This is a genomic window from Streptomyces sp. NPDC005303 (assembly GCF_040607335.1).
In the GTDB taxonomy this organism is placed as follows: Bacteria; Actinomycetota; Actinomycetes; order Streptomycetales; family Streptomycetaceae; genus Streptomyces.
In genome coordinates, this window is the sequence record NZ_JBEXGM010000042.1 from 1 (window position 1) to 55,422 (window position 55,422).

Here is a 55,422-nt window from a genome sequence, read left to right on the forward strand (position 1 = left end):
AGTGTCGGTGTCGGTGTCGGTGTCGGTGTCGGTGTCGGTGGAGAGCTTCCACGTGCCGTCAGGCCACGATCAGATAGATCCCGTACGCCACCGCCGCCGCGCACGCCGCGAAGCAGGCGTAGGCGCCGGTGACCGCGAGGCCGGCCGAGTCGCCCTGGGCCGTGGCCCGTTCCTGGCGGGACAGGCCCATGATGCCGAGGGTGAACAGGGCCACAAGGCCCACGGTGACGACGAGGCTGACGCCGAACACGGAGCCGAGTGCTTCCCAGTCGATCTTCATGGTGAGGCTTCCTTAGTGCTGCGGGCTCAGACGGCGGCCGGCGGGGAGGCCGGTTCCGCCGTGACGGGCGGGGCCGGGATCGTGGCGGTGAGGTCCTCGGCCACGGGGCCCGCGGGCGGCGGGATCACGGCGGCGATCGCCGTGGTCACCACGCCGGCCGGCTCGTCGGTGTGGTTGACGTTCGACGCGTCCACGACCTCGCGCCGCGAGAGCTTCCAGATCGCCGCGCTGGAGGCGACGAGGAAGACCGCCACGACCGCCGTACCCCAGTCGCCGAGGTCCGTGACCGACTCGGCCAGGGCGCCCACCAGGGCCGCCGCCGGGAGCGTCAGGCCCCAGGCGACGAGCATGCGGGTGGCCGTCGACCAGCGGACGACCCCGCCCTTGCGGCCGAGGCCCGCGCCCATCACCGAACCGGAGACGGCGTGCGTGGTGGAGAGGGAGAAGCCGAGGTGGGAGGAGGCCAGGATGACCGTGGCCGCGCTGGTCTGGGCGGCGAAGCCCTGCTGCGGCTGGAGGTCGGTCAGGCCCTTGCCCATGGTGCGGATGATGCGCCAGCCGCCCAGGTAGGTGCCGAGCGCGATGGCGAGACCCGCGGAGAGGATGACCCAGGTGGGCGGGTCGGAGTCGGGGGCGACGGCGCCGCCGGCGACCAGGGCGAGGGTGATGATGCCCATCGTCTTCTGCGCGTCGTTGGTGCCGTGGGCCAGCGAGACCAGACCTGCCGAGGCGATCTGGCCGGTGCGGTAGCCCTTCGCGGCGGCCTTGCCGTCGGCCTTCTTGCCCAGTGTGTAGGAGAGCCGGGTGGCCAGCATGGCGGCGACGCCCGCGACGATCGGCGCGGCGACCGCGGGGATCAGGACCTTGGTGACGAGCGCGTCGCCGTGGACCGCGCCTGTGCCCGCCGAGGCGATGGTGGCGCCGATCAGACCGCCCATGAGGGCGTGCGAGGAACTGGAGGGCAGACCCACCAGCCAGGTCAGCAGGTTCCAGAGGATCGCGCCGACCAGGGCGGCGAAGATGACCTCGGGACGGATGCCGGTCTCGTCGACGAGACCCTTGGAGATCGTGTTGGCGACCTCCACCGAGAGAAAGGCGCCCACAAGGTTCAGCACGGCGGACATGGCCACCGCGACCTTGGGCTTGAGTGCACCGGTCGAGATGGTGGTGGCCATCGCGTTGGCGGTGTCGTGGAAACCGTTCGTGAAATCGAACGCGAGTGCGGTTACGACCACAATCGCGAGGATCAGCGAGAAGTTTTCCATTTACCCAGGCAATCGTTCGAGGTCATTGGCTTGTTGAACGTAAGTAACCTGGATGAACGGAAGATGAACTGAGGCGGGCCGCACGGTGACCGTAATCTTCCGCAATTGCTTCGCCGGACCCCGTCACCCCCGTGCACCCCATGCGCCCCACGGCCATGACCGCCGACGGCGGCCCTCTTCGGCCGACGCCCCGACCCGTCGAAGAGATTCTTGTCACCTCCCCCGTGTCCGCCCGGTCGTATCGGGCCACTCACAGCGCGTGGTCGGAGGTGTTTTCTCGGCCCGCCGCCGAGGCGGGCGCCCCGACTGGCAGGATCGCGGCATGGCTGAGCAGCGGCAGGATCCACGAGACGTACGGGGTGCCGGGGGCGGCACGAGAGGTGTGCGGGCCGAGGAGTCGGACGCCTGGGGCGCTTTGGTCGGCACGGCCCGCCGGACGGTCACCGACGGGCTCGTCGTCGGCACCTCCGGCAACGTCTCGGTGCGCGTCGGGGACACGGTCCTGGTCACCCCGTCGGGGGTGCCCTACGACCGCCTCACCCCGGACGACGTGACAGGCGTCGACCTGGAGGGCCGTCAGGTCCTGGGCACCCTGGTGCCGACGAGCGAACTCCCCATGCATCTGGCGGTCTACCGCAGCACCGACGCCCGCGCGGTCGTCCACACCCACGCGGTGCACGCCACGGCCGTCTCCACGCTCGTGCCCGAACTTCCCATGATCCACTACATGGCCGCCGCGCTCGGCGGCCCCGTCCGGGTCGCCCCCTATGCCACCTACGGCACCGCCGAACTGGCCGAGAACATGCTCGACGCCCTCGCCGACCGCACCGCCTGCCTCCTCCAGAACCACGGCACGGTCGCCTACGGCGGGACTCTCTCCCAGGCCTTCGACCGCACGGCCCAACTGGAGTGGATGTGCCACCTGTGGCTGACGGCCCGAGCGGTGCCGGGCCTGACCCCACATCTCCTGACGGAGGAACAGGTGGCGGAGGCGGGGGAGCGGTTGCGGGGGTACGGGCAGCGCGCCTGAGAGGGGTGCCGGGCTCTGACGTAGGGCGGGTCCGTCGCGGCTGCTCCCCGCGCCCCTGGGGAGCTGCCGTCACCTGTGCGACACCAGCCCTGACCGAACCCGCACGGGCCGCCGCAGGCACGAGGGGCGCGGGGAACTGCGCGACCAGCCCATACCGGCCCGCAGACACCCGACGACCTCAGACACCCGACCACCTCACCCCGCACCCCGACCTGCGGCGGCCCGCGCCCACTGGCCTGAGAGCGCGTCCGACGGGAAACTGAAAGACGTGCGCAATGTCAAAGCGACGGCCGCTGCCGTCACCGCAGCCCTGGCGGCCGGCGCAGCCGGAATCGTCGCAGGGAGGATCGCCAGCGACGCCGGACTGAAGGCGCCGCCGGGCCGCCCGCTGCCCGGCGAACCCCGGCTCACCGTCCACTCCACCGCCGCCGGCCGCATCGCCCTCACCCGCGATCTCGCCGCCCTGCGCCCCGGCACCTACGGCCTCGCCGGTGACGCCTCCCACGCCGTCGTCGGCGACGTCCTCACCGCGGAACGGCACTCCGCCGACACCGTCGTCCGCCGCCTGGAACGCGTCACCCACGGCACCCTCGCATCCGGCGACAAGGTCTGGCTCACCCCGAACGTGTACGTCGGCGACCCGAAGTCGGCCCTCGACCTCGACCACACCGACGTCGACGTCCCGGGCGAACTCGGTGCCCTGCCCGCGTGGTTCGTCCCCGGCGTACGGGACACCTGGGTCATCGCGGTCCACGGTCTCGGCACGACCCGTGAACACGCCCTGAACATCACGGAGTTCCTGCACCGCCACCGCTTCCCCGTCCTCACGCCCGCCTACCGCGGCGACATCGGCGCCCCCCGCCCGCCGGACGGCCTGAACCACTTCGGCGAGACCGAGTGGCGCGACCTGGACGCGGCGATGCGCTACGCCGTCAGCAACGGCGCCCGCCAACTCGTGCTGCACGGCTGGTCCACCGGCGCCACCATGGCCCTGCGCGCCGCCGCCCGCTCGGGCGTGCGCGACCGGGTGAAGGGGCTCGTCCTGGACTCCCCGGTCCTCAGCTGGGAGCTGACCCTGCGCGCCCTCGCCGCGGGCCGCCACACCCCCGGCGTCCTGCTCCCGCTCGCGGTGCGCGCAGCCCAGGGACGCACCGGTCTGCCCAGCGACCACTCCGGCCTGTACGCCGACCGCACCGTCCCCTACGTCGACCACGAGGAGCGGACCGACGACATGGGCCCCGACCGGCCCCCGCCGCCGACCCTGATCCTGCACGGGCCGGACGACACGATCGCCCCCTGGCGCCTCTCCCGCCGTCTCGCCGACGCCCACCCGGACCGGATCGCCCTCCACACGGTCCGCCAGGCCCCCCACGCGGCGATGTGGAACCCCGACCCGAACGGCTACGAGGAGGCACTGCGCCGTTTCCTCACTCCCCTGATGTGACCTCCGGGCGCCCCGGTCCCACAGGTTCCGTTTAAGCCCGTACTACTGGCCTGATCTCGGTGTATGCCCCTCCGCCTGGTCCCGCAGCCGGCCCTGCCCGACGCCCCCGGTGACATTCCGTTTGGGTTTTCGGACCGTCAACCGGAAGACTGCACCCGTGACGTCCCGTATCCCGCGCGACTCCAGGCTCCGACTCGTCCGCCCGCGACCCCTGGCCGCCGCCCCCTCAGCCGTCAACCAACGGCGCCCGCGCCGCCCCGCGCCCCGCCCCCCGGAGGGCACACCGGCCCCCGCGGAACTGGCCAGAATGGCGCGCAGGGGTCTTGCCGACGCGGCCCGTGTCGCGCACTGGGCCGACCGCGCCCTGGGCCCCGGCAGGGACGGCGCCGGCTCCGACGGCAACGGCACCCTCTCCGACGAGACAGCAGCCCGCGCCGCCGAGGACCTCGGCCTGACCGCGGCTCAGGTCCGCGCCGACTGGGACACCGCCCGCCTCGCCGGCCTTGTCGAGGTGCACGGCGGCAACGCCCGCCCCGGCTGGCGGCTGCGCGCCTGGGACCGCGACGACAGTGCCGTACTGCGCGGCTGGGTCGCCCTCTTCGACGCCTGGTCGCTCGCCTTCCCGGAACCCACCGACCGCGAGCCCGCCGCCGTCGCCGAGGTCGTCTCGGCCATGCCCCAGGTGCTCTCCTTCCTTCAGCTGTCGGCCGGCCCCGTCCCCGTCGAGCAGCTCCTGGACCTCCTGGAGCAGCGCGTCACCGAACTGCGCACCGAGCGCTGCGAGATCCCCTACGGCCCCCAGCCGGAGCCCCTGGCGGAGCCGGAGACGGCCGACGCCCCCCTCGCCCCCCTCCTCGACTGGGCCCTGCGCGCCCTCGCCTCCGTCGGCGCCCTGACCTACGGCGACGGCCAGGCCACCCTCACCCCGCTCGGCAACTGGGCGGTGTGGGTCAAGCTGGAGCAGATCTGCGTCGCCGCGCAGAGCCCCGCAGGCAACATCGAGGTCGCCGCCGAGGAGATGCTGCGCGGCTGCGCCCAGCTGCGCCCCAACGCGGCCCGCGCCGAGTACCGCGCCTGGCTCGCCGCCCGCCCCGTCGGCAGCGCCGTCACCGAACTGCTCGGCGCCGCCCGCGGCGACGACGCCCTGCTGCGCGGTCTCGCCTTCGAGGCCCTGCGCGTCGTCGGCGCCCCCGCCGAGCCCGACGTCCGCTCCGTGGCCGACGAGCCCACGCTGCGGCCGTACGCCCTGCTGTGGCTGGCCGAGCACGACGGGATCGACCCGGAGGACGCCCACGAGGTCCTCACCCGGCAGGAGGCCACCTGGCTGTGGGTCGACACCGCGGCCGCCGTCGCCGACCACGGTGAGGCCCCGATGCTGGTGCGGCACCTGGAGTCCGCCGTGCAGCCGACCGTCCCCCAACTGCTCGACGAGGTACGGGCCGTCGGCCACCCGCGCACCGTGCAGGTCCTGGTCGCCCTCGCCGCCGCCCACCCCGACCCGGCCCTCGCCAAGGCCGTCCGCCGCGCCGCCTTCCAGGTGCACACCGGCGGGTGAGTCAGCGGCGTATCTCCGGCGCGTACGTCCCGAAGCTCCAGATGTTGCCCTCGGCGTCCCGGGCCATGTAGTCCCGGGAGCCGTAGTCCTGGTCCGTAGGAGGCATCAGGATCTCCGCGCCGTGCTCCGCGGCGTGCCGGTGATGTGCGTCGACGTCGTCCACGACCACGTACATCCCGGCCGGGCCCGCGTCCTTCATCAGCTTGTCGTAGGCGCTGCCGGTGCCCTTCGATCCGAGCATCACCGCGCCGTTGCCCTGCGCCAGCTCGGCGTGGGCCACCAGGCCGTCCTCGCTCTCGTACACGGAGAGCTCCGTGAACCCGAAGACCTCGGTCAGCTGCTTGATCGCCGCTTTCGCGTCCGCGTACAGCAGCGCCGGGTAGATGCTCGGACGTCCACCGCCGGTCCCCATGCCGATCACTCCCTTGTGACCAAAAAGCCGGACATCGATGCTTGGACCAGTCTCGCAGCGACCACTGACAACGGCCCGCGCACCAGGTCCGGCCCTCACCGGAACGTGTCGCACCGCTCCATCTCGCCGCTCCGGTATCCCTCGCGGAACCACTGCTGCCGCTGCCGGGCCGACCCGTGCGTCCACGACTCCGGTGTCACCCGCCCCTGGAACCGCTCCTGGATCCGGTCGTCGCCCACCGCCGCCGCCGCGTCCAGACCGTCGGCGATGTCCACGTCCGTGAGACTCGTGATGAGCGGGCGCCCCGTCGACTCGTCCTTCGTCGTGGTCGCGTGGCGTGCCCACACCCCGGCGTAACAGTCCGCCTGGAGCTCCACCTTCACCGCGTTGCTGTCCGCGCCCGTGCTCCCGTCCTGCGACCGGCTCAGCGTGCCCATCAGGTCCTGCACGTGATGCCCGTACTCGTGCGCCACCACGTACGCCTGCGCGAACGGCCCGCCGCGCGCCCCGAACTTCGTCCGCAGCTCGTCGAAGAACCCGAGGTCGAGGTAGACCTTCCGGTCGCCGGGGCAGTAGAACGGCCCGACCGCCGAGGTCGCCGACCCGCACGCCGTGCCGACCCGCTCGCCGAACAGGACCGTGGAGGAGCGGGTGTACGTGCCGCCGCGCCGCTCGAACTCCTGGTCCCAGTAGTCCTGCACGCTGTTGACCACCGCCACCGTCCGGCAGTCGTCGCGCGTGTTCGCGTCCTGCCCGGTCCGGCAGCTCCGCTCGACCTCGGCGAGGCCGGAGGCCGTGGCCCCGGGCTGTCCGCCGCCGTCGGTGAGCCCGAGCTGGTCGGGGCCGACGCCGAGGAAGAGACCGAGGAGCAGGACGATCAGCCCGCCGATGCCACCGCCGACGGTCGCCTTCCCGCCCGGGATGCGGCTGCCGCGCACATCCTGCACCTCGGAGGTGTCCAGCCTGGCGTCGTCGTCGAACTGCATGGACCCCGCCCCCTCCGCGCTCACCGGTCCCGCAGGGCAACCTCGCCCGGCGGCCCCTCCCCGGCCTCGGACACCCACCCGAACGAGGGACGGCGACGGGACCGACCGGATACCCGGAGCGAGACCAACCGAACACCCGAACCCAGAAAAAGTGCTTGCACGCCCCCGTTAGACTTGGCCCATGGCCATTCTCCTCGCGCATTAGACGGCGGGAACGCCTCAGCCGCCCACCCGTCAATCCCGAATCCGCCCTGGAGTCTGTCCGTGATCTCCGCCTCCGGTATCGAGCTGCGCGCCGGCGCCCGAGTCCTCATCGAGTCCGCCACCTTCCGAGTCGCCAAGGGCGACCGCATCGGCCTGGTCGGCCGCAACGGCGCGGGGAAGACCACCCTCACCAAGTGCCTGGCCGGCGAGGGCATCCCCGCCGCCGGCCAGATCACCCGCTCCGGCGAGGTCGGCTACCTCCCCCAGGACCCGCGCACCGGCGACCTCGACGTGCTCGCCCGCGACCGCATCCTCTCCGCGCGCGGCCTCGACGTCCTGCTGAAGAAGATGCGCGACAACGAACAGCGCATCGCCAACGGCAGCGGCGCCACCCGCGAGAAGGCGCTGCGGCAGTACGAGCGCCAGGAGACGGAGTTCCTCACCAAGGGCGGGTACTCCGCCGAGGCCGAGGCCGCCACCATCGCCGCCGCGCTGAACCTCCCGGACCGGGTACTGGGCCAGCCCCTGCACACCCTCTCCGGTGGTCAGCGCCGCCGTATCGAACTGGCCCGGATCCTCTTCTCCGACGCCGACACCCTGCTCCTCGACGAGCCCACCAACCACCTCGACGCCGACTCGATCATCTGGCTGCGGGACTACCTCAAGACCTACCGCGGCGGCTTCATCGTGATCTCCCACGACGTCGACCTGGTCGAGACGGTCGTCAACAAGGTGTTCTATCTGGACGCCAACCGTGCCCAGATCGACGTCTACAACATGGGCTGGAAGCTCTACCAGCAGCAGCGCGAGGCCGACGAGAAGCGCAGGAAGCGCGAGCGGCAGAACGCCGAGAAGAAGGCCGCCGCCCTGCACTCGCAGGCCGACAAGATGCGCGCCAAGGCCACCAAGACGGTCGCCGCGCAGAACATGGCCAAGCGTGCCGACCGGCTGCTCGCCGGCCTCGACGCCGTGCGCCAGCAGGACAAGGTCGCCAAGCTGCGCTTCCCCGAGCCCGCGCCCTGCGGCAAGACCCCGCTGATGGCGGAGGGACTGTCCAAGTCCTACGGCTCGCTGGAGATCTTCACCGACGTCGACCTGGCCATCGACAAGGGCTCCCGGGTGGTCATCCTGGGCCTCAACGGCGCGGGCAAGACCACCCTGCTGCGCCTGCTCGCCGGGACCGAGCAGCCGGACACCGGCGCGGTCGTGCCCGGCCACGGCCTCAAGCTCGGCTACTACGCGCAGGAGCACGAGACGCTCGACCCGGAGCGCACGGTCCTGGAGAACATGCGCTCGGCGGCCCCCGACCTCGACCTCGTCGAGGTGCGCAAGACGCTCGGCTCGTTCCTGTTCTCCGGCGACGACGTCGACAAGCCGGCCGGGGTCCTCTCCGGCGGCGAGAAGACCCGTCTTGCGCTGGCCACCCTGGTCGTCTCCTCGGCGAACGTCCTGCTCCTCGACGAGCCCACCAACAACCTCGACCCGGCCAGCCGCGAGGAGATCCTCGGCGCCCTGCGCACCTACAAGGGCGCCGTCGTCCTGGTCACCCACGACGAGGGCGCGGTGGAGGCGCTCCAGCCGGAGCGGATCATCCTGCTGCCGGACGGCGTCGAGGACCTGTGGGGCGCGGACTACGCGGATCTCGTCGCCCTCGCCTGACCGTCTGTGTCGCTTGATCGAATGCGTGATCAACGGCGTATGGATCATTCGGCCCACCGGTGATCCATCATCTGTGTGAGATCTCCTCGTACCGAGGTGTGTCCTACATCGATTTCACGGCCGAGTCCTTTATCGACAAGGGCTCGGCCGTGGTGCGTCTCTGACCTGGCCTTTCACAAAGGAACCCGTTCGGCGGTACGAACATGCCCGGGTGGAATTGCAGATTCCGTATGTGGGGACGCGCTCCTGTCGTCAAAACCATGTCTTACGGACCTTGCCGAATGGGTGGCCATGAACGCCCGGAGGGGTGATCATGAGAGAACCAGAGCGCACTTCCCATGAGGAGGCACGGGTGGCCGAGACTCTGAAGAAGGGCAGCCGGGTAACCGGCGCCGCGCGCGACAAGCTCGCGGCAGACCTGAAGAAGAAGTACGACTCCGGTGCGAGCATTCGGGCGCTGGCCGAGGAAACCGGCCGCTCGTATGGCTTCGTACACCGGATGCTCAGCGAATCGGGCGTCACGCTTCGTGGGCGTGGCGGAGCGACGCGGGGCAAGAAGGCCGCATCGTCCTGAACCGGGCGGCCCATCGCGCTTCGATGGTGGCCACCCGGTCGGTCGGACGATCGGCCGGGTGGTTACTGTGCAGTCACTTAGCATCGCTCTGCTGACCGCACGCATCGGAGGCGCCCCATGGCTATGTCCAGCCAGGACGGCCAGGAATCAGTTCCCCTGCTCGACAAGGACGGCGTACGGCTCACCGTCGAGGACACCCTCGCCACGGTGACGCTGACCAACCCCGCCAAGCGCAACGCCCAGAGCCCCGCTCTGTGGCGGGCGCTCGCCGAGGCGGGCCGGCTGGTGCCGGGCTCCGTCCGGGTCGTGGTGCTGCGTGGCGAAGGCAAGTCCTTCTCCGCCGGGCTCGACCGGCAGATGTTCACGCCCGAGGGGATCGAGGGCGAGCCGTCGTTCATCGACCTCGCTCGCAGTGGTGACGCCGAACTCGACGCCGCCATCGCCGAGTTCCAGGAGGGCTTCACCTGGTGGCGGCGCAGTGACGTCGTGTCCATCGCCGCCGTGCAGGGGCACGCCATCGGGGCGGGCTTCCAGCTGGCCCTCGCCTGTGACCTGCGCGTCGTCGCCGACGATGTGCAGTTCGCCATGCGCGAGACCAGTCTGGGGCTGGTTCCCGACCTCACCGGCACCCACCCCCTGGTGGGCCTCGTCGGATACGCCCGGGCGCTGGAGATCTGCGCCACCGGGCGCTTTGTCACGGCCGAGGAGGCCGTGAGCACCGGCCTCGCCAACATCGCCGTACCGCTCGACCAGCTCGACGGCGCCGTGCGGGACCTCGCGGCCGCCCTTCTGTCCGCCCCCCGCGACGCGGTCATCGAGACCAAGGCGCTGCTGCGGGGCGCCCAGGACCGCACCTACGACGAGCAGCGCGGCGCCGAGCGCGCGGCCCAGACCCGACGGCTGCGGGACCTCGCCGGAGTCGGCGACTAGGTCAGCACGGCCGTCACCAGCACGGCCACCGTCGGACGATCCGACAGCGCGGCCCCCACGGCGGCGCGGACCTCCCGGGCCACGTCCACGGCCCGGCGGTCCGCGCCCACCGCCAGTTCGACGCGGACATGGCGGCGCGGAAGCGAGCCGCCCCCGGTCGTACGGTCCGAGATGTGCACCGGCGGCCCGAGCAGACCGGTCAGCCGGCCCACCCCGGGCACCGCCAGCGCGGCGACGGTGGCGAGGGCCTCGTCGCCACGCTCCGTCTCGGCGGGACGCGGCGGCTCGGGCTGTCGTACGGGAGACGGTTCCGCGTCCTCGTCCAGCAGGGCCGTCACCCGCAGGTCCACCTCGCCGAGCTCCAGCCCCAGCAGTCCGGCCGCCGTTCCGGCCAGCACCGTGCGCAGCCGCTCCGCCGTCACCGGCAGCGGTTCCGCGGGCGTGGCCCCGAACTCCGCCGTGAGCCGCAGCGGCCCGGGCGGCAGCGCGCCCGGAGGCGGAGGTACGGCGGGCTCGTGCGTGTCCTCAGGGTCGGCGAGCCCGATGCGCACCGCGTCCAGCCGTACGCCGTGAAGGTCCTTGGCGGCGGCCGCCAGCACCGCCCGGGCCGCCTCCTCGGAGATCCACGCGCCGTCGCGCGGCCCGCCCAGGGGCAGCAATCTGCCCAGTCCGAGCTGATGCCGCACCGTCCGTGCCCACTGCTCCGCCGTCATTACTCCAGCCTGCCGCATCTCCGGCGCGCGATCGCGCTACCGCGCTTACGGTGGTCGAAGGAGGACGAGCGAAAGGGGTGACGCGATGACCGACATGACGCAGGGCACCGAGGTGGATCCGCAGGCACAGCTGCGGAAGACCACCAAGCGCGGCGGCGGCGACCCGGCGACCCGAGGGCGGACGACCATCGCCGACGGTGTCGTGGAGAAGATCGCCGGACTCGCGGCACGGGACGTCCTCGGCGTCCACGCCATGGGCAGCGGTCTGAGCCGTACCTTCGGAGCCGTACGGGACCGGGTGCCCGGCGGTTCGAAGTCCGCCACACGCGGGGTCAAGGTCGAGGTCGGCGAGGTGCAGACCGCGCTCGACCTGGAGATCGTCGTCGACTACGGCGTCTCGATCTCCGACGTCGCCAAGGCGGTGCGGGAGAACGTCATCGCGGCGGTGGAGCGGATGACCGGCCTGGAGGTCGTCGAGGTCAACGTCGCGGTGAGCGATGTGAAGCTGCCCGACGAGGAGGACGAGGAGCCGGAGTCCCGGCTCCAGTAGCCGCACCACACCGTGAAGGACCTTTAGGGAGCGCACGATGAGCATGGCCGTGGTCGGCATGATCGCCGGCATGGCGCTGGGCTTCGCAGGGTATTTCGGCGGGTTCGGCGCCTTCCTGCTGGTGGCGGCGCTGGGCGCCATCGGCTTCGTCGTCGGCCGGTTCCTGGAGGGGGACCTGGAGATCGGCGACTTCTTCCGTACCCGTGACGACCGACGCGACCGGCGGCCATGACGTCCGTGAGCAGTGAGAACGGCACGGCGGACGGGCTCCGCGCACCCCTGACCGTGACCGCCGTTCCGCCCGGTGACCGGGGGGCGACGAGGATCGCCGACCGGGTGGTCGCCAAGGTCGCGGGACAGGCGGCCCGCGAGGCGCTCGGAAAGCTCCCCGCCGAGGCCGGGCCCCCGCACGCCACCGTCGTCGTCCACCACGAAGTGGCCCGCATCCGCATGCACCTCGAACTCGACTACCCCAGCGACATCGGCGCCCGTTGCAGACAGGTGCGTCAGCAAGTGGTCGAGCGGGTAGTCGCGTTGGTGGGCATGGAGGTGTCGGAGGTGACGGTCCAGGTGGAGCGGCTGCATCCGGCACAGACGCACGGCGCGGCACAGGGGAGGACGCGATGAGCGAGCCCCAGGGCTCCGAAGGCACCACACAACGACTGCCGGTGATCGAGCGGACGGCGGAACCGGACCGGCGCGACCAGTCCGCGTCGGCGGCCGCGTACGGCCCACCACCCGCACCGGAGGCCGAAGGGGGCGGCGGCGAACGCCGCTTCTGGTCGGCGCGCAGGATCCCGGCCGGCATCCTCGCCCTGCTGCTCCTGCTCGTCGCGGGCATCTTCCTGTACGACATCGCGGCCGTCCGGGCGCACCGGCCGGCCATGCACTGGCGCCGCGAACTCTCCGGTCAACTCGCCGAACGCCCCCTGGACGACATCTGGGTCCTGATCGGCGCCGGCGTCGCCGCGGCCCTGGGCCTGTGGCTGCTGGTCCTGGCCGTCACGCCCGGTCTGCGCAGCGTCCTCCCGATGCGCCGCACCCACCCCGACGTCCGCGCCGGACTCCACCGGGACGCGGCGGCCATGGTCCTGCGCGACCGGGCCATGGAGGTGTCCGGCGTCCAGTCCGCACGCGCACGGGTGAGGCGGAAGAAGGCCGACGTCCGCGCGGTCTCCCACTTCCGTGAACTGGACGACGTACGCGCCGACCTGGACCTGACCCTCACCGAGGCGATCAGGGGACTGGGACTGGCCCGGCCCCCCGCCCTGTCGGTGCACGTGGCGCGGACCACCAAGAAGAAGGGCTGAGGCCGATGCTCAGGACCGTCAACCGCGTACTGATCGGCCTGGTGGGCCTGGTACTGCTCGTAGTCGGCGGCTCGGTGCTCGCCGTGGGCCTCGGCGTCGACCCGCCCTCCTGGTGGATCCACGACGGCAAGAAGGACGTTCTGCTGAGCGACGCGGAGCGCACCCGCTGGGACGGTGAGGGCTGGTGGTGGCCGACGGTCATCGCCGCACTGGCACTCGTGGTGCTCCTGACCCTGTGGTGGCTGACGGCGGTCCTGCGCAGGCGCCGACTCACGGAGGTACGCGTCAACACGGGCGACGGTGAGGGCGCGCTGTTGCGGGGCCGGGCGTTGGAGACCGTACTGGCGGGCGACGCGGGCCAGTTGGACGGCGTGCAACGAGCCCAGGTAGGCCTGAAAGGCCGCCCGGACGCCCCGGAGACCCACGTACGCCTCCACCTGGAACCGCACGTGGACCCGGGAACGGCCCTGCACCACCTGACGACCGGGGCCCTGACCCATGCCCGCAGTTCGGCAGGCCTCGACTCACTACCGGCCGAGGTCCGCATGACGGGCGTCAAGCACAAGGCGGAAAGGGTCAGTTGAGAACCTCCACGGGCCCGCGCCTCAGAAGCCGTGCCTCATGCCCCCGTCGACCGGCACCATGACCCCGGTCAGATAGGAAGCGGCCGGCGACAGCAGGAACGCCGACACCCGCCCGAATTCCTCAGGTGTCCCATACCGTCGCAGCGGAATCCGGGACTCGTTGGCGGCCCGAGTGGCGTCAGGATCAGCCGACATCCCGTCCAGCTCGCGCACGCGGTCCGTGTCGATGCGAGACGGCAGCAACCCGACCACCCGAATCCCCCGCGGTCCCAGTTCGTCCGAGAGCGACTTCGCGAACCCGGCGAGACCGGGCCGCAGCCCGTTCGAAATGGTCAGCCCGGGAATCGGCTCGTGCACGGACGCCGACAGCACGAACCCGATCACACCCCCGGCCTCCAGCTCCGCCGCGGCCGCCCGAGCCAGTCGCACCGCCCCGAGGAACACGGACTCGAACGCGGACTGCCACTGCTCGTCCGTGTTGTCGGCCACGAAGCCGGGCGCGGGCCCGCCCACGCTGATCAGTACCCCGTCGAAGCCGCCGAAGTTCTCCCGTGCGGAGGCGATGAGCCGCTCCGCCGACGACGGATCGGCGTTGTCGACGCCCACCCCCACCGCGTTCGGCCCCAACTCCGCCGCCGCGGCGAGCGCCCGCTTCTCGTCCCGCCCGGTCACCACCACCTTCGCCCCGTCCGCGACCAGCGAACGCGCGGCCGCGTTGCCGAGCCCACGGGTCGCGCCGGTGACGACGTACACCCGGTCCTTCAGTCCAAGATCCATGGTCCCTATCCTGCCTCCTCGCCCCCGAACAGCGTCAGGGCGGTGTTCACCAGACCGATGTGGCTGAACGCCTGCGGGAAGTTGCCGAGCTGGGCGTCGGCCACGGGGTCGTACTCCTCGGACAGCAGCCCCACGTCGTTGGCCAGCCCCAGCAGGCGTTCGAAGAGGTCCCGCGCCTCCTTCGTACGGCCGGTCATGTGGAGCGCGTCGGCGAGCCAGAACGAGCACACCAGGAACGTGCCCTCGCCGCCGGGCAGCCCGTCGACGGGGGTCTCCTCGGCGCTGTAGCGACGTACCAGTCCGTTGTGCTCCAGCTCCGCGCGGATCGCGTCGATGGTGCCGACGACCCGGGGATCGTCGGGCGGCAGGAAGCCGGTGCGCGGGATCAGCAGCAGGGACGCGTCGAGTTCGCGCGAGCCGTAGTACTGGGTGAAGGTGTTGCGTTCGGGGTCGTAGCCCTTCTCGCAGACCTCGCGGTGCACCTCGTCGCGCAGCGTGCGCCAGCCGTCCGGGTCGCCCCTGAGGTCCGGGAAGGCCTCCAGGGCGCGCACCGCGCGGTCGGCGGCGACCCACACCATGACCTTCGAGTGGACGAAGTCGCGGCGGCCGCCGCGCACCTCCCAGATCCCCTCGTCCGGCTGCCGCCAGGAGGACCGGAGGAAGTCCAGCAGGACACTCTGCAGGGACCACATGTGCGGCTTGGCGGGCAGGCCCGCCCGCCGGGCCAGCGACAGCGAGTCCATGACCTCGCCGTACACGTCCAGCTGGAGCTGCTTCACTGCCCCGTTGCCGATGCGTACCGGCCGGGAGCCGCCGAAGCCGGACAGCCACGGCAGCTCGAACTCGGGCAGCCGCCGCTCGCCCGCCACGCCGTACATGATCTGGAGGTCCGCCGGGTCGCCGGCGACCGCGCGCAGCAGCCAGTCCCGCCAGGCCTCGGCCTCCTCCAGGTAGCCGCACTGCACCAGGACGGCCAGGGTGAGGGTGGAGTCGCGCAGCCAGCAGTAGCGGTAGTCCCAGTTGCGCACCCCGCCCATCTCCTCCGGCAGCGAGGTGGTGGCCGCGGCCACGATGCCGCCGGTCGGCCGGTAGGTGAGCGCCTTCAGGGTGATCAGGGAACGGATCACGGCGTCCCGGTGCGGACCGTCGTAGCGGCAGCGCGCCGACCACGCCTGCCAGTCGGCCACGCTGCTCTCCAGCGCCTCGAAGGGGTCGGTCAGCGGGGGGCGCGGCTCGTGCGAGGGATGCCAGGTGAGGACGAACGCGACCTTCTCACCCGCCTCGACGGTGAACTCCGAGTGCGTCCCGAAGTGCTCGCCCCAGGTGCGTACCGGGGGCTCGCTGCGCAGCCACGTCGCGTCGGGTCCCGCGACGGCCACCCGGTGTCCGTCCGCCCTGCGCATCCACGGCACGATCGAGCCGTACTCGAAGCGCAGCCGCAGTGTGCTGCGCACGGTGACCCGGCCGCGGAGCCCTTCCACGACGCGTACGACGTCGGGGGCGACGTCGCGCTGCGGCATCAGGTCGGTGACGCGCACCGCGCCCTCGTCGGTCTCCCACTCGGTGTCCAGGACGAGGGTGCCGGGACGGTAGCCGCGCCTCGTGCACCGGTCGGCTTTCTTCGGAGCGATCCGCCAGTGGCCGTTCTCCTCGTCCCCGAGCAGCCTGGCGAAGCAGGCCGCCGAGTCGAAGCGGGGCAGACACAGCCAGTCCACGGAGCCGTCCATGCCGACCAGTGCGGCGGTCTGTTCGTCGCCGATGAGGGCGTAGTCCTCGATACGGGGGTGCACGGAGTGCGGTTTCCCGGCAGGCCCGGCAGGCAATCAGGGTGGGGCCGGGGGAGTGACGCCGCCGCGCCGGAGAATCACCGTGCGGGCCGTCCGTGCGCCGGCTGCCCCGCTCGTCTTCCGGTGGGTCACACCGCGGCCGGCTGCGCCTCCGTCGCGTCTTCCTGTTCCGCCTTCTCCCGGCGGTCGCGGAGTTCGCGCCGCACCATGACGACCCACCCGATGGGAACGCCGAGGGAGAACAGCCACCACTGGAAGGCGTAGGCGTAGTTCAGCGCGGCGTCCTCCTTGCCGGGGTTGCCGCCGATCAGTTCCGGGCTGTCACCCTTCGGCTCGGGTGCCGTCTGGGCGATGTAGCCGCCGAGCACCGTGGCGCCCAGCCGCTCGGCCTCCTGCTCGCTGTTGATCAGCATGACCTGCCGGTCCGGGAGCCCCTTGAGGTTCTTGATGCCGCTCGCCGCGGTCGTCTCGTCGGGCATCAGCCGCCCGGTGACCGTGATCTCACCCTTCGGGGGAGCGGGGATCTTCGGGAACACCGTCTGGCTCGGACCGTTCGCGGGGATCCAGCCCCGGTTGACCAGCAGCACCTTGCCGTCGTCGAGGACGAAGGGGGTCAGGACGTGGTAGCCGACCTCGTCGTCGGAGTTGGTGCGGCGCCGGACGACGACCTCGTCCTCGGTGTCGAAGTGCCCCTTCGCGGTCACGCTGCGGTACCGGTCGTGTGTCGTGACCGTGTGTCCGGGCGAGGTCATCCGCTCCACGGGCACCGGCTTCGCGGACATCGCGTCGGAGACCAGCTGGTTGCGGGCGGTGCGCTCCTCGTAGCGGTGCATCTGCCAGATGCCCAGCCTGATCATCGTGGGGATGAGGAGGAGGGCGACCAGCGTGAGGATCACCCACTGCCGGGACAACAGGAAGCGGTACACCCCACGACCGTACAACTCGGACCGCGGGGGGTGCGCACAGGGGTGTGCCGGACCGGTCGACGACGCCCACCCGATGGGGCGCTGCCGGCTTGCGGGTGCCGGCGACGCCCCTGACGATTCGGCTTATGACACGTTGCGAAGTGTGTGGGAACGACTACGAGCTGGCATTCACCGTCGAGACCCGGGACGGGGCCCGTCACGTCTTCGATTCGTTCGCCTGCGCGATCCACCGCATGGCCCCCATCTGCGAGCACTGCCGTGTGCAGATCATCGGGCAGGGCGTCGAGGTGGACGGTCACTGGTTCTGCGGCGCCCACTGTGCCCGCGCGGAGGGCAAGGCCGGCATCGTGGACAAGGTCGGCTCCGCCGTGTAGCCGACGCCTACGGGGGTGAAGGGGACAGTACGGTCATCCTCGCGACGCCGGCTCCACATCCTGGAGCAACTGCCCGAAGGCCGCCTCGTCGACGACCGGGGTGCCGAACTGCCGGGCCTTGACCACCTTGGAGGTGCCCGAGTCCGGGTCGTTGGTGACCAGCAGACTGGTCAGCCGGGAGATGCTGGTGGCGACATGCAGCCCGGCCTCGATCGCCCGGTCCTCCAGGAGGTCGCGCTCGGTCGAGGTGTCACCGGAGAAGGCGATCCGCATGCCCTGTTTGAGTGGTTTGCCGTCCTCGTACCGCCCCGGGTTGGGGTAGGGGCACGCGGGTCGCTTGCGAGTGGGCCGCCAACTGGTCGTCCGGTAGCCGCCGTAGCCCGCCGACTGCCGGGGTACCGCCGCCCGGTCCGTCCACTCGGTCAGCGGCCGGCACTCGTGCAGCGGCAGCCGCACGCTTCGCGCGGCGGCGGCCCGCAGGCTCGGCCGGAACGCCTCCGCGAGCACGCGCGCGTCGTCCAGGGCATGGTGCGCCCGCTGCTGTACGACACCGAAGTGGGCCGCCAGCGACTCCAGTTTGTGGTTGGGCAGCGGCAGGCCCAGCTCCTTCGACAGGACGATGGTGCACAGCCGTTGACTCACCGGCGCCACCCGGCCCGCGCGCGCGTACTCGCGGGCGATCATCTGCCAGTCGAAGACGGCGTTGTGCGCGACCAGCACACGACTGTCGAGACGCGCCGAGAACTCGTCGGCGATGTCCTGGAAGAGCGGGGCGCCTTCGAGTGCCTCGCTCGTCAGCCCGTGGATCCAGACGGGGCCAGGGTCCCGCTCCGGATTGACCAGCGTGTACCAGTGGTCCTCGACCTCACCCTGGGCGTCCAGCCGGTACACGGCCGCGGAGATTATCCGGTCGTCGCGGGCCAGGCCGGTGGTCTCCACGTCGACGACCGCGTATCCCTGCGGATACGCGGCCGGCCACGCTGTGGGGGAGGAGGCTGCGGTCGTCTGGTCTTCGAGCATGGTTCATGAGGATACGGGCCGCGACTGACAGTCCCTCACGACGGCGTCGGTACCGGGCTCCAGGCGACCGGGGTGCGATCCTCCGGGGATGACCGAAGAGGGTGTGAACGGACCGGCGCACGGCGAGGCCCACGGTGGTGGGCTCGGCGCCCGCCTCAACTGGCTGCGCGCGGCCGTCCTCGGCGCGAACGACGGCATCGTCTCCACCGCGGGCCTCGTCGTCGGCGTGGCCGGTGCGACGAGCGACCGCGCGGCGTTGCTGACGGCGGGTCTGGCGGGCCTGCTGGCCGGCTCGATGTCCATGGCGGCCGGGGAGTACGTGTCCGTGTCGACCCAGCGGGACTCCGAGATGGCCGCACTGGCTGTGGAGAAGCGGGAGCTTCGCGAACAGCCCGAGGCGGAGCTGGAGGAGTTGACAGAGCTTCTGGAGGAACGGGGCCTGTCCCGTGACGTGGCCCGTGAGGCGGCGGAACAGCTGACGGAACGTGACGCACTCCGGGCGCACGCACGCGTGGAGCTCGGCATCGACCCGGACGAACTGACGAACCCCTGGCACGCGGCCTGGGCGAGCTTCCTGGCGTTCACGGCGGGGGCGTTGCTGCCGCTGCTCGCGATCGTGCTGCCGCCGGCGGGGTGGCGGGTGCCGGTGACCGTGGTGTCGGTGGTGGCGGCGCTGGTCCTGACCGGGTGGAGCAGTGCGCGGTTGGGGGCGGCCGACGCCGGACGGGCGGTGGTGCGCAATGTGGGGGGCGGGGTGTTGGCGATGGGGGTCACTTACGGGGTGGGGGTGCTGCTGGGGGCGGCGGGCGTCGGCTGACACCCCCGCCCCTTGGCGGAGATCACCAAGAAGCAAGCGCGTACCACCGTTGATACTTGTGGGTAACAACGTCTAGCCGTGCCTCACCGGCGGTTCTACGGTGCACGCATGCCGAACCTCCCCGACGTCGTGGTCTGGTCCATACCCGCCTTCGTGCTGCTCACCGTCATCGAGATGATCAGCGTCCGCATCCATCCCGATGAGGACGCGGCCGGCTACGAGACGAAGGACGCCGCCACCAGCATCGGCATGGGACTGGGCAGCCTCGTCTTCGACTTCCTCTGGAAGATCCCGATCGTCGCCGTCTACACCGCCGTCTACGAGTTGACCCCGCTCCGCGTCCCCGTCCTGTGGTGGACGGTCCCGCTGATGCTGCTCGGGCAGGACTTCTTCTACTACTGGTCCCACCGCGGCCACCACGTCATCCGCATCCTGTGGGCCTGCCACGTCGTCCACCACTCCAGCCGGAAGTTCAACCTCACCACCGCGCTGCGCCAGCCCTGGACGACCCTGACCGTCTGGCCGTTCTACGTTCCCCTCGTCGCCGCCGGCGTCCACCCGGCCGCACTCGCCTTCTGCTCCTCCGCGAACCTCGTGTACCAGTTCTGGATCCATACCGAACGCATCGACAAGATGCCCCGCTGGTTCGAGTTCGTGTTCAACACCCCGTCCCACCACCGTGTCCACCACGCCTCCCAGGGCGGTTACCTGGACCGCAACTTCGGCGGGATCCTCATCGTCTGGGACCGGCTCTTCGGCTCGTTCGTCGCCGAGACCGAACGGCCCGTCTACGGGTTGACCAAGAACATCAACACGTTCAACCCGATCAAGGTGGCCACCCATGAGTACGTAGCGATCATCAAGGACATCAAGAAGGCGCGGAGTTGGCGCGAGCGGGCGGGACGCGTCTTCAGGGGACCCGGCTGGGCACCGGCACCGCTACCGGAGACGGCCGAGGAGGCCGTGCCCGCGTGAGAACCCCGAGCGCGTACGGCACCCACCGCGGCCGCCGGGCACTCCTTGTGGTGTCCGCCCTCGCCGCCGCCGTCGACCTCGTCTCCTTGGTCGTCGGCTTCGCTCCCGGCCACGCCGTGGCCAAGCCCCTCCTGATGCCCCTCCTGGCCGCGTACTGCGTCGCGTCCGGGGCGCCCAGGCTCCTGGTCGGCGCCCTCCTGTGCGGCTGGGGCGGCGACGTCCTGCTGCTGTCCGACGCCGACCCCGCCTTCCTCGCCGGCATGGCCTCCTTCGCGGCCGGCCATGTCTGCTACCTCGTGCTCTTCCAGGCATACGGCAGCCCACGCGCGCGTGCCGGCCTCCTTGCGCCCCTCTACGCCACCGCCCTCGTCGCCACCGTCGTCGCCCTGTGGCCGGACCTGCCCGCCGGACTGCGGGTGCCCGTCGCCGGCTACAGCGTGCTGCTCACGACGATGGCGTGCGCGTCGGCCGTCCGGTTCGGTGCGCTCACCGGAGTCGGCGGCGCGCTGTTCCTCCTCTCGGACACCCTCATCGCGACCGGCGTCGCCGACTGGCCGCAGCTCCCACGGCCCGATTTCTGGATCATGCTCACGTATGTCGCCGCGCAGTTCCTGCTGGCCGGTGGCACCCTCCGAGCCCTCGAAGCGCGCCCGGGACCGATGGCGACGTACGGTGAGATGCGCTCGACCACCCTCTGAGCGCCGCACCGACCTCGCACGAGAAGGACCCTCGCCATGCGCGCCACCACCATCCACGCCCCTTACGACATGCGTGTGGAGGACGTGCCCGAGCCCGTGGTGCAGCTGCCCACCGACGCCGTGCTCCGGGTGCTGCGCGCCTGCATCTGCGGCAGCGACCTGTGGGCCTACCGCGGCGAGGCGGCCCGGCAGCCGGGGCAGCGGATCGGCCACGAGTTCCTCGGCGTCGTGGAGGAGACCGGCTCCGAGGTCGGCACCCTCAAGCGGGGTGACCTCGTCGTCGCACCCTTCATGTGGTCCGACGGCGTCTGCGACTACTGCCGCGAGGGCCTGACCACCTCGTGCGAGCACGGTGGGTTCTGGGGTTCCGTCGGCTACGACGGCGGCCAGGGCGAGGCCGTCCGCGTCCCCTTCGCCGACGGCACCCTCGTACGCCTGCCCAAGGAGGCGGCATCCGACGACCACCTGCTGTCCTCCCTGCTGACCCTCTCCGACGTCCTGGGCACCGGGCACCACGCGGCCCTCGGCGCCGGAGCCCGCCCGGGCGCCACGGTCGCCGTCGTCGGTGACGGCGCCGTCGGCCTGTGCGCGGTGCTCGCCGCCAAGCGGCTCGGCGCCGAGCGGATCATCGCCCTGGGCCGCCACCAGGTCCGTACCGACATCGCGCGCCGCTTCGGCGCCACCGACGTCGTCGCCGAGCGCGGGGACGCGGCCGTCGAGGCGGTCCGCGAACTCACCCGCGGTCAGGGCGCCCACGCCGTCGTGGAGGCCGTCGGCACCGAACAGTCCATGCGTACGGCTGTCGGCATCACCCGTGACGGCGGCGCCATCGGCTTCGTCGGCGTGCCGCACGGCAGCGGCACGGGTGTCGACCTCGGTGTCCTGTTCGACCGGAACATCGCCCTGCGCGGCGGCGTCGCGCCGGTCCGCGCCTACATCCCGGAACTGCTCCCCGACGTCCTGGACGGCACCGTCGACGCCTCACCCGTCTTCGACATGACCGTCGGTCTGGAGGGCGTCCCCGACGGCTACAAGGCGATGGACGAGCGCACCGCGCTCAAGGTCCTCGTCACCGGGTAGCGGTCACCCAGCGTTTTCACCAGCGGATCGGCAACGGCAGCGCTGTCAGCAGCCCCGACACCACGACCACGAGTCCCAGGGCGACGACCTCGGCACGTGCGGGGGCACAGGCGGTCAGCGATGCGGGGGCGCGGTGCAGCCGGATCCGGGCCCACAGGGCGAGAGCGGCGACGACCGCCACGAGGAGCACCTTGGCGAGCAGCGTGCGCCCGTAGGCCGTGTCAGTCAGCTGCTCCAGAATGGTGCCGGGCGGCATCCGGCGCAGCGAACTCCACACGCCGGTCGCGGTGATGGCGGCGAGCAGGACGGCCGCCACGCGCGCGTAGAGCCCGAGCAGCGCCGCGCCCGGGTCCGTGGCGGCCCACCGGCGCAGTGTCCGCAGCACATGCAGGAGCCCGCCCGCCCACAGCGCGGCGCATGTGAGGTGAACCAGCGTCAGCCCGGAGCCGACCAGGGGACTGTGCTCGGCCGCGGGATGCGCGCGCAGGGCCTCCGCCACCACCACGGCCGCCAGCGGCCACACCTGGGTGGCCGGACGGGCCGAACGGGCGCACAGGCCGGCCACCAGGAACGCGTTGACCTCCAGGAGCGCCAACTTGCCGTCCCGCGACTCGTACAGGCCGCCGACGTTGATCTCGGAGAGGCTGTGCGGCACCAGATTGCCGGTCGCCACGACAGACGCCAGACCCAGCGCGGCGAGAAAACCGGCGGCGGCCGCATAAGGGGCCCAGGAGCGTGGCACGTCCGGCGGAGCACCGGGCACCGAGCGGGCCAGCCGGCCCACGAACAGCTCGCCCAGCGGCACACACAACGCCGCGAAGAGCACCGCTCGCAGCAGGGCCACCCCACCGGCCCCGGGCGCGGCGGCCTCCCCGGTGCCGTGCAGCGCGGCGGACGGCCCGAACATCGGTATCGCCAGGGCCAGTACCGCCAGGACGAGGACGGCGACCGCCCGGCCGGTGCCGGGACGCCGCGGGGCGCCACCCGCGTCGGTCGCCTCGGAGGTGGGTCTTGTCAAGGTCACCCCACGATCCTGACCACAACGGACAGATCCGGGCAACTGCAGGAAAACAAGTGGTGGTACGGCATTCCACCCATACATACGTTTCAGGTGTCATCGTCGTTCAGACCCGCTCAGCGCCAGCGCGCGGCATCCGTGCCCCATGACACGGGCGGGCGGGCCCAGTCCGCCGGGCCGCCCTCGAAGGAGACCGGCGACAGCGCGTACCGCAGCCGTCCCAGCACACTGTCCGTCTGTGTCAACCAGGGTTCCGGACCGTCGTAGGAGTCGTTCTCGACGTTCCCCGCGGCCATGGCGTCCCCGTCGGCCACACCGTCCATCAGCCACCAGGCCGTCCGCGCGAGCGCCAGCCGCACGAACCGGCTTCCACCCTCGTGCGACTGCTCGGTCAGCGCCCGCAGCACGGCCGCCGCCAGCAGATAGCCCGTCCCGTGATCGAGGGCCTGCGCGGGCAGCGCGCCCGGTCGCTCCGCCGAACCCTCCAGCACCGCGATCCCGGTCGCGGCCTGTACGAGGCTGTCGAAGCCCCGCCGCTCACGCCAAGGCCCGTACGCGCCCCACGCCGACAACTGGGCGACGACCACCCCGGGCCGCCGTTCCGCCAGCGCCTCGGCGGACAGCCCGAACCGGTCCAGCGCGCCCGGCCGGTACCCGGTGACGACCACGTCCGCCGCCGCGAGCAGTTCCTCGAAGGCCTGCCGGTCGGTGGCCAGGTCGAGCGTCGCCGACCGCTTCCCGAAGCCCGTGTCGGCGTGCTGGTCCGGCAGTTCGGGAAGGCTGGGCGCGTCCAGGCGCAGGACGTCCGCTCCGAGCAGGGCGAGTGTGCGGGTGGCGACCGGACCCGCCAGCACCCGTGTCAGGTCCAGGACGCGCAGACCGGCGGCCGGCAGCAGGGGAGAGGGCCCGACCGGCGGGAAGGCACGCACGCGTGCCGTATCCAGTCGTCCGCTTTCGATCAGTGGCCGTTTCGCCACCTCGGCCGCCTGTGGGTGTGCGGCCCATTCCTCGGGTGAACGCAGGGCGACGGCGAGACCCCCGGCCGCGTACACGGCTTCCTCGACATCCAGGGCGGAGCGCTCGGCGAGGGCCGATTCGACGGCCGCCGCGTCCTCCGGCACCCCCAGTGCGTCGAGCAGCCGCGCCCGGTGGTGGGGATAGTTCGCGTGCGTCCGCACCCACCCGTCCGCCGTCCGCCAGAAGCGGGACAGCGGTGCGAAGTTGACCGGCGCGCGGTCATTGATCAACAGGTGACGTTCGCTCAGGAAAGCGGTGGCGACCGCCCCGTCGTCCACCCGCGCCGCCGGCACCTCGACGAGCCCGGCCCGCCGGGCCGCGAGTGCGGCGGCGGCCAGCGCGCACTCGGCCACACAGGTCCGCGCCAGCTTCCGCACGGGAAGCCGCCCCTGCAGAGCGCCCTCCCGCACCACGAACTTGATTCGAGTCATGACTGCACTATGCAGTATTGACTGAATCAAGATATGGACGAGCCTTGATCGTCCTGTGCTGCTACTTCGTCACCGCGTCCAGTGCGTCCACCGTGCCCCAGCCGTAGAAGCCGTTGCGGTTCTTGGAACCCTCGCACACCGCGTCGACCTTGCCGTCGCCGTTGATGTCGTAGGGGTCCGTGCACGGCGTGGCGTCGGCCTCGGCGTACAGCAGCGCCTTCACCAGGGCCGGCGGGGCGTACGGGTGCGTCGACTTGATCAGGGCGGCCACTGCCGCGACGTGCGGCGAGGCCATCGACGTACCGGCCATGTAGCCCCACTTGCCGCCGGGCAGCGTGCCCAGGATCAGACCGCTGGTCGCGGGCGGCGCGGGCGTCTGGTACGCCGTCGAGTCACCGCCGGGCGCGGCGACGTCGATGACGCCCAGGCCGTAGTTGGAGAAGGACGACTTGATGCCCTTGGCGCCGGTCGCCGCCACCGTCACGACACCCGGCAGCTGGGTCGGTATGTCGAAGCACTCCGAGGGGTCGATCACCCGGTCCGAGGGCGTCCCGTCGTTCGGCGATACCGGGTCGGTGATCTCGTCGGCGGCGAGGTCGTAGTTCTCGTTGCCGGCCGCGGCGACGTTGACCACGCCCCGCTTCTCCGCGTACCGCGAGGCCCGGGTGACCGCGTCCACGAGGGCCTTCTGGTCCGGGTCGTCGGTGCAGTTGAAGTACCACGGGTCGGTGTAATAGCTGTTGTTGGTGACGTCGACGCCGTGCGTGGCCGCCCACATGAAGCCGCAGACCACGGCCTCCGTGTAGAAGTAGCCGGCGGTGGTCGACACCTTGATGCCCGCCACCTTCACCCCGGGCGCCACGCCCGTCATGCCGACGCCGTTCTTGGCGGCCGCGATCTCACCGGCCACGTGCGTGCCGTGCGGGCTCTCCTCGGCACTCGGCCGCCACGCCCCGTCGGTGGTGTCCGGCTTGCCCGTCACGCAGTTGACCGAGGCGGCCCGGTCGAAGTTCGGCGCGAGGTCCGGGTGGGTGTCGTCCACCCCGGTGTCGATCACGGCGACGGTCACCTTGCTGCTGCCGAGCGACTTCTCGTGCGCCTTGTCCGCCTTGATGGCGGGCAGGTCCCACTGCAACGACTCCAGCGGGTCCTGGCCGGCGTCGGCGGCGGACTGCGCCGCTGCCATCTGCGCCGAGCTCAGCGCCTTCGGCGTCCCCTCGTCGGTCGTCGACTGCGCGGGCAGCGGCGCGTTGCGCGTGTTGCCCGCCGACTCGACCCCGCGGACCTTGCGGATCGTCTTGGCGAAGTCGGGGTTCGACGAGTGGACGACGATCACGCCGATCTGGTCGTACGACGTCACGATCGTGCCGCCGGCCTTGCCGATGGCCTTCTTCACCTGGGCGGAAGGACCGTACCCGGGGCGGACGTTGACGACATAGCTGAGCGCCGTCCCGTCCGCGTCGGCGGCGGCGGCGAGGGCGTCGCTGACGGCACCGGGGGAGACGGCGGCGCTACCGGACAGTTCGCTCGCGGACGCCGTGGCGCCCGGCAGGAAGGCCATGGCCGTCGCGACGGCCATACCGAGCGGGATCGCGAGCGTGCGCCGACAGCGCGGGTGGGGCCCAGTCATGATGAGAATCTCTCCAGTTCGTTCTCGGTACAGGGGGTCCGTGCGGGTGGTGCGGGGTGGGGCGAAGTCACTTGACCGGTGGGGCACTTGACGGGCGGGGCACTTGACGGGCGGGTCACTTGACCGCGCGCAGCGCGTCGACGATGCCGAAGCCGTAGAACCCGTTGGCCCGGGCGCCGCCCTTGCACACCGCGTCCTGCGTGCCGTCGCCGTCCTGGTCGTAGGAGGCCGGACAACTCGTGGCGTCCGCCTGTGCCTTCAGCAGCGCCTGCAGCTGGGCCGGGCTCGCCTTCGGGTGCGTCGACTTCAGCAGCGCGGCGACGCCCGCGGCGTGCGGCGAGGCCATCGAGGTGCCCTGCAGGAAGCCGTACTCGCCGTTCGGCAGGGTCGACAGGATGCGGCCGTTCTGCGACGGCGTGTCCGGGATCTGGTAGAGCCGGTCACCACCGGGCGCCGCGACGTCGATGACACCCTTGCCGTACGAGGAGTAGTACGACTTGAGGTTCTTGACGCCCGTCGCGCTGACCGTCACGACACCCGGCAGCTGAGTCGGCACGTCGAAGCACTCGTGCGGGTCGACGGTGCGCTCCACCGCGGTGGAGTCGTCGGGGCTGGAGTCGTCGACGATCGCGTCGGAGTCCAGGTCGTCGTTGGAGTTGCCCGCAGACGCCAGGCTGAGCGTGCCCTTCTTCTGGGCGTACTGCTGCGCCCTGTTGACTGAATCAACAATGGCCCGCTGATCCGGATCGTCCATGCAGTTGTACAGCCACGGATCAACGTAATAGCTGTTGTTCGTGATCTCGACGCCGTGGTCGGCGGCGAACACGAACGCGCACACGACGCTCTCCGGGTAGAAGAGGCCGTTGCTCCGGTCGGTCACATTGATGGCCGACACCTTCACGCCGGGCGCGACCCCCGCCACGCCGATGCCGTTGCGGGCCGCGGCGATCTCGCCGGCCACATGCGTGCCGTGGTAGTCGTCCGCGGTGTACGGCCGCCAGGCGCCCGGACTGGTGTCCGGGACACCGCCGTTGCAGTTCGCCGACTGGGCGGCGGAGAAGTTCGGCGCGATGTCGGGGTGGGTGTCGTCGACGCCGGTGTCGATCACGGCGACGGTCACCTTCCGGCTGCCCGGGTTGATCTTGGCGGCCTTGTCGGCGCCTATCGCGCGCAGGTCCCACTGGTCGGCCTCAAGGGGCTCGCTGTCGGGCGCCGCGGCCGAGGCCTTGGCGACCTTCGCGGCCTGCGCGTCCGACAGGACCTGGACCGCGCCCTCGTCCGTCGTGGCCGCCGGCGTCAGCGCCGAGGTGCGGGTGGCACCGGCCGACTGCACCCCGTGGACCTTGCGGATCTGCTGGGCGAAGTCCGGCGCGGAGGAGTGGACGACGATCACACCGATCTTCTCGTAAGCGATCACCACGGTGCCGCCGGCCGCCGGTATCGCCTTCTTCACCGCCGCGATCGTGCGGTGGTCCACCTTGGTGTTGACGACGTAGGACAGGGCCGTCGCGTCCGCGGCCTGAGCCGTGGCCTGCGCGGAGGGCGCGGCCGAGGCTGCCGAGGGCAGGAAGCCGAGCGAGGCCGTGAGGGACAGCACGACGGGCACAGCGAGCGCGACGCTGTGTCTTGGACGTATCGAACGTATCGAACGTCTGGAACGCGGCTGGGACATGGGGTCTCCACATCATCCGGAAACGAAACCGGCCCGAGGCGCAGGTGTCGCTCGGGCAGGTACATGACGGGTGGTGCCAGGCCGAAGCTATCTCCCGAAGTCGCTGGCCAGCAATGACTTCCCCAAGGTGAGTTCCGAAAGAAGCAAAGCGAGTTGAACCGGGGCCAGCGCGGCGCCGTGACCTTGGACAGGGAACGCGAGGACACTCGCCCCCGATCCCCGTCACAACCGCACCCGCAACGCGAGGAGTCTCCGTGGCCACCGACGCACCGCCACCCTCGAAAGAGACGCACAAACTCCCCACCAGCGAGGAGTTCACCGAGGTGCAGGAGAGCGCGGAGTTCGGTGAACTGCGCCGCTCCTACCGCTCCTTCGCCTTTCCGCTGACCGTCGGTTTCATCGCCTGGTACCTGCTGTACGTCCTGCTGTCCAACTACGCGGGCGACTTCATGGGCACCAAGGTCGTCGGCAACATCAACGTGGCCCTCGTCCTGGGCCTCGCCCAGTTCCTCACCACGTTCCTGATCGCCTGGTGGTACGCGCGGACCGCTGCCGCCCGCTTCGACCCCAAGGCCGAGGCCATCAAGTCCCGGATGGAGGGCGGCGCATGAGCCCCGCGATCACCCTGGCGGCCGGCGAGGCCAGCGAGCACCGGCCGCTGATCATCAGCCTGTTCGCGGTCTTCGTCGTAGCGACCCTCGTCATCACGGTCTGGGCCGGACGCCAGACCAAGGACGCCTCCGACTTCTACGCGGGCGGCCGCCAGTTCACCGGCTTCCAGAACGGCCTCGCCGTCTCCGGCGACTACATGTCCGCCGCGTCCTTCCTCGGCATCGCGGGCGCCATCGCCCTCTTCGGCTACGACGGCTTCCTCTACTCCGTGGGCTTCCTGGTCGCCTGGCTCGTCGCCCTGCTCCTGGTCGCCGAACCGCTGCGCAACTCCGGCCGCTACACGATGGGCGACGTCCTCGCGTACCGAATGCGCCAGCGCCCGGTCCGTACGGCGGCCGGCACCTCCACCATCGTCGTCTCGATCTTCTACCTGCTGGCCCAGATGGCGGGCGCGGGCGTCCTGGTCTCGCTCCTGCTCGGCATCACCAGCGACGCCGGCAAGATCGGCGTCGTCGCCCTGGTCGGTGTCCTGATGATCGTGTACGTCACCATCGGCGGCATGAAGGGCACCACCTGGGTCCAGATGGTCAAGGCCGTCCTGCTGATCGTCGGCGCCCTGCTGCTGACCTTCCTGGTGCTGCTGAAGTTCAACTTCAACCTCTCCGACCTGCTCGGCTCGGCCGCCGACAACAGCGGCAAGGGCGCGGCCTTCCTGGAGCCGGGCCTGAAGTACGGCGCCACCGGCACCACCAAGCTGGACTTCATCTCGCTCGGTATCGCGCTGGTCCTCGGCACCGCGGGCCTGCCGCACATCCTGATCCGCTTCTACACGGTGCCCACCGCCAAGGCCGCCCGTAAGTCGGTCATCTGGGCCATCGGCCTCATCGGCGCCTTCTACCTGATGACCCTCGCCCTCGGCTTCGGCGCCGCCGCGCTGATCAAGCCGGACGAGATCATCGCCTCCAACAAGGCGGGCAACACGGCGGCGCCACTGCTGGCACTGCATCTGGGCGGCGTCGACTCCAACTGGGGCGCGATCCTGCTGGCCACCATCTCGGCGGTCGCCTTCGCCACCATCCTCGCCGTCGTCGCCGGCCTCACCCTGGCCTCGTCGTCGTCCTTCGCGCACGACATCTACGCGAACGTCATCAAGCGGGGGCAGGCCACCGAGAAGCAGGAGATGAGCGCCGCCCGCTGGGCGACCGTCGGTATCGGCGCCGTCTCCATCCTGCTGGGCGCCCTCGCCCGCGACCTCAACGTCGCCGGCCTCGTCGCCCTCGCCTTCGCGGTCGCCGCCTCCGCAAACCTCCCGACGATCATCTACAGCCTCTTCTGGAAGCGGTTCACCACCTCCGGCGCTCTGTGGTCGATCTACGGCGGCCTCGTCACGGCGGTCGGCCTGGTGCTGTTCTCACCGGTCGTCTCCGGCAAGCCCACCTCGATGTTCCCGGACGTCGACTTCCACTGGTTCCCGCTGGAGAACCCGGGCATCATCTCGATCCCGGTCGGCTTCCTGCTCGGCATCATCGGCACCTACCTCTCCAAGGAGGAGCCGGACAAGGCGAAGTACGCGGAGCTGGAGGTCCGGTCGCTGACCGGCACCGGCGCCCACTGACCCGCCCCCTGGAGCGGCCGCGTCGTAGATCTCTACGAGGCGGCCGCTTCGTACGTCGTGGGATCGGGCACTGTCGTTGTCAGTGACGTCACGTAGGCTCGCAAGTGACGGAACAAGATGAGTCCCACACTGATCCGCGACGAGGGAGGGGGCCCACGTGCTCATCGACACCTATGGCCGGGTGGCCACCGACCTGCGCGTCTCGCTGACCGACCGGTGCAATCTGCGCTGCACCTACTGCATGCCGGAAGAGGGCCTGCAGTGGCTGGCCAAGCCGGACCTGCTCACCGACGACGAGATCGTCCGCCTGATCGACATCGCCGTCACCTCCCTGGGTATCGAGGAGGTCCGCTTCACCGGCGGTGAGCCGCTGCTGCGCCCCGGTCTGGTCGGCATCGTCGAGCGCGTCGCGGCCCTGGACCCGCGCCCCCAGATGTCCCTCACCACCAACGGCATCGGCCTCAAGCGCACCGCGACCGCCCTGAAGGCGGCGGGCCTGGACCGGGTCAACATCTCCCTGGACACCCTGCGGCCGGACGTCTTCAAGACCCTCACCCGCCGGGACCGCCACCGGGACGTCCTGGAGGGCCTGGACGCCGCCCGCGAGGCGGGCCTGACCCCCGTCAAGGTGAACTCCGTCCTGATGCCGGGGCTCAACGACGACGAGGCCCCCGACCTGCTGGCCTGGGCGGTGGAGAACGACTACGAACTGCGTTTCATCGAGCAGATGCCCCTGGACGCCCAGCACGGCTGGAAGCGCGACGGCATGATCACCGCCGGGGACATCCTGACCTCCCTGCGCACCCGCTTCGAGCTCACCGAGGAAGGCTCCGAGAAGCGCGGCTCGGCCCCCGCGGAGCGCTGGATCGTCGACGGTGGCCCGCATGTGGTCGGCGTCATCGCCTCGGTGACCCGCCCGTTCTGCGCGGCCTGCGACCGCACCCGCCTCACGGCCGACGGCCAGATACGCAACTGCCTCTTCGCCCGCGAGGAGACGGATCTCCGAGCGGCCCTGCGCTCCGACGCCGGCGACGAGGAGATCGCCCGCATCTGGCGCGAGGCGATGTGGGGCAAGAAGGCCGGGGCGGGCCTGGACGACCCGACGTTCGTCCAGCCGGACCGGCCGATGTCCGCGATCGGCGGTTAGGCCCCTTCGGGCGCCTGCCAGTCCTCGAACTTCACGACGTCCTTGAGGAAGCCCCGCACACCGAGGAACTGCGACAGATGCTCCCGGTGCTCCTCACAGGCCAGCCAGGTCTTCCGCCGCTCCGGCGTGTGGATCTTCGGGTTGTTCCACGCGAGCACCCACACGGCGTCGGTACGACAGCCCTTCGCGGAGCAGATCGGGGTCTCGTCACTCACGGATCTCGTCTCACAAGCGAGGGGGAAAGGCGACGCCGAGCAGCCACGGGGGGAGCTGCCCGGCGTCGGTCTGTCGCTCCGACGGGGGATGCGGAGCGCGTACGAAGTATGTCACGGGTAACCCTTGGCCCGGCACCTGAACAACATGATTGATCTGAGCTTTTCTTGAGCTTGGTGCCCAGCAGACCTGTCACGTCCGCTCGCGGGGTTCACCCCGGGCACCCGATGCCGCCCCGCCCGCACCGCCTTCCGGCACGGGTTCCGCGAAGTCACCCTCGAAGCCGTCCTCGGCCCGCGGCGGCATGATCATCGGCCTGGTCGGAGCGGTCACGAAGGTCGACGGCAGCGACGGCGCGTTCTCCCGCCCCGCGTTGGCGATGACGACGGCGATATAGGGCAGAACCGCGCCCAGCACCAGTGCGACGATCGCGACGTGCCGTTCGACGTTCCAGAGCGTGGCCGCGAGCACCACGGAAATCGTACGGACGGTCATCGAGATGACGTACCGGCGCTGACGTCCGCGCACGTCCTCCTGAAGGCTTGTCCGGGCCCCGGTGATCCGGAACACCTGGGCGCTGCCGCCGCCATGCTGCTTCCGCATCACATTCCACCATCCGCCCGCTTCGGACTGCTCCCGGCTCCGCGTCCGCTCCGTACCCGGTGGAGGTATCGGACCCGGACATCTCCCACGGTACGCCGCGTCTGCGCCGCCTACGAGACCGGGGCACCTCCCACGCGGACCATCGGGCTCGCCCACGGCACGTACGGCCGTACCCGGCATGCGGCGTAGTGCGAACGGACCGACACTGGCCGTAATGCTCACGTAGAGCCGTACGAGGAGGCAGCCATGGGCTGGTTGTGGGCGATCATCGTGGGATTCGTGCTGGGTCTGATCGCGAAGGCGATCATCCCCGGCAAGCAGCACAGTCCCCTCTGGCTGACCACCATCTTCGGCATGCTCGGCGCCATCGCCGGCAATGCCATGGCACGTGGGTTCGGCGTGGACGAGACCCCCGGCATCGACTGGAGCCGCCACGCCTTCCAGCTCATCGCCGCGATCATCATCGTCGCCGTCGGCGACATGCTCTACATGGCGACCCTCGGCAAGCGGAAACAGCGGACCTGAGAGCCGTACGACGAAGGGAGCGCTCCGCGAGGAGACGCTCCCTTCTGGCGTGCCCAGACCTACGCGGACGTGACCTCGACCGCGGCCAGGTTCTTCTTGCCCCGGCGCAGCACCAGCCAGCGACCGTGCAGCAGGTCCTCCTTGGCGGGTACGGCGTCCTCGGCCGCGACCTTGACGTTGTTCACGTAGGCCCCGCCCTCCTTCACCGTCCGCCGCGCGGCGGACTTGCTGGCCACGAGCCCGACCTCCGCGAACAGATCCACCACGGCACCGAGCTCGGCGACCTGGATGTGCGGCACCTCCGAGAGCGCGGCGGTCAGTGTCCGCTCGTCGAGACCCGCCAGCTCACCCTGCCCGAAGAGAGCACGGCTCGCGGCGATCACGGCCTCCGTCTGGTCGGCGCCGTGCACCAGCGTCGTCAGCTCCTCCGCCAGCGCCCGCTGGGCGGCCCGGGCCTGCGGCCGCTCCTCGGTCTGCTTCTCCAGCTCCTCGATCTCCTCGCGGGACCTGAAGGACAGGATGCGCATGTACGTCGAGATGTCCCGGTCGTCCACGTTCAGCCAGAACTGGTAGAACGCGTACGGCGTCGTCATCTCGGCGTCGAGCCAGATGGCCCCGCCCTCGGTCTTGCCGAACTTGGTGCCGTCCGCCTTGACCATCAGCGGCGTCGCCAGACAGTGCACCGAGGCGTCGGGCTCCAGCCGGTGGATCAGGTCGAGACCCGCCGTGAGGTTGCCCCACTGGTCGCTGCCGCCCTGCTGGAGCGTGCAGCCGTACCGCCGGTACAGCTCCAGGAAGTCCATGCCCTGGAGCAGCTGGTAGCTGAACTCCGTGTAGCTGATGCCCTCCTGGGACTCCAGACGCCGGGCGACCGAGTCCTTGGTCAGCATCTTGTTGACGCGGAAGTGCTTGCCGATGTCCCGCAGGAACTCGATGGCCGACATGCCGGCCGTCCAGTCCAGGTTGTTCACCATCGTCGCGGCGTTCTCGCCCTCGAAGGACAGGAACGGCTCGATCTGCGCGCGCAGCCGGTTCACCCAGTTCGCGACCGTCTCCGGGTCGTTCAGCGTGCGCTCCGCCGTGGGGCGCGGGTCGCCGATCTGACCGGTCGCTCCGCCCACCAGCGCCAGCGGGCGCAGACCGGCCTGCTGGAGCCGGCGCATGGTGAGGACCTGCACCAGGTGACCGACGTGGAGACTGGCCGCGGTCGGGTCGAAACCGCAATAGAACGTGACGGGACCGTCCGCGAGCGCCTTGCGCAAAGCGTCCTCGTCAGTGGACAGGGCCCACAGCCCCCGCCACTTCAGCTCGTCGACGATGTCCGTCACGGTTCTCGTATCTCCTCGAAAGGTCCTCGGGCAGTCGAGTGACTACCGGCTACGAGGTTATACGCCCTGACTGACAGAACTCATATTGAAATCCGGCACCCGCAACGCCGGCATGGCGGCCCTGGTGAAGTAGTCGCTCCACTCCCTCGGCAGCGTCTTCTCGGTCCGCCCCGCCTCCGTCGCCCGCCCCAGCAGGCCGACCGGCGACTCGTTGAACCGGAAGTTGTTGACCTCACCGGTCACCTCGCCGTTCTCGACGAGGTACACACCGTCCCGGGTCAGCCCGGTGAGCAGCAGCGTGGCCGGGTCGACCTCGCGGATGTACCAGAGGCAGGTCAGCAGCAGCCCGCGCGTGGTGTTCGCGACCATCTCCTCCAGGGAGAGGTCCGAGCCTCCGTGGAGGACGAGGTTGCCGGCCGCCGGGGCGACGGGCAGCCCGGTCAGGCCCGCGCCGTGCCGGGTCGTCATCAGATGCGCCAGCTCGCCCTCGCGGATCCAGTCGGTGGCCGTGACCGGCAGGCCGTTGTCGAACACCGACTGGTCGCCACCGGAGGAGTGCGCGACCACGAAGGGCGCGGACTCCAGACCGGGCTCGTTCGGGTCGCTGCGCAGGGTCAGCGGCAGCTCGCTCAGCCTCTCGCCGATGCGGGTGCCGCCACCCGGCTTGGAGAACACCGTCCGCCCCTCGGTCGCGTCCCGCCCGGACGCCGACCACTGCTGATAGATCAGCAGGTCGGCGACCGCGGTCGGCGGCAGCAGCGTCTCGTACCGCCCGGCGGGCAGCGCGATGCGCCGCTCGGCCCATCCGAGGCGTACGGCGAGCTCGGCGTCCAGCGCCGCCGGGTCGACGTCCTTGAAGTCCCGCGTGGAGCGCCCGGCCCAGGCCGAGCGAGTACGGTCCGGCGACTTGGCGTTGAGCTCCAGCGTGCCGTTGGGCTGGTCGTGGCGCAGCCGCAGCCCCGTGGACGTGCCCAGGTACGTCGAGACGAGTTCGTGGTTGGCGAAGCCGTACAGCTCGCGGCCGCCCGCACGCGCGCGTGCGAAGGACTCGCCGAGCGCCGGAGCGAAGTCGGCGAAGACGGCCGAGGAGGTCTCGGCGGGCGCGTCCGTGAAGTCGGGGGACTCCGGTACGCCCGTGACCAGCGGCTGTGCGTCCTCGGCGGCCCCTGCGCCGCGCGCGGCGGCCTCGGCGGCCCGCACCAGCGGCTCCAGTTCGTCCTCGGTCACCGCCGACCTCGACACGACCCCGGAAGCGGTGCCCTCCTTGCCGTCGACGGTCGCGACGACCGTGAGGGTGCGCCCGCGCGTGACGCCGTTCGTGGTGAGCGCGTTGCCCGCCCAGCGCAGGTTGGCGGTCGACTCCTCGTCGGCGATCACGACACAGCCGTCGGCCTGGGACAGCGCGAGGGCCCGCTCGACGATCTCGTGCGGCTTGTTGGTACGCGGGCTCATCGACCGGCCTCCTGCGTGGTGTTCAGAATGTTGACGCCCTTGAAGAGGGCCGACGGGCAGCCGTGCGACACCGCCGCGACCTGCCCCGGCTGGGCCTTGCCGCAGTTGAAGGCACCGCCGAGGACATAGGTCTGCGGGCCGCCCACCGCGGCCATCGAGCCCCAGAAGTCGGTGGTGGTCGCCTGGTAGGCGACGTCCCGCAGCTGCCCGGTGATCCGCCCGTTCTCGATCCTGAAGAACCGCTGGCCGGTGAACTGGAAGTTGTAGCGCTGCATGTCGATCGACCAGGACCGGTCCCCGACGACGTAGATCCCGCGGTCAACGCTGCCGATGAGATCCTCCGTCGACATGCCCGCCGGGTCCGGCTGGAGCGACACGTTGGCCATGCGCTGCACCGGGACATGCCCCGGGGAGTCGGCGTAGGCGCACCCGTTGGACCGCTCGAACCCGGTCAGTTTCGCGATCCGCCGGTCCAGCTGGTAGCCGACGAGGGTGCCGTCCTTCACGAGGTCCCAGGACTGGCCCGCGACGCCCTCGTCGTCGTAGCCGATGGTCGCGAGGCCGTGCTCGGCGGTGCGGTCACCGGTGACGTTCATCAGCTCGGAGCCGTAGCGCAGCTTGCCGAGCTGGTCGAAGGTGGCGAAGGAGGTGCCTGCGTACGCGGCCTCGTAGCCGAGGGCGCGGTCCAGCTCGGTGGCGTGGCCGATGGACTCGTGGATGGTCAGCCACAGGTTGGACGGGTCGACGACGAGGTCGTACAGGCCCGCCTCGACACTGGGCGCGCGCATCTTCTCGGCGAGCAGCTCCGGGATCTGCTCCAGCTCGCTCTCCCAGTCCCAGCCGGTGCCCGTGAGGTACTCCCAGCCGCGTCCGACCGGCGGCGCGATGGTCCGCATGGAGTCGAACTCGCCGCTGGACTCGTCGACCGACACGGCGGTCAGCTGCGGGTGCAGCCGGACCCGCTGCTGTGTGGTCACCGTGCCCGCGGTGTCGGCGTAGAACTTGTTCTCGTGCACGGTGAGCAGCGAGGCGTCGACGTGGTTGACGCCGTTCGCCCCCAGCAGCCGCGCGCTCCAGTCCGCGAGCAGCGCCGCCTTCTCCTCGTCGGGCACCGAGAACGGATCGATCTCGTACGACGAGATCCACGTACGGTCGGCGTGCACGGGCTCGTCGGCGAGTTCCACGCGCTCCTCGGAACCGGCGGCCCGGATCACCTGCGCGGACAGCTTCGCCATGGCCACGGCCTGCGAGGCGACCTTGGCGGCGGCGTCCAGCGTCAGGTCCACGCCCGACGCGAAGCCCCAGGTGCCGCCGTGCACGACCCGCACCGCGTACCCGAGGTCGGTGGTGTCCGAGGACCCGGACGGCTTGGCGTCCCTCAGGCGCCAGGACGCACTGCGCACCCGCTCGAACCGGAAGTCCGCGTGCTCGGCGCCGAGCGCACGCGCGCGTGCCAGCGCGGCGTCGGCGAGGGCACGTAGGGGAAGCGCTGTGAAGGCTTCGTCGATCGTATGAGGCACCTGGGTCTCTTCCTGTCGGGTGACGTGAGCGGCGGTTGCTCCGATCATGTCGCGGCGACCGGTGCGCGGACCACACGTTTGTGACCGCTGCCGGCATCTTTCTGTAGGGACCCGACAGCGAGTCCCGTAAGCCACTGTCGGTGCCCGAATGTCCCCGACAGCGACCGGCCCGATAGGTTTTCGGGGAAGCCGCCTGCCATCCAGGTGTTCGGGCGGGTGTGTCAGACCCCTATGGAAAGGGTGATCCGTTGAGCCGCTCGGTTCTCGTCACCGGAGGCAACCGGGGCATCGGCCTCGCCATCGCGCGCGCATTCGCCGACGCCGGCGACAAGGTCGCCATCACGTACCGCTCGGGTGAGCCGCCGGCCGGCTTCCTGGCCGTCAAGTGCGACATCACCGACACCGAGCAGGTGGAGCAGGCCTACAAGGAGATCGAGGCCGAGCACGGCCCGGTCGAGGTTCTGATCGCCAACGCCGGCATCACCAAGGACCAGCTGCTGATGCGGATGTCCGAGGAGGACTTCACCTCGGTCGTCGACACCAACCTCACCGGCACCTTCCGCGTGGTCAAGCGCGCCAACCGCGCCATGCTGCGCGCCAAGAAGGGCCGCGTCGTCCTGATCTCCTCGGTCGTCGGCCTCTACGGCGGCCCCGGCCAGGCCAACTACGCCGCCTCCAAGGCCGCCCTGGTCGGCTTCGCGCGCTCGCTCGCCCGTGAGCTGGGCTCGCGCAACATCACCTTCAACGTCGTCGCGCCCGGCTTCGTCGACACCGACATGACCAAGGTGCTCACCGACGAGCAGCGCGAGAGCATCGTCAAGCAGGTGCCGCTCGGTCGTTACGCGCAGCCCGAGGAGATCGCCGCGACGGTGCGGTTCCTCGCCTCGGACGACGCCTCGTACATCACTGGAGCCGTCATCCCCGTTGACGGCGGACTGGGAATGGGTCACTGAACACCATGAGCGGAATTCTCGAGGGCAAGCGCGTCCTGATCACCGGTGTGCTGATGGAGTCCTCCATCGCCTTCCACGCCGCCAAGCTGGCCCAGGAGCAGGGCGCGGAGATCATCCTGACCGCGTTCCCGCGGCCCACGCTGACCGAGCGCATCGCCAAGAAGCTCCCCAAGCCCACCAAGGTCATCGAGCTCGACGTCACCAACGACGAGCACATGGGCCGCCTGGCCGACATCGTCGGCGAGGAGCTCGGCGGCCTCGACGGTGTCGTGCACTCCATCGGCTTCGCGCCGCAGGACGCGCTCGGCGGCAACTTCCTGAACACGCCGTTCGAGTCCGTGGCCACCGCCATGCACGTCTCGGCGTACTCCCTGAAGTCGCTCACCATGGCCTGCCTGCCGCTGATGCAGAACGGCGGCTCGGTCGTCGGCCTCACCTTCGACGCGCAGTACGCCTGGCCGCAGTACGACTGGATGGGCCCGGCCAAGGCCGCCCTGGAGGCCACCAGCCGCTACGTCGCGCGCGACCTGGGCAAGCAGAACATCCGCTGCAACCTCATCTCCGCGGGCCCGCTCGCCTCCATGGCCGCCAAGTCCATCCCGGGCTTCAGCGACCTGGCCGCGGTGTGGGACAACCGCTCTCCGCTGGAGTGGGACCTCAAGGACCCGGAGCCGGCCGGCAAGGGCATCGTCGCCCTGCTGAGCGACTGGTTCCCGAAGACCACGGGCGAGATCATCCACGTGGACGGCGGTCTGCACGCCATCGGCGCCTGACACTTCCGCTGAGGGCCCGCACCTGTCACGGGTGCGGGCCCTCACCCGTTCGGCCCACCAGGCCGGGCGCGCACCTGCCACAACTGGGCACGCTGGATCACGCGTTCACCAGAGATTCCCTCCCCAGTACGGCCGAGGAGGTCCCCTTGTGCGCCTGTCCCGCAGTCTGGCCTCAGTGACCGCAGCCGTCTGTCTCGTGATGCCCCTGTCGCACGAAGCCGTGTCGCACACACGCGGGGGAGCGCCCGGAGCCGCCGCTTCGGAGCTGTTCGGAGCCTCCTGCCGCAGCAGGGTCACCGGCTCCCATGTGACCACCTACTGCCACAACCCCTATCCGCGCACCGACGGCGTCCGCCTGCACATCGAGTGCGACCGCTGGTGGGACCTCGACACCGACGGCCCCGAGGTCGAGGCCGGGCCCGCGCAGACCGTGCGGCTGACCGGCCGGTGCTGGAAAGAGGTCCGCTCGGTGTGGGTCAGCCACCGGAAGCTGGCGCGCTGAACCGTCCCGGACGGCACAGGAAGGGATAGCCGGCCGCCTCCTCGGCGGCAGCTGCCGCGTCGCCCGCGCGGATCGCGTCGACGAGCCGGGTGTGATCCATGTACGTCTCCGGCGTCAGCTCCTCGCCGACGTCCTCGCGCAGCCAGTCCCGCAGCACCTCGCCGAGGTCCGCGTACATCTCGGTCATCACGTCGTTGTGCGAGGCGGCCACCACGGCCAGGTGGAAGGTCGCGTCCGCCGTCACGAAGGCCTCCGCGTCACCCGACGCCCACGCCTCCTCGCGCCGCACCAGGAGCACGTCGAGCTGCTTGAGGTCCTTCTCGGTGCGCCGCTCGGCGGCCAGCCGCGCCGCGGACGACTCCAGGGTGGAGCGCAGCTCGGCGATGTGCCGGGGGTCCGCGTCGGCGAACCTGCGGTGCATCACGCCCGCCAGTTCACTGGTCGCCACGACGTACGTCCCCGAGCCCTGGCGGATGGCCAGCAGACCGTTGTGCGCGAGCGCCCGGACGGCCTCGCGGACGGTGTTGCGGGCGACCCCCAGCTGCTCGACCAGCTCGGGCTCCGTCGGGATCCGGGAGCCGACCGGCCACTCGCCCGAGGTGATCTGGTTGCGCAGCGCGGCGATGACCTGCTCGGACAGCGCCGAGCGACGCGGATGGCTCAGGGGCATGACACACCTTCGCACGGGCGGGACGACCGGTGACGACCCGGGGATGGACAACCAATCATCCCATGATTCTATGATGGGGGGCATGGCAAGCGAGGAAACCCGGACAGTGAAGTCCACGAGCGCACGCAGTTCCGCGACCCCGCCACAGGAAGGACCCCTGGCGCCCGCCCCGCGCGCGTGGACGGTGCGCCTGGTCGTCGTCGGCATCGTGCTGTCCGCCCTCAACCTCCGTCCCGCCATCACCAGCCTCGGCGCCCTCCTCGAAGAGGTGCGCGACGGACTCGGCATGAGCGGCAGCATGGCCGGCCTGCTCACCTCGGTGCCCCCGCTGTGCTTCGCCGTCTTCGGTGTCACGGCCCCGCGGCTGGCCCGCCGCTTCGGCGCGGGCGCGGTGGTGTGCGCGGGCATGGTCGCCATCACGGCGGGCCTGCTCATACGGCCGTACACCGGCTCCACGGCGGGCTTCCTGGCCGCCAGTGGCCTCACCCTCATGGGCATCGCCGTCAGCAACGTCCTGATGCCGGTCATCGTCAAGCGCTGGTTCCCGGACCGGGTCGGCTCCATGACCGGGCTGTACTCGATGGCCCTGGCCCTCGGCACCGCGGCGGCGGCCGCCGTGACCGTTCCGGTGACCGAGGCCCTGGGCGGGAGCTGGCAGTCCGGGCTCGCGGTGTGGGCGGGCCTGGCCGCGGCGGCCGTACTGCCGTGGATTCCGCTCGTACGGGACCGGGGGCCCGCGCCGACGGAGCCGCAGGCGGACCGGAGCGTGCACACGCGTGTGGAGGGCGCCGGACCCGTCCGGCACACGCACGCACGCGTGGAGGCGCCCGCGCTGCGGATCACCCGGAGCCGGACCGCCTGGGCGCTCGCCGTCTTCTTCGGGCTCCAGGCCACCGCCGCCTACATCACCATGGGCTGGATGGCGCAGATCTTCCGGGACGCGGGCGTGCCCGCGAGCACCGCCGGGCTGCTGCTGGCCGTCACGATGGTCATGGGCGTCCCGCTGGCCTTCGTCATCCCGCGCGTGGCCACCCGGCTGCCCCACCAGGGCCCGATCGTGATCGCGCTCGGCGTCTGCGGTCTCGCCGGATACGCGGGCCTGTACCTCGCCCCCGCCGCCGGCGCCTGGGCCTGGGCCGTCCTGCTCGGCGTCTCCAACTGCGCCTTCCCGCTGGCCCTCACCATGGTCGGGATGCGTGCCAGGACCGGCGCGGGCGTCGCCCAGCTGTCCGCGTTCGCGCAGAGCACCGGCTATCTGATCTCCATCCCCGGACCGCTCCTGGTGGGCGTGCTCTACCAGCACAGCGGCGGCTGGGGCCTGCCGATCGCCCTCATGATCGGCCTGATGGTCCCGCAGATGGCGGTCGGTGTGCTCGCGGGCCGCGACCGTACGGTGGAGGAAGAGGCGGCCCGCTGAGCTCACCCCGGCAGGCTCGGTAAGAGACCGGGGTGCGAAACTGGCCGTATGCCAGTGCTCGACCCGAACCCCCAGAACGGCCAGAAGAAGATGCTGCTGGTCTTCGGCTCGTTCTTCGCCATCTTCATCATCATCGCGATCATCGCGACGATCGCCTCGCCCTGACCCGGCCACCCGCTCCCCGGTACGACGGTGGGGTTAACCCCACCGTCCCCTAGGGGGCGAGTGTCAGGGTCAACTGGGTGGATCACCGGATGGGTTGAGGGCCGCCGGTTCCGTAACTTCGAGATGTGACCGCGAGAAGCGGAGCGCGGAGGACTCGAAGACCAGCGGAGGCATCATGTCGGCCCCTACGCACACCCCGCCCCACCCGGCGTCCCGGGGCGGCGTCGACATCCGGCTGCCCTGGTGGGCGCTCGCACTGCCGACGCTCGCCTTCGCCGTCCTCCTGGCGCTCATCCTCAACCCCTCCGACGCGCACGCGGCCTCCGGCGACCCCCTCGTCACCCAGTTCCTGGAGCGCGTACAGCAGCTCATAACGCGCTGAGCACCGGCGAAGCCGCCCGCCAACTCCCTGCGCCCCATGGCCTGTTTCGTGCGAAGCTGGATCCCATGAGCGTCGCAGATCCCCGCAGGATTGTCCTTTTCCGGCATGCGAAAGCCGACTGGCCGCAGGTGACCGACCACGAGCGGCCGCTCGCCGACCGGGGCCGAAAAGATGCAGCGGAAGCCGGACGACGGCTGGTCGACTCCGGCATCCCCTTCGACCTGGCCCTCTGCTCCACCGCGACCCGGACCCGTGAGACCTGGAAGCTCGCCGTGCAGGAGTTCCCGCACCGGCCGAAAACGGTCTACGAGGAGCGGATCTACGAGGCCTCTCCCGGTGAGCTGATCGCCGTGCTGAACGAGACGCCGGACGACGTGCACAACGCCGTCCTGGTCGGCCACAACCCGGGTGTGCAGGGCCTCGCCGACGTCCTCGCGGGCGCCGCCGAAGGGGACGCGCGCCAGCGGATGAGCGGCCGCGGCTTCCCCGCCGCAGCCTTCGCCGTCCTGTCCTTCAGCGGCCCCTGGAAGGCCCTGGAGCCCGGCGTGGCCACCCTCGTCGACTACTGGGCGCCGGCCGACTGACGACGTCCCTCACCCCCGCGTGACATACAGGGGCCCGGCACCGTGGTGGTGCCGGGCCCCTGCCGATTCCTCGTCCTTGCGATCCGCCGTCCTTGCGATCCGCCGTCCTTGCGATCCGCCGTCCTGCCGATCCGGCGTTCTGTCGATCCGGCGTTCTGTCGATCCGCCGTCGGGGTCAGTCCTCCTCGTGCGCGTCCGCCGCCTCGACCTCTTCGCGGGTGACCCCCAGCAGATACAGCACCGTGTCGAGGAAGGGCACGTTCACCGCGGTGTGCGCGGCCTCCCGCACCACCGGCTTGGCGTTGAAGGCGACCCCGAGCCCGGCCGCGTTCAGCATGTCCAGGTCGTTCGCGCCGTCACCGATCGCCACCGTCTGGGACAGCGGCACCCCGGCCTCGGCGGCGAACCGGCGCAGCAGTCGCGCCTTGCCCGCGCGGTCCACGATCTCCCCGGTGACCCGGCCGGTCAGCTTCCCGTCGACGATCTCCAGCGTGTTCGCCTGGGCGAAGTCCAGCCCCAGCCGGTCCCGCAGGTCGTCGGTGACCTGGGTGAAACCGCCCGAGACGACACCGACTTGGAAGCCGAGCCGCTTCAGCGTACGGATGAGGGTGCGCGCACCGGGCGTCAGCCGTACCTCGGAACGCACCTTGTCGACGACCGAGGCGTCGAGCCCCTCCAGCAGCGCCACGCGCGCGTGCAGCGACTGCTCGAAGTCCAGCTCGCCGCGCATCGCGGCCGCGGTCACCTCGGCGACCTCGTCCTCGCAACCGGCGTGCGCGGCGAAGAGCTCGATCACCTCGTCCTGGATGAGGGTGGAGTCCACGTCCATGACGACGAGCCGCTGGGCCCGGCGATGCAGACCGGCGGCGACGACGGCCACGTCCACGCCGAGCTTGCCGGCGTCCGTCACCAGGGCGGTGCGCAGCGGCTCCGTCTCCACACCGGACACCGCGAACTCGACGGCCGTGACCGGGTACTTGGCCAGCCGGAAGATACGGTCGATGTTGCCGCCCGCCTTGGCGATCTTGGCGGCGATGGCGGCGGTGGCCTCCGCGGTGAGCGGGTGACCGAGCACGGTGACCAGGGAACGTCCCAGCCCGCGCGGCCGGTTGTCGCCGAGACCGGAGATGATCTCCGCCTGCATCTTGATCGACTCGGCCCAGCTGTGGACGGTCGCCCGCAGATCGCCCTCCAGCGTGCGGGGCGGCGCGGTCACGAGCGCGCACAACACCATTCGGCCACGCGTGACGACCTGCTCGATGTCGACCACGTCGACGGAGTAGGCGGCGAGGGTGTCGAAGAGGCCGGCCGTGATGCCCGGCCTGTCCTTCCCGAAGATCTTGACGAGGAGGGTGGGGACGTCGGAGGACGAGGTCTGCTCAGCGCTCATGGTGCTCCCACCGTATCCGGCACCCAGTGCCTTCTGCCCCCGCGGTCCGTCTGACGGACACAAAACACTCGGTGTCGAGCGGGTGGCGAGATCCTTACGCGCAGGACACGACTGCGCTGCGGCGGGGCTGCGCGGACGAGGGCGAAGGCCGCGGTACGCCTGCGATGGGCCCGCGGGCTCTCGTCGGGCCGCCCGCCGAGCCCGGCTCCTGTTCCTCGGCGGGCGCTCTCGGCGCAGCGCGGGCTCAGCGCCGTCCCTTCGGCTTCCCGGGTGGTGGCGGCGGGGGAGGGGGCGGCGGGGGCGGCGACTGCGGTCCCTCGTCACGGGAGGAGGAACGTCGGCTGCCGGGCCGTCGCGGAGAACGAGGGGGCGGGTCGATGGGGGCGGCCATCGTGGGGGCGCCGTAGACGGGGTCAGGCGGGGGCGGCGAGCCATCCGGCCCGTCCGAGGGCCGAGCGTTGCTCCCGTCGGGCCGCACCGCGTCCTGACCCTCCGACGATCCCGGACCCTCGCCCTGCCGGTACCCGCGGGACGATCGCGGTTTAGGGGCGGGCGGCACCCCACCCGACGCTCCCGGACCCGCACGATCCCCGCGCCGCGACTCCTGCCCACCACTCTGACGGCCCGTCTCCCGGCGGCCACCCTCAGCCCCCGACGCCCGCCACGACTCATCACCGGGCCGTGCGTCCTCCGGCCCCCGCACATCCTCCGGCACCCGCAGATACGGGTTCGTCGCCGGATTCGGAGGCCGATAGGGCGCACCGGGCACGTACGGCCCCACCTCGCCGTCGTGCGCGTCGGACCGACCGGCGTAGGGGCCGGCCTCGCCAGCCTCGCCTTGGTACGGTCCGGCCCCGCGGTCGTAGGCTCCGGCCCGGCCTTGGTCGGGTGGGGAGTCGCCGTCGTGCGCGTCGGACCGACCGGCGTAGGGCCCGGCCTCGCCTTGGTACGGCCCCGACCGGCTGGCGGACGCCCCGCCCCCGCCTCCATGCGGCCGGGGGCCGCCTTCGTACCCGCCGACCGCGCCTCCGCGTGGCCCCGCCTGGCTCTGGTGCGCCCCGGACCCAGACCCGGCCCCGGCCCCGGCCCCATACTCAGCCCCGGACCCAGACCCGGCACCAGCCCCAGCCCCAGCCCCATCGGCATACGGCCCCACCCCACCCCCGTACAGCCTCGCCGTGCTGTCCCCGTACGGCCCAGGGCCGCCCTTATAGCCCCCGGCCGCGCTCTCGTAACTCCCGATCCCACTCTCATAACGCTCGGCTACACCCTCGTACGCGACACCCCCGCCCACGTACCGCGGATCGCCGGCCGCCCCCACCGTTCCCGCCGCCCCAGTCCCCATCCCCGCCAAGTCACGCAGTGCCAACCCCGCAGCCCGCGACCCCGCCGCCCCCGTCGCCCGCGCCAGCAACGCCCCCGCGGCCCCCGCACCCGCCCCCCACAGCGCCCCGAGCAGCAGCGCCATGTCGAGCTGCCCCCGCAGCCGTACGCCCGCGCCGAACGCGTCGAAGCCCAGCACCGACAGTGAGGCGTCCACCGACACCTCCGTCAGCCAGGCGAGCAACGGCAACGCCAGCGCGGTCGCGACCCCCAACCGCAGCGCACACCTCCCCGCGAAACCAAGCGCCCCCGGATCCCGTACGGCCTCATGACCCGGCCCGGCCGTACCCCGCCCCGCACCGGCCCCGCCGACCACCCCCACCGGCGTCCGCACAGCGGTGAGCACTCCCGCCAGCAGCATCATCAGCGCCGCCGCCACCCCCAGCAGCCACACCCGCCCGTCCAGCTCCGCCAGGTGCCCCAGCGTCGTCGACTGGTCGGAGTCCGAGTCGAGCAGTCGGTCCAGGGGGGCCGGGAGGAAGTTCGTCAGGACGCCCGTGGCCCGGCCGTCGAAGGGGACGAACAGGCCGACGGGGATGCCGAGCCACACCCCGTTCGGCGCCCCGAGCAGCGCCGCTCCCGCGATCCGCTTGGGATGGTCGTCGCCGATCGCCGCGTACGCCGCCGCCGAGAGCCCCGCGGCCACCGCCACCAGCAGCACCGTCACGAGGGCGGACACAGCCGGCCGTACGACCCGGTGCACCGCCTCCCAGCCCCGCGGCAGCGGCGTACGACGGGACGCCAGCAGCGCGACGAGCAGGATCCCGGCCGACCAGCCGAGCCCGCCGAGCAGCGTCGGCGCGGTGTCCACCGTGAAGCCGACCGCGGCCTTCGCGTCGATGAGGCCGCCGATCCGGTCGGGCAGCAACCCGCCGATGTCCCCGACGTCCCCCAGCCCGGGGATGTCGAGCCCGCCGCTCCCGCCCCCACCCGCGCCGGGCAGCTTGTCGAGCCCCAGCGCACCCCCGTCGATCGTGATGACGTCGTGCCCCGCCCAGGCCAGCCCGCCCATCATTGCCGTGAACAGCACGACCACCGAGCCCGCGCGCGCGAGGAGTTCGGACGGCGCGATCACCGCCCCGGCCCCCCGCAGGGACCGTAGGAAGAACCATGACAAAAGCACCGCACCGACCAGGCTGACGCCCAGTGGCGTGATCTCGATGGCGGTCGCCGCCTGAGCCCCCGTCAGCCCGAAGGCGGACACGTCACCGGAGGGCGTCACCGAACCACCCGCCGCAAGGGCCACAACAGCCGCGGTCATCGGACCCAGCGAGGCGGCGGAATCGGCCTCCAGCAGATGCAGACCGAGCGCGGCCGCACCCGCCATCCCGATCAACGCCCAGCTCACGGCCGCTATGGCGGACAGCAGGATGTCTCCCCACGGCAGCCTCACGCCCCGCCGTGTGGTCTCTGCGCTCATGGACGCACTCATGGCAGACCCCCCGATCCCGCGGCGCGGCCGAGACCGCGCTTGCCCCCCTCGCGTGGATTACCCACTCTCCGGGTCGGTTTCAACCCCGTCAACGGAACCGGCCGAAGCGCGCGAACGTGGTGTTCTCGGGGCTCGACTTTCGGTCAGGAGGGGGATCCTGAAATAGTTCCCGACGATGTTCGACATCCCTACACTCCCTGTGACGGGGGCAATTCGGGGGACTACTCAGTGGGGCTTGGAGTGCCGGAACTCGTACTGGAAGCGAATGGACGTACCTGGACGCTCGATTCGTCCAGGTCGTACAGCCTTGGACGCGATCCGCAGGGGGACATCGTGTTCGACGACGCCAGGGTGTCCTGGCGGCACGCCACGATCAGCTGGAGCGGGCGCGGTTGGGTCATCGAGGACCACAGCAGCACCAACGGTACGTTCGTGCACGGGCAGCGGATCCACCAGACGGAGCTCGGACCCGGTGCGGCCGTCCATCTCGGCAACGCAAGCGACGGCCCGCTGCTGAGCCTGTCCGGCACCGCGGCCCCGGTCTCGCGGCCTCAGTCCGGGCAGCAGCCGTACGCCGCGCAGAGCGCGAACCCCGGCTGGGCACAGCCTGCGCCCCAGCAGGCATCACCACAGGCCGCGCAGTCCGGCTGGCCGCAGCCCCAGCAACCGCTTCAGCGACAGCCGCAGGGGTACTCCCACCAGCCGCCCCACAAGATCCCGCAGCAACAGGGCCCCGGGGCGGGCGCCGACGGGGGCGCGCCGCCGGTCTACGGCGACCGCAGCCCGACCACGTTCCACCAGTTCACCATCGGCCGCATCATGCGCATCGGCCGCGCCCTGGAGAACGACCTGGTCGTCTCCGACCTGCAGGTCTCCCGCAACCACGCCGAGTTCCACTCGATGCCAGACGGCCGGATGGAGATCCGCGACCTGGGCTCGCACAACGGCACGTACGTCAACGGCCAGCCGATCCCCAAGGGCGGCTCCACGCTCCTCGGCCCGAGCGACATCGTAGGCGTCGGCCACTCCACGTTCCGGATCGTCGGCGACCGGCTGGAGGAGTTCGTCGACACAGGTGAGGTGACGTTCTCCGCCCGCCATCTGACCGTCACGGTCGACGGCGGCAAGCAGATCCTCAAGGACGTCTCCTTCGGCGTCCCGGAGAAGTCCCTGATCGCCGTCATCGGACCGTCCGGTTCCGGCAAGTCGACCCTGCTCAAGGCGCTCACCGGCTACCGGCCCGCCAACCAGGGCGACGTCCTCTACGACAACCGCAACCTCTACAAGCAGTTCGCCGAGCTGCGCCAGCGCATCGGTCTGGTCCCGCAGGACGACATCCTGCACAAGGAGCTGACCGTCAAGAAGGCCCTCAAGTACGCGGCCAAGCTCCGCTTCCCCGCCGACACCACGGCGCAGGAGCGCGAACACCGCATAGACGAGGTGCTGCGCGAGCTGAAGCTCGACATCCACAAGGAGAAGAAGGTCACCTCCCTCTCCGGCGGCCAGCGCAAGCGCGTCTCGGTGGCCCTGGAGCTGCTCACCAAGCCGTCCCTGATCTTCCTCGACGAGCCGACCTCCGGCCTCGACCCGGGCATGGACCGCGATGTCATGCAACTGCTGCGCGGCCTCGCCGACGACGGCCGTACCGTCCTCGTGGTCACCCATTCCGTGGCCGAGCTGGCCCTGTGCGACAAGCTGCTGGTGATGGCCCCGGGCGGCGCGGTCGCCTACTTCGGGCCGCCGGAGGAGGCGTTGAACTTCTTCGGCTACGACACCTGGGCCGATGTCTTCTCCGCCTTCGAGAACTACCGCGACTACGACTGGGCCGGGCGCTGGAAGGGCTCGCAGCACTACCAGATGTACGCCGCGGACATAGACGCCGTTGCGCCGCAGTCCGTACAGACGCCTCCGATGCACGGCATGAAGCCGCCGAAACCACAGCGCTGGACGGGTCAGTTCGGGACACTCGTGCGGCGCTATGTGTCGGTCATCGCGTCCGACAAGGGCTTTCTGGCCCTGACGGTGATCCTGCCGCTCGTCCTCGGCTCGGTGAGTCTGCTCATCGACTTCGGCGACAACCTGCTGCCCAAGCCGGTCGACCCGAGGACCAAGCTTCCCGAGCCCAACAGCACGGCCACCACCGTCCTGCTGATCCTCGCGGTCGGCGCCTGCTTCGCCGGGGCGGCCAACTCCGTCCGTGAGCTGATCAAGGAGCGGGTGATCTACGAGCGGGAGCGCGCCACCGGCCTGTCCCGCTCCGCCTACCTGATGTCCAAGGTGGTCGTGCTGGGCGTGATCACCATCCTGCAGGGGCTGATGGTGGGCGTCATCGGCTTCGCCAGCCGCGGACTGCCGAAGGAAGGACTGGTCCTCGGCCACGCCACCCTCGCCGAGCTGTGCCTGCCGATCATGGGGCTCGGGTTCACCTCGATGATGTTCGGGCTGATCATCTCCGCGCTAGTGAAGACCTCCGAGAAGACCATGCCGCTGCTGGTCATGTTCGCGATCGTCCAGGTCGTCTTCACCGGCTGTCTGTTCACCCTGCACGGCACCATCGGCGTCAACGAGCTCTCGTACCTGATGCCGTCCCGCTGGGCGGTCGCCGCCGCGGGCGCCACGCTGGACTTCAACCAGGTCAACCCGCCCGTGAAACCGGGCGACACGACCGACCCGCTGTGGGACCACACACTCACCACCTGGGGCCTGAACATGATCGCCCTCATCGCCATCGGTGTCGTCTGCGGGTTCCTCGTCTCCCGGTTCCTGCGCCGCCACGAGCCCGAGGTCATGCGCAAGTGATCACTGTCGTACGACGGTGAAGGGCGGCACCCCGACCGGGGTGCCGCCCTTGTGCGTACGAGAGGTCCGCGCGACCTCAGTACGCGCTGTTCACGTTGTCCATCGAGCCGTACCTGTCGGCCGCGTAGTTGGCGGCGGCGGTGATGTTGGCGACCGGGTCGTAGATGTTCCAGGACGTGCCGGCGACGTGGTACGCCTTGAACGTCGGCGGGATGACCTGGAGCAGCCCCTTCGAGGGGATGCCGTTGATGGCGTTGATGTCCCAGTTGTTGATCGCGTTCGGGTTGCCCGAGGACTCCCGAATGATGTTGCGGTACAGACCGTTGTAGCTGCCCGGGATGCCCTTGGCCCTCATGATGGCCAAGGACTCCTTGATCCACCCGTCCAGGTTGTTCGCGTAGCTCTTCTTGGGCGCGGCGGCCTTCAGCTTGGCGCGGTGCGCGGCCCGGCTCGCGGCCTCCTTGACCTTGCGCGCGTGCGCTGCCTTCTTGGCGGCTGCGGCCGCGGCGGCCTTCTTCTTCGCGGCGGCCGCGGCCTTTGCCTTGGCCTTCGCCGCAGCCTCTGCCTTGGCCGCAGCCTCTGCCTTGGCCTTCGCCGCAGCGGCCTTGCCCTGCAGGGCCTTGGCGGCGAGCTGCTCGCTGACGTCCGCCTGGAGGCCCTTGAGCTGCTCGGAGGAGTACTTCACGGGGGCCGAGTAGGCGGCCGCCTCGGACGTGGTGGTCTCGGCGTTGCCCGGTACCGCGCTGAAGGCGACGGCGGCGGCGCCGAGCGTGGCGATACCGGCCACGGCGATCTTGTGGCGCTTGCTCAGCGCGCGACGATGACCACGGGTGAAAGGGTTCTTGGGCATGCGGGATGGACCTCTTCGAATAGCGCGGAGGTCGCTCGCTGTCCGGTGGGGGACACGGGTGCTTCCTGCACAAACGCCGCGGGCGGAACCCGCGGCGCTGAGCGACGTTGGCCATTCTTAGCTGGCGCAAAACATCCCGGCAAAGGTGTGACGTACGATCCCGGGTAGTGGAGCGGGGGAGGGCAAAACAGGACAGACTGGAACGTCTTTCCCGTTCATCTGGGAACCCTTTGTCTCCTATTTCGCTTCGTACGTGATGTGCGCCCTATGTGCGGGCTCACATCGTCCGCACAGCGATCTCACCAGCAGTTGCGGGCGCAATGCACTGCGTGAGGATCCTCCTCGGGGAGGAGGAGATGCACGTCCCCGAACTCGTGCCACAGGTACCGCCGGCGCAGCGCCTCCTCGTAGCCGCGGTCGATCGCCGCCCGCCCCGCGACCGCCTCCAGCATCAGCAGGTGCGAGGCCTGCGGCTCGTGCAGCCCGGTCAGCAGCCCGTCCACCACCCGCACTCCGCGTTCCGGGGTCACGACGAGATCCGTCCACCCCGCACGCGCGCGTACGACCCCGTCGGCACCTGCAGCCGACTCCACGGCCCGCACGGCCGTCGTCCCCACGGCGACGATCCTGCCTTCCCCGGCCTTCACCGCGTTGATCAGCCGCGACGAGGCCTCCGGCACCGAGAACCGCTCGGGATACGGCGGCTCGTGCGCCTCCCCCGAGGCCACCCCGGTATGCAGCGTGACGGGCGCGAACTGCACCCCCCGGCTCACCAGCTCCGCCACCAGCCGCGCGGTGAAGGGCCGCGCCGCACTGGGCATCTCCGCACTGCCCGACCCGTCGGGCGTCGGCAGCGCGAACACCGTCTGGTGGACGGACAACGGCTGGTCCCGCTCCGTATAGGAGTAGCGAATGGGCCGCCCGTGCTCCCGCAGCAGCCCGAGAACCTCCCCGCCGCACACCCGCGCCCACCACAGCCGCCTGCTCACCGCCTCCTCCAGAAGCAGCCGCACGCCACCGGGCAGTCGCACCTCCGTCCCGGCGGGCCCGCCCGCACGCGCACGCGTGGTCCCCTTCCCGTCGGGATCCCGCAGTTCGACCGCCCACCGGCCGTCGTCCCCGAGCGTGGAGAAGTGCACCACCACGCGCGCGTGCCCGATCCGACCGTCGACGGCCGCGGCCAGCGTGGAGGAGGTGTTCACGACCAGCAGGTCCCCGGCCCGCAGCAGCCGCGGAAGCTCGACGAAGGAGTGGTGCGACACCTCCGTGCCCCGCGACACCAGCAGCCGCACGGCGTCCCGGTCGAGCCCGGGCCCACGCTGCTCGGCGGGCACCCGTGCCGACAGTTCCCGCGGTACCCGCACCGCGAGTGTCATCGCCCCTCCAGCAGCGACGGGGCCCCGTACCGCCCGCTCACCGGCCGCTCGTCCAGCAACCGCAGAAAGGCCGGCACCACACTCGCCGGCTCGGACCGCGGGTCCTGGTCGTCCGGTACGGCCGCCGCGTACAGGTCCGTCGCCATGTCCCCGGGATCGACGGCCCACACCCGCAGCCGCGGCTCCTCCTCGCCCAGCACCGCCGCGAGGTGGTCCAGGGCGGCCTTGGAGGCCCCGTAGCCGCCCCACGTCTCGTACGCCTCGGCGGCCGCGTCCGAACTGACCGCGATCACCGTGCCGGCCTGCGACGCCCGCAACAGCGGCAGCGCCTCCTGGACCAGGCCCAGCGCGGCCACGACGTTCACCTCCAGCGCCCGGCGCAGCCCCTCCAGAGGGAGCCCCTCGAGCCGCGCCAGTGGCTCGGCGCCCAGCGCGCTCGCGTTGTTCACCAGCAGATCGACGCCGCCGAGCCGCCAGGCCGCCGCCACCAGCTCCGAGCGGTGCGCCGGATCCGTGACGTCCCCGGGCAGGGCCGTCACCCGGGTCCCGTGCCGGGCGAGCGCTACCGCAGTCTCCTTCAGGACCTCCGCAGTCCTCGCGTCGAGCACCAGGTCCCAGCCCCGCCCGGCCAGGGCCTCGGCGAGCGCCCGCCCCAGCCCCTTGGAGGCTCCCGTGATGATCGCTACCGGCATGACACCCGTCCCCTCGTCCTCCACGCCTCCTGATCGGCGTGCTCCCAACCTAGGAACGCGGTCCTCCCGGCCGCCTCGGACGCGGGCCGCAGAGCGGCGAGGCCCTTCGCCCTAGGTCGCCCGCCCTAGTCGGGGCGGTCACAGGTCCGATCCGCGCTGTCACACCCCGCCCGTACGCTGAGGTCATGAGTCAAGGCCCCCGGTCCGGCCTCGCCGCGGTGAGTTCCGCGCTGCTGGCCATGAGCAGGCACCTCGAGGTCCGCGACGTCCTCAAGACGATCGTCGCCTCGGCCCGCGAACTGCTCGACGCGCAGTACGCCGCCCTCGGCGTCCCGGACGACCACGGCGGCTTCGCCCAGTTCGTGGTCGACGGCGTCAGCGACGCCCAGTGGAAGGCCATCGGCCCCCTCCCGCGCCAGCACGGCATCCTCGCCGCGATGCTCCACGAGGCCACCCCCGAGCGCCTCGCCGACGTCCGCAAAGACCCCCGCTTCGAGGGCTGGCCCTCCGCCCACCCCGACCTGATCGACTTCCTGGGCCTGCCGATCCGCGACGGCGACGAGGTCATCGGCGCCCTCTTCCTCGCGAACAAGAACTGCGAGAAGCCCGAGGGCGGTTGCGGCTTCACGGAGGAGGACGAGGAACTCCTCTCGATCCTCGCCCAGCACGCCGCGATCGCCCTGACCAACGCCCGCCTCTACGAACGCAGCCGCGAGCTCACGATCGCCGAGGAGCGCTCCCGCCTCGCCCACGAACTGCACGACGCGGTCAGCCAGAAGCTCTTCTCCCTGCGCCTGACCGCCCAGGCCGCCGCCGCCCTGGTCGACCGCGACCCGTCCCGCGCCAAGGGCGAGCTGCATCAGGTGGCCCTGCTCGCCGCCGAAGCCGCCGACGAACTGCGTGCCGCTGTGGTCGAGTTGCGCCCCGCCGCCCTGGACGAGGACGGCCTCACCGCCACCCTGCGCACCCAGATCCAGGTCCTGGACCGCGCCCACAGCGCGCGCGTGACCTTCGCCGCCCGCAACTTCCGCGCCCTGCCCGCCGCCCAGGAGGAGGCCATGCTCCGCGTCGCCCAGGAGGCCCTGCACAACGCGCTGCGGCACTCGGGAGCCGAGCATGTCGACGTGACCCTGGACCGGTGCGGCAGCGGAGCCGTCCTGCGCGTCACGGACGACGGCAGCGGCTTCGACCCGAAGGCGATCCGCCGCGCGGGACGCCACCTCGGGCTGGTCTCCATGCGGGACCGCACCAACGGGGTCGGCGGCACGCTGACCGTGCAATCGGCGCCCGGCAAGGGCACCACGATCGAGATGGAGGTTCCCGGTGGCTGACGCGATCAAGGTTCTGCTCGTCGACGACCACCAGGTCGTCCGCCGGGGACTGCGCACCTTCCTCGAAGTGCAGGAGGACATAGAGGTCGTGGGCGAGGCGGCCGACGGCGCCGAGGGCGTCGCGCGCGCGGAGGAACTGAAGCCCGACATCGTCCTCATGGACGTCAAGATGCCGGGCATGGACGGCATCGACGCCCTGCGCAAGCTCCGCGAACTGAACAACCCCGCGCGCGTGCTGATCGTCACCAGCTTCACCGAACAGCGCACTGTGGTCCCGGCCCTGCGTGCGGGCGCCGCCGGTTACGTCTACAAGGACGTCGACCCCGACGCCCTCGCCGGCGCCATCCGCTCCGTCCACGCGGGACACATCCTGCTCCAACCCGAGGTCGCGGACGCCCTGTTGTCCCAGGAGGAGAACAACTCCGGCCAGGGCAGGGGAGGTTCGCTCACCGAGCGGGAGCGCGAGGTGCTCGGGCTGATCGCGGACGGCCGCTCCAACCGGGAGATCGCCCGCGCGCTGGTCCTCTCCGAGAAGACCGTCAAGACGCACGTCTCGAACATCCTGATGAAACTCGACCTGGCGGACCGGACACAGGCGGCACTGTGGGCGGTTCGTCATGGAATGGCCGGTTGATCCATGCCCGCACGGCAATACGGAGGGTTCCGCTCCGGAGTGAGATTCATACCGTCGTGGGAATGTCCCCCGAATGGCGCATCCTTCGTGTGCGTCCGCCGTTCTCCAGTGCGTGCTGCGGCGACTGCCGCGGCAATCGCTAGGAGGGCTTAGAAGTGAAGAACCTGAAGAAGGCAGCGGCCGTGACGATGGTGGCCGGAGGGCTGATCGCCGCCGGTGCCGGTATGGCCTCCGCCACCGACGGGGCGCACGCCGACGGCAAGGCCGTGGGCTCGCCCGGCGTCGTCTCGGGCAACCTCGTCCAGGCCCCGGTGCACGTCCCGGTGAACGCGGTCGGCAACAGCGTGAACGTCATCGGCGTGCTGAACCCCGCCTTCGGCAACCTCGGTCTCAACCACTGACGTCCCTCGCCGAGCGGGCAGTGACTTCGGCCTCCCGGGTGCGCCACGCACCCGGGAGGCCGGTCCGTCTGCCCAGCGAATCATCCGAACCCTGCAGTCGCCGGGCGTAAGACCGGCCGGTCGCCCGGCCCCACACCGGTCACCGCGCCCCTCGCTCCAACTCCTCCACGTACGCGTTGTAAGCCGCCACCTGCGCCCGCCGCCCCGTCCGCTCCACCGGTCGCAACGCCTCCCCCCGAGCTCGCATCTCGGCGGAGCTCACCGCACCCCCGTGCTCGTTCTCATAGGCCAGCGACACCAACAGCCCCACCCGCTGGGCAAGCTCCAGCACCCGCACCGCCCGAGGCGGATACCCCGGCGCCAAGACCTCCCGCCCTCGTTCGGCCCGAGCCCGGTACGCCCCGAGCGCCGCCTCCGCCACCGGCCCCGACGCGGCCACGTCCAGCCGCGACAGCACCTCCGTCGCCTCCCGCAGGGCCTCCGCGAGCTCCCGCTCGGCCTCGCCCAGCGAGGGAACGTCCGCCGGCGGAGCCTCCCGCACCGGCAGCACCCGCCACACCACCTCTACATGCACATCACCCGCGGGCCCGGCCTCGTACACCTCCGGCACCAGGCCCAGCGCGGCACCATGACAGACCACCGCCTCCTCCGCCTCCAAGGCCCGCGCGTTGAACTCCGGCGGCCCGCTCAGCCCCAGCGGATGTCCGGACGCGGGCAGCGCGACCCGCAGTCCCGTCACGCCGAGCGACCGCAGCCGCCCCAGCGCCAGCGTGAGACCGACGGCCGCCGTCTCACCCGGCAGCCCCTCGACCCGGTGCACGGCATCGTCACCGACGATCGCCAGCACGGCGTCGTCCGGCGAGACAAGTCCGGCCAAAAGGCTGTTTCCCCAAGCGGCAAGGCGTCCAGAGCGCGGTTCCGAGAGCATGCCCCCAGCCTAAGGACCGGACCGCTG

Annotated in this window: 56 protein-coding genes; 31 read left to right on the plus strand and 25 right to left on the minus strand. The window is 71.1% G+C overall.

Annotated features, from left to right (window positions below; genetic code table 11):
- Nucleotides 1-58: 58 nt before the first annotated feature.
- Entirely contained in the window at nt 59-280 is a 222-nt protein-coding gene (locus tag ABZT93_RS35925) for a hypothetical protein (RefSeq protein ID WP_355751484.1), read from the minus strand.
- Between the two features lie 26 nt (nt 281-306).
- Nucleotides 307-1,545 (minus strand): inorganic phosphate transporter, encoded by a 1,239-nt coding sequence (locus tag ABZT93_RS35930; RefSeq protein ID WP_356112590.1) that lies wholly within the window; start codon nt 1,543-1,545, stop codon nt 307-309.
- Nucleotides 1,546-1,867: 322 nt separating this feature from the next.
- On the opposite strand from ABZT93_RS35930, the gene ABZT93_RS35935 reads away from it, so the two are divergent.
- The 3 genes from ABZT93_RS35935 to ABZT93_RS35945 all read left to right on the plus strand — a co-directional run bounded on the left by ABZT93_RS35935 (nt 1,868) and on the right by ABZT93_RS35945 (nt 5,574).
- Nucleotides 1,868-2,575: a class II aldolase/adducin family protein gene (locus tag ABZT93_RS35935; RefSeq protein ID WP_356112592.1), complete on the plus strand. Its 708-nt coding sequence runs from the start codon at nt 1,868-1,870 to the stop codon at nt 2,573-2,575.
- Nucleotides 2,576-2,843: 268 nt separating this feature from the next.
- On the plus strand, nt 2,844-4,019 hold the full coding sequence (locus ABZT93_RS35940; protein WP_356112594.1) for an alpha/beta hydrolase: 1,176 nt from the start codon (nt 2,844-2,846) through the stop codon (nt 4,017-4,019).
- Nucleotides 4,020-4,176: 157 nt separating this feature from the next.
- Nucleotides 4,177-5,574, plus strand: a complete 1,398-nt coding sequence (locus ABZT93_RS35945; RefSeq protein ID WP_356112596.1) for a hypothetical protein — start codon at nt 4,177-4,179, stop codon at nt 5,572-5,574.
- Between the two features lies 1 nt (nt 5,575).
- Here ABZT93_RS35945 and ABZT93_RS35950 read toward each other — a convergent pair whose 3' ends face one another.
- Together ABZT93_RS35950 and ABZT93_RS35955 are read right to left on the minus strand one after the other, a co-directional pair.
- Nucleotides 5,576-5,986, minus strand: a complete 411-nt coding sequence (locus ABZT93_RS35950) for a VOC family protein (protein WP_356112598.1) — start codon at nt 5,984-5,986, stop codon at nt 5,576-5,578.
- 95 nt (nt 5,987-6,081) lie between these two features.
- Nucleotides 6,082-6,972, minus strand: coding sequence for a neutral zinc metallopeptidase (locus tag ABZT93_RS35955; RefSeq protein ID WP_356112600.1), 891 nt, complete (start codon nt 6,970-6,972; stop codon nt 6,082-6,084).
- A 264-nt stretch (nt 6,973-7,236) separates the two neighbouring features.
- On the opposite strand from ABZT93_RS35955, the gene ABZT93_RS35960 reads away from it, so the two are divergent.
- From ABZT93_RS35960 to ABZT93_RS35970, 3 genes are all read left to right on the plus strand, one after another.
- Nucleotides 7,237-8,835 (plus strand): ABC-F family ATP-binding cassette domain-containing protein, encoded by a 1,599-nt coding sequence (locus ABZT93_RS35960; protein WP_356112601.1) that lies wholly within the window; start codon nt 7,237-7,239, stop codon nt 8,833-8,835.
- 352 nt (nt 8,836-9,187) lie between these two features.
- Entirely contained in the window at nt 9,188-9,409 is a 222-nt protein-coding gene (locus tag ABZT93_RS35965; protein WP_004002281.1) for a helix-turn-helix domain-containing protein, read from the plus strand.
- A gap of 117 nt (nt 9,410-9,526) precedes the next feature.
- The gene (locus ABZT93_RS35970; protein ID WP_356112604.1) at nt 9,527-10,339 is read left to right on the plus strand and encodes an enoyl-CoA hydratase/isomerase family protein; all 813 of its coding nucleotides are present in this window, start codon (nt 9,527-9,529) and stop codon (nt 10,337-10,339) included.
- Here the strand turns inward: ABZT93_RS35970 and ABZT93_RS35975 are convergent.
- Complete coding sequence (locus ABZT93_RS35975) at nt 10,336-11,052, minus strand: nucleopolyhedrovirus P10 family protein (RefSeq protein ID WP_356112606.1); 717 nt, start codon at nt 11,050-11,052, stop codon at nt 10,336-10,338. The two genes, ABZT93_RS35970 and ABZT93_RS35975, sit on opposite strands and share 4 nt — an antisense overlap.
- Nucleotides 11,053-11,137: 85 nt before the next feature.
- Between ABZT93_RS35975 and ABZT93_RS35980 the strand changes: the two genes are divergently transcribed.
- From ABZT93_RS35980 to amaP, 5 genes are read left to right on the plus strand one after another with little or no spacing between them, the layout of a single operon-like run.
- Nucleotides 11,138-11,602 (plus strand): Asp23/Gls24 family envelope stress response protein, encoded by a 465-nt coding sequence (locus tag ABZT93_RS35980; protein ID WP_356112607.1) that lies wholly within the window; start codon nt 11,138-11,140, stop codon nt 11,600-11,602.
- A 37-nt stretch (nt 11,603-11,639) separates the two neighbouring features.
- Nucleotides 11,640-11,834, plus strand: a complete 195-nt coding sequence (locus tag ABZT93_RS35985) for a hypothetical protein (protein WP_020121359.1) — start codon at nt 11,640-11,642, stop codon at nt 11,832-11,834.
- Nucleotides 11,831-12,229, plus strand: coding sequence for a hypothetical protein (locus tag ABZT93_RS35990; RefSeq protein ID WP_356112608.1), 399 nt, complete (start codon nt 11,831-11,833; stop codon nt 12,227-12,229). The genes ABZT93_RS35985 and ABZT93_RS35990 overlap by 4 nt, the downstream gene beginning before the upstream one ends.
- A complete protein-coding gene (locus ABZT93_RS35995) occupies nt 12,226-12,912 on the plus strand; it encodes a DUF6286 domain-containing protein (RefSeq protein ID WP_356112609.1) in 687 nt (228 codons plus the stop codon). Before ABZT93_RS35990 ends, ABZT93_RS35995 begins: the two co-directional genes overlap by 4 nt.
- A 5-nt stretch (nt 12,913-12,917) precedes the next feature.
- Nucleotides 12,918-13,496 (plus strand): alkaline shock response membrane anchor protein AmaP, encoded by a 579-nt coding sequence (gene amaP, locus ABZT93_RS36000; protein ID WP_356112611.1) that lies wholly within the window; start codon nt 12,918-12,920, stop codon nt 13,494-13,496.
- A 21-nt stretch (nt 13,497-13,517) separates the two neighbouring features.
- On the opposite strand, the gene ABZT93_RS36005 is transcribed toward amaP, so the two are convergent.
- The 3 genes from ABZT93_RS36005 to ABZT93_RS36015 form a co-directional block, all read right to left on the minus strand.
- Nucleotides 13,518-14,273 (minus strand): SDR family oxidoreductase, encoded by a 756-nt coding sequence (locus ABZT93_RS36005; RefSeq protein WP_356112613.1) that lies wholly within the window; start codon nt 14,271-14,273, stop codon nt 13,518-13,520.
- A gap of 5 nt (nt 14,274-14,278) precedes the next feature.
- Nucleotides 14,279-16,063, minus strand: a complete 1,785-nt coding sequence (locus ABZT93_RS36010; RefSeq protein WP_356112615.1) for a glycoside hydrolase family 15 protein — start codon at nt 16,061-16,063, stop codon at nt 14,279-14,281.
- 125 nt (nt 16,064-16,188) lie between these two features.
- A complete protein-coding gene (locus ABZT93_RS36015; protein WP_356112617.1) occupies nt 16,189-16,986 on the minus strand; it encodes an SURF1 family protein in 798 nt (265 codons plus the stop codon).
- A gap of 125 nt (nt 16,987-17,111) precedes the next feature.
- Between ABZT93_RS36015 and ABZT93_RS36020 the strand changes: the two genes are divergently transcribed.
- Nucleotides 17,112-17,360 (plus strand): hypothetical protein, encoded by a 249-nt coding sequence (locus tag ABZT93_RS36020; protein WP_031046215.1) that lies wholly within the window; start codon nt 17,112-17,114, stop codon nt 17,358-17,360.
- 33 nt (nt 17,361-17,393) lie between these two features.
- Here the strand turns inward: ABZT93_RS36020 and ABZT93_RS36025 are convergent, their stop codons facing one another.
- Nucleotides 17,394-18,380: a DEDDh family exonuclease gene (locus ABZT93_RS36025; RefSeq protein WP_356112619.1), complete on the minus strand. Its 987-nt coding sequence runs from the start codon at nt 18,378-18,380 to the stop codon at nt 17,394-17,396.
- Nucleotides 18,381-18,468: 88 nt separating this feature from the next.
- Between ABZT93_RS36025 and ABZT93_RS36030 the strand changes: the two genes are divergently transcribed.
- The 4 genes from ABZT93_RS36030 to ABZT93_RS36045 all read left to right on the plus strand — a co-directional run bounded on the left by ABZT93_RS36030 (nt 18,469) and on the right by ABZT93_RS36045 (nt 21,950).
- Entirely contained in the window at nt 18,469-19,197 is a 729-nt protein-coding gene (locus ABZT93_RS36030) for a VIT family protein (RefSeq protein WP_356112621.1), read from the plus strand.
- Between the two features lie 108 nt (nt 19,198-19,305).
- A complete protein-coding gene (locus tag ABZT93_RS36035; protein ID WP_356112623.1) occupies nt 19,306-20,172 on the plus strand; it encodes a sterol desaturase family protein in 867 nt (288 codons plus the stop codon).
- Nucleotides 20,169-20,870 carry a lysoplasmalogenase gene (locus ABZT93_RS36040; RefSeq protein WP_356112624.1) on the plus strand — a complete coding sequence of 234 codons (702 nt, stop codon included), beginning with the start codon at nt 20,169-20,171 and terminating at the stop codon, nt 20,868-20,870. Before ABZT93_RS36035 ends, ABZT93_RS36040 begins: the two co-directional genes overlap by 4 nt.
- A gap of 36 nt (nt 20,871-20,906) precedes the next feature.
- Nucleotides 20,907-21,950 (plus strand): zinc-dependent alcohol dehydrogenase family protein, encoded by a 1,044-nt coding sequence (locus ABZT93_RS36045; protein ID WP_356112626.1) that lies wholly within the window; start codon nt 20,907-20,909, stop codon nt 21,948-21,950.
- Nucleotides 21,951-21,966: 16 nt separating this feature from the next.
- Here the strand turns inward: ABZT93_RS36045 and ABZT93_RS36050 are convergent, their stop codons facing one another.
- The 4 genes from ABZT93_RS36050 to ABZT93_RS36065 form a co-directional block, all read right to left on the minus strand.
- Nucleotides 21,967-22,974 (minus strand): CopD family protein, encoded by a 1,008-nt coding sequence (locus ABZT93_RS36050; RefSeq protein WP_356112628.1) that lies wholly within the window; start codon nt 22,972-22,974, stop codon nt 21,967-21,969.
- A 110-nt stretch (nt 22,975-23,084) separates the two neighbouring features.
- Entirely contained in the window at nt 23,085-24,416 is a 1,332-nt protein-coding gene (locus ABZT93_RS36055; protein ID WP_356112630.1) for a CoA transferase, read from the minus strand.
- A 61-nt stretch (nt 24,417-24,477) separates the two neighbouring features.
- Entirely contained in the window at nt 24,478-26,046 is a 1,569-nt protein-coding gene (locus ABZT93_RS36060) for a S8 family serine peptidase (RefSeq protein ID WP_356112632.1), read from the minus strand.
- A gap of 115 nt (nt 26,047-26,161) precedes the next feature.
- Nucleotides 26,162-27,718 (minus strand): S8 family serine peptidase, encoded by a 1,557-nt coding sequence (locus ABZT93_RS36065; protein WP_356112634.1) that lies wholly within the window; start codon nt 27,716-27,718, stop codon nt 26,162-26,164.
- Between the two features lie 254 nt (nt 27,719-27,972).
- On the opposite strand from ABZT93_RS36065, the gene ABZT93_RS36070 reads away from it, so the two are divergent.
- The 3 genes from ABZT93_RS36070 to moaA all read left to right on the plus strand — a co-directional run bounded on the left by ABZT93_RS36070 (nt 27,973) and on the right by moaA (nt 31,092).
- Nucleotides 27,973-28,329: a DUF485 domain-containing protein gene (locus ABZT93_RS36070; protein ID WP_007381098.1), complete on the plus strand. Its 357-nt coding sequence runs from the start codon at nt 27,973-27,975 to the stop codon at nt 28,327-28,329.
- Nucleotides 28,326-29,945, plus strand: coding sequence for a cation acetate symporter (locus ABZT93_RS36075; protein ID WP_356112635.1), 1,620 nt, complete (start codon nt 28,326-28,328; stop codon nt 29,943-29,945). Before ABZT93_RS36070 ends, ABZT93_RS36075 begins: the two co-directional genes overlap by 4 nt.
- A 157-nt stretch (nt 29,946-30,102) precedes the next feature.
- Nucleotides 30,103-31,092: a GTP 3',8-cyclase MoaA gene (moaA, locus tag ABZT93_RS36080; RefSeq protein ID WP_356112637.1), complete on the plus strand. Its 990-nt coding sequence runs from the start codon at nt 30,103-30,105 to the stop codon at nt 31,090-31,092.
- Here moaA and ABZT93_RS36085 read toward each other — a convergent pair.
- Entirely contained in the window at nt 31,089-31,307 is a 219-nt protein-coding gene (locus ABZT93_RS36085) for a hypothetical protein (protein ID WP_356112638.1), read from the minus strand. The two genes, moaA and ABZT93_RS36085, sit on opposite strands and share 4 nt — an antisense overlap.
- A 190-nt stretch (nt 31,308-31,497) precedes the next feature.
- A complete protein-coding gene (locus tag ABZT93_RS36090; protein ID WP_356112640.1) occupies nt 31,498-31,908 on the minus strand; it encodes a DUF3099 domain-containing protein in 411 nt (136 codons plus the stop codon).
- A 246-nt stretch (nt 31,909-32,154) separates the two neighbouring features.
- Here ABZT93_RS36090 and ABZT93_RS36095 point away from each other — a divergent pair, with 246 nt between their 5' ends.
- Nucleotides 32,155-32,433 carry a GlsB/YeaQ/YmgE family stress response membrane protein gene (locus ABZT93_RS36095; RefSeq protein ID WP_356112642.1) on the plus strand — a complete coding sequence of 93 codons (279 nt, stop codon included), beginning with the start codon at nt 32,155-32,157 and terminating at the stop codon, nt 32,431-32,433.
- Between the two features lie 59 nt (nt 32,434-32,492).
- Here the strand turns inward: ABZT93_RS36095 and tyrS are convergent, their stop codons facing one another.
- Genes tyrS through ABZT93_RS36110 form a run of 3 tightly spaced genes read right to left on the minus strand, consistent with a single transcriptional unit; the run spans nt 32,493 to nt 36,733 of the window.
- Nucleotides 32,493-33,761, minus strand: coding sequence for a tyrosine--tRNA ligase (tyrS, locus tag ABZT93_RS36100; protein WP_356112644.1), 1,269 nt, complete (start codon nt 33,759-33,761; stop codon nt 32,493-32,495).
- 57 nt (nt 33,762-33,818) lie between these two features.
- Complete coding sequence (locus tag ABZT93_RS36105; RefSeq protein ID WP_356112647.1) at nt 33,819-35,213, minus strand: metallopeptidase TldD-related protein; 1,395 nt, start codon at nt 35,211-35,213, stop codon at nt 33,819-33,821.
- Nucleotides 35,210-36,733 (minus strand): TldD/PmbA family protein, encoded by a 1,524-nt coding sequence (locus tag ABZT93_RS36110; protein ID WP_356112648.1) that lies wholly within the window; start codon nt 36,731-36,733, stop codon nt 35,210-35,212. The genes ABZT93_RS36105 and ABZT93_RS36110 overlap by 4 nt, the downstream gene beginning before the upstream one ends.
- 248 nt (nt 36,734-36,981) lie before the next feature.
- Between ABZT93_RS36110 and fabG the strand changes: the two genes are divergently transcribed.
- The 3 genes from fabG to ABZT93_RS36125 all read left to right on the plus strand — a co-directional run bounded on the left by fabG (nt 36,982) and on the right by ABZT93_RS36125 (nt 38,961).
- A complete protein-coding gene (gene fabG, locus ABZT93_RS36115) occupies nt 36,982-37,686 on the plus strand; it encodes a 3-oxoacyl-[acyl-carrier-protein] reductase (protein ID WP_356112650.1) in 705 nt (234 codons plus the stop codon).
- Nucleotides 37,687-37,691: 5 nt separating this feature from the next.
- Nucleotides 37,692-38,459: an enoyl-ACP reductase FabI gene (fabI, locus tag ABZT93_RS36120; protein ID WP_020121331.1), complete on the plus strand. Its 768-nt coding sequence runs from the start codon at nt 37,692-37,694 to the stop codon at nt 38,457-38,459.
- A 148-nt stretch (nt 38,460-38,607) separates the two neighbouring features.
- On the plus strand, nt 38,608-38,961 hold the full coding sequence (locus ABZT93_RS36125; RefSeq protein ID WP_356112652.1) for a hypothetical protein: 354 nt from the start codon (nt 38,608-38,610) through the stop codon (nt 38,959-38,961).
- On the opposite strand, the gene ABZT93_RS36130 is transcribed toward ABZT93_RS36125, so the two are convergent.
- Nucleotides 38,936-39,631, minus strand: a complete 696-nt coding sequence (locus ABZT93_RS36130; protein ID WP_356112654.1) for a FadR/GntR family transcriptional regulator — start codon at nt 39,629-39,631, stop codon at nt 38,936-38,938. The two genes, ABZT93_RS36125 and ABZT93_RS36130, sit on opposite strands and share 26 nt — an antisense overlap.
- A 70-nt stretch (nt 39,632-39,701) precedes the next feature.
- Between ABZT93_RS36130 and ABZT93_RS36135 the strand changes: the two genes are divergently transcribed.
- From ABZT93_RS36135 to ABZT93_RS36150, 4 genes are all read left to right on the plus strand, one after another.
- The gene (locus ABZT93_RS36135; RefSeq protein WP_356112656.1) at nt 39,702-41,048 is read left to right on the plus strand and encodes a CynX/NimT family MFS transporter; all 1,347 of its coding nucleotides are present in this window, start codon (nt 39,702-39,704) and stop codon (nt 41,046-41,048) included.
- 48 nt (nt 41,049-41,096) lie between these two features.
- Entirely contained in the window at nt 41,097-41,213 is a 117-nt protein-coding gene (locus ABZT93_RS36140; protein ID WP_352390406.1) for an SGM_5486 family transporter-associated protein, read from the plus strand.
- Nucleotides 41,214-41,388: 175 nt separating this feature from the next.
- Entirely contained in the window at nt 41,389-41,595 is a 207-nt protein-coding gene (locus ABZT93_RS36145; protein WP_356112658.1) for a hypothetical protein, read from the plus strand.
- 65 nt (nt 41,596-41,660) lie between these two features.
- A complete protein-coding gene (locus ABZT93_RS36150; RefSeq protein ID WP_356112659.1) occupies nt 41,661-42,179 on the plus strand; it encodes a histidine phosphatase family protein in 519 nt (172 codons plus the stop codon).
- A 175-nt stretch (nt 42,180-42,354) separates the two neighbouring features.
- Here ABZT93_RS36150 and serB read toward each other — a convergent pair whose 3' ends face one another.
- On the minus strand, nt 42,355-43,569 hold the full coding sequence (gene serB / locus ABZT93_RS36155; protein ID WP_356112661.1) for a phosphoserine phosphatase SerB: 1,215 nt from the start codon (nt 43,567-43,569) through the stop codon (nt 42,355-42,357).
- Between the two features lie 244 nt (nt 43,570-43,813).
- Nucleotides 43,814-46,372: a streptophobe family protein gene (locus ABZT93_RS36160; protein ID WP_356112663.1), complete on the minus strand. Its 2,559-nt coding sequence runs from the start codon at nt 46,370-46,372 to the stop codon at nt 43,814-43,816.
- A 252-nt stretch (nt 46,373-46,624) separates the two neighbouring features.
- Here ABZT93_RS36160 and ABZT93_RS36165 point away from each other — a divergent pair, with 252 nt between their 5' ends.
- Nucleotides 46,625-49,183 (plus strand): FHA domain-containing protein, encoded by a 2,559-nt coding sequence (locus tag ABZT93_RS36165; RefSeq protein ID WP_356112665.1) that lies wholly within the window; start codon nt 46,625-46,627, stop codon nt 49,181-49,183.
- A 76-nt stretch (nt 49,184-49,259) separates the two neighbouring features.
- Here ABZT93_RS36165 and ABZT93_RS36170 read toward each other — a convergent pair whose 3' ends face one another.
- The 3 genes from ABZT93_RS36170 to ABZT93_RS36180 form a co-directional block, all read right to left on the minus strand.
- Nucleotides 49,260-50,033 carry a transglycosylase SLT domain-containing protein gene (locus ABZT93_RS36170; protein ID WP_356112667.1) on the minus strand — a complete coding sequence of 258 codons (774 nt, stop codon included), beginning with the start codon at nt 50,031-50,033 and terminating at the stop codon, nt 49,260-49,262.
- 299 nt (nt 50,034-50,332) lie between these two features.
- Nucleotides 50,333-51,409, minus strand: a complete 1,077-nt coding sequence (locus tag ABZT93_RS36175) for an S-adenosylmethionine:tRNA ribosyltransferase-isomerase (RefSeq protein WP_356112668.1) — start codon at nt 51,407-51,409, stop codon at nt 50,333-50,335.
- Nucleotides 51,406-52,101, minus strand: a complete 696-nt coding sequence (locus ABZT93_RS36180; protein ID WP_356112669.1) for an SDR family oxidoreductase — start codon at nt 52,099-52,101, stop codon at nt 51,406-51,408. Before ABZT93_RS36180 ends, ABZT93_RS36175 begins: the two co-directional genes overlap by 4 nt.
- A gap of 185 nt (nt 52,102-52,286) precedes the next feature.
- On the opposite strand from ABZT93_RS36180, the gene ABZT93_RS36185 reads away from it, so the two are divergent.
- From ABZT93_RS36185 to chpE, 3 genes are all read left to right on the plus strand, one after another.
- Entirely contained in the window at nt 52,287-53,432 is a 1,146-nt protein-coding gene (locus tag ABZT93_RS36185; RefSeq protein ID WP_356112671.1) for a GAF domain-containing sensor histidine kinase, read from the plus strand.
- Nucleotides 53,425-54,066, plus strand: coding sequence for a response regulator transcription factor (locus ABZT93_RS36190; protein WP_356112672.1), 642 nt, complete (start codon nt 53,425-53,427; stop codon nt 54,064-54,066). The genes ABZT93_RS36185 and ABZT93_RS36190 overlap by 8 nt, the downstream gene beginning before the upstream one ends.
- A gap of 155 nt (nt 54,067-54,221) precedes the next feature.
- Entirely contained in the window at nt 54,222-54,467 is a 246-nt protein-coding gene (gene chpE, locus ABZT93_RS36195) for a chaplin ChpE (RefSeq protein WP_356112674.1), read from the plus strand.
- Nucleotides 54,468-54,606: 139 nt separating this feature from the next.
- On the opposite strand, the gene ABZT93_RS36200 is transcribed toward chpE, so the two are convergent.
- Nucleotides 54,607-55,395, minus strand: a complete 789-nt coding sequence (locus tag ABZT93_RS36200) for a hypothetical protein (RefSeq protein ID WP_356112676.1) — start codon at nt 55,393-55,395, stop codon at nt 54,607-54,609.
- Nucleotides 55,396-55,422: the final 27 nt, after the last annotated feature.

Coding starts and splice junctions, on each gene's coding strand:
- ABZT93_RS35925 (WP_355751484.1), bottom strand. CDS start 280: ATGAAGATCGACTGGGAAGCACTCGGCTCCGTGTTCGGCGTCAGCCTC.
- ABZT93_RS35930 (WP_356112590.1), bottom strand. CDS start 1,545: ATGGAAAACTTCTCGCTGATCCTCGCGATTGTGGTCGTAACCGCACTC.
- ABZT93_RS35935 (WP_356112592.1), top strand. CDS start 1,868: ATGGCTGAGCAGCGGCAGGATCCACGAGACGTACGGGGTGCCGGGGGC.
- ABZT93_RS35950 (WP_356112598.1), bottom strand. CDS start 5,986: ATGGGGACCGGCGGTGGACGTCCGAGCATCTACCCGGCGCTGCTGTAC.
- ABZT93_RS35955 (WP_356112600.1), bottom strand. CDS start 6,972: ATGCAGTTCGACGACGACGCCAGGCTGGACACCTCCGAGGTGCAGGAT.
- ABZT93_RS35970 (WP_356112604.1), top strand. CDS start 9,527: ATGGCTATGTCCAGCCAGGACGGCCAGGAATCAGTTCCCCTGCTCGAC.
- ABZT93_RS35975 (WP_356112606.1), bottom strand. CDS start 11,052: ATGACGGCGGAGCAGTGGGCACGGACGGTGCGGCATCAGCTCGGACTG.
- ABZT93_RS35980 (WP_356112607.1), top strand. CDS start 11,138: ATGACCGACATGACGCAGGGCACCGAGGTGGATCCGCAGGCACAGCTG.
- ABZT93_RS35985 (WP_020121359.1), top strand. CDS start 11,640: ATGAGCATGGCCGTGGTCGGCATGATCGCCGGCATGGCGCTGGGCTTC.
- ABZT93_RS35990 (WP_356112608.1), top strand. CDS start 11,831: ATGACGTCCGTGAGCAGTGAGAACGGCACGGCGGACGGGCTCCGCGCA.
- ABZT93_RS35995 (WP_356112609.1), top strand. CDS start 12,226: ATGAGCGAGCCCCAGGGCTCCGAAGGCACCACACAACGACTGCCGGTG.
- amaP (WP_356112611.1), top strand. CDS start 12,918: ATGCTCAGGACCGTCAACCGCGTACTGATCGGCCTGGTGGGCCTGGTA.
- ABZT93_RS36005 (WP_356112613.1), bottom strand. CDS start 14,273: ATGGATCTTGGACTGAAGGACCGGGTGTACGTCGTCACCGGCGCGACC.
- ABZT93_RS36020 (WP_031046215.1), top strand. CDS start 17,112: ATGACACGTTGCGAAGTGTGTGGGAACGACTACGAGCTGGCATTCACC.
- ABZT93_RS36025 (WP_356112619.1), bottom strand. CDS start 18,380: ATGCTCGAAGACCAGACGACCGCAGCCTCCTCCCCCACAGCGTGGCCG.
- ABZT93_RS36030 (WP_356112621.1), top strand. CDS start 18,469: ATGACCGAAGAGGGTGTGAACGGACCGGCGCACGGCGAGGCCCACGGT.
- ABZT93_RS36035 (WP_356112623.1), top strand. CDS start 19,306: ATGCCGAACCTCCCCGACGTCGTGGTCTGGTCCATACCCGCCTTCGTG.
- ABZT93_RS36045 (WP_356112626.1), top strand. CDS start 20,907: ATGCGCGCCACCACCATCCACGCCCCTTACGACATGCGTGTGGAGGAC.
- ABZT93_RS36055 (WP_356112630.1), bottom strand. CDS start 24,416: ATGACTCGAATCAAGTTCGTGGTGCGGGAGGGCGCTCTGCAGGGGCGG.
- ABZT93_RS36060 (WP_356112632.1), bottom strand. CDS start 26,046: ATGACTGGGCCCCACCCGCGCTGTCGGCGCACGCTCGCGATCCCGCTC.
- ABZT93_RS36065 (WP_356112634.1), bottom strand. CDS start 27,718: ATGTCCCAGCCGCGTTCCAGACGTTCGATACGTTCGATACGTCCAAGA.
- ABZT93_RS36075 (WP_356112635.1), top strand. CDS start 28,326: ATGAGCCCCGCGATCACCCTGGCGGCCGGCGAGGCCAGCGAGCACCGG.
- ABZT93_RS36090 (WP_356112640.1), bottom strand. CDS start 31,908: ATGCGGAAGCAGCATGGCGGCGGCAGCGCCCAGGTGTTCCGGATCACC.
- ABZT93_RS36095 (WP_356112642.1), top strand. CDS start 32,155: ATGGGCTGGTTGTGGGCGATCATCGTGGGATTCGTGCTGGGTCTGATC.
- ABZT93_RS36105 (WP_356112647.1), bottom strand. CDS start 35,213: ATGAGCCCGCGTACCAACAAGCCGCACGAGATCGTCGAGCGGGCCCTC.
- fabI (WP_020121331.1), top strand. CDS start 37,692: ATGAGCGGAATTCTCGAGGGCAAGCGCGTCCTGATCACCGGTGTGCTG.
- ABZT93_RS36130 (WP_356112654.1), bottom strand. CDS start 39,631: ATGCCCCTGAGCCATCCGCGTCGCTCGGCGCTGTCCGAGCAGGTCATC.
- ABZT93_RS36135 (WP_356112656.1), top strand. CDS start 39,702: ATGATGGGGGGCATGGCAAGCGAGGAAACCCGGACAGTGAAGTCCACG.
- ABZT93_RS36140 (WP_352390406.1), top strand. CDS start 41,097: ATGCCAGTGCTCGACCCGAACCCCCAGAACGGCCAGAAGAAGATGCTG.
- ABZT93_RS36145 (WP_356112658.1), top strand. CDS start 41,389: ATGTCGGCCCCTACGCACACCCCGCCCCACCCGGCGTCCCGGGGCGGC.
- ABZT93_RS36150 (WP_356112659.1), top strand. CDS start 41,661: ATGAGCGTCGCAGATCCCCGCAGGATTGTCCTTTTCCGGCATGCGAAA.
- serB (WP_356112661.1), bottom strand. CDS start 43,569: ATGAGCGCTGAGCAGACCTCGTCCTCCGACGTCCCCACCCTCCTCGTC.
- ABZT93_RS36160 (WP_356112663.1), bottom strand. CDS start 46,372: ATGAGCGCAGAGACCACACGGCGGGGCGTGAGGCTGCCGTGGGGAGAC.
- ABZT93_RS36170 (WP_356112667.1), bottom strand. CDS start 50,033: ATGCCCAAGAACCCTTTCACCCGTGGTCATCGTCGCGCGCTGAGCAAG.
- ABZT93_RS36175 (WP_356112668.1), bottom strand. CDS start 51,409: ATGACACTCGCGGTGCGGGTACCGCGGGAACTGTCGGCACGGGTGCCC.
- ABZT93_RS36180 (WP_356112669.1), bottom strand. CDS start 52,101: ATGCCGGTAGCGATCATCACGGGAGCCTCCAAGGGGCTGGGGCGGGCG.
- ABZT93_RS36185 (WP_356112671.1), top strand. CDS start 52,287: ATGAGTCAAGGCCCCCGGTCCGGCCTCGCCGCGGTGAGTTCCGCGCTG.
- ABZT93_RS36200 (WP_356112676.1), bottom strand. CDS start 55,395: ATGCTCTCGGAACCGCGCTCTGGACGCCTTGCCGCTTGGGGAAACAGC.